The sequence below is a fragment of the Variovorax sp. efr-133-TYG-130 genome, assembly GCF_030208835.1.
GTDB lineage: Bacteria > Pseudomonadota > Gammaproteobacteria > Burkholderiales > Burkholderiaceae_C > Variovorax.
On the sequence record NZ_JARVTD010000031.1, the window covers coordinates 1 to 57,671 of the forward strand.

46 protein-coding genes, 1 tRNA gene and 1 pseudogene (1 of these 48 running past the window's edge) are annotated in these 57,671 nt (G+C 68.2%); 21 read left to right on the forward strand and 27 right to left on the reverse strand.

All coding sequences use genetic code 11. The features are described from left to right. Positions 1–3,182, reverse strand: a pseudogene (locus QRN67_RS25495) (hypothetical protein); the annotation flags it as partial. Positions 3,183–3,483: 301 nt separating this feature from the next. On the opposite strand from QRN67_RS25495, the gene QRN67_RS25500 reads away from it, so the two are divergent. Then, positions 3,484–3,918: a DUF1841 family protein gene (locus QRN67_RS25500; protein ID WP_081271722.1), complete on the forward strand. Its 435-nt coding sequence runs from the start codon at positions 3,484–3,486 to the stop codon at positions 3,916–3,918. A gap of 104 nt (positions 3,919–4,022) precedes the next feature. On the opposite strand, the gene QRN67_RS25505 is transcribed toward QRN67_RS25500, so the two are convergent. After that, positions 4,023–5,012 (reverse strand): LysR substrate-binding domain-containing protein, encoded by a 990-nt coding sequence (locus QRN67_RS25505; protein ID WP_285414102.1) that lies wholly within the window; start codon positions 5,010–5,012, stop codon positions 4,023–4,025. Between the two features lie 104 nt (positions 5,013–5,116). Between QRN67_RS25505 and pcaH the strand changes: the two genes are divergently transcribed. Together pcaH and pcaG are read left to right on the forward strand one after the other, a co-directional pair. Beyond that, positions 5,117–5,842, forward strand: coding sequence for a protocatechuate 3,4-dioxygenase subunit beta (gene pcaH / locus QRN67_RS25510; protein ID WP_081268829.1), 726 nt, complete (start codon positions 5,117–5,119; stop codon positions 5,840–5,842). Positions 5,843–5,859: 17 nt separating this feature from the next. Further along, entirely contained in the window at positions 5,860–6,468 is a 609-nt protein-coding gene (pcaG, locus tag QRN67_RS25515; protein ID WP_285414103.1) for a protocatechuate 3,4-dioxygenase subunit alpha, read from the forward strand. A 69-nt stretch (positions 6,469–6,537) separates the two neighbouring features. Here pcaG and QRN67_RS25520 read toward each other — a convergent pair whose 3' ends face one another. Continuing rightward, complete coding sequence (locus tag QRN67_RS25520) at positions 6,538–7,230, reverse strand: c-type cytochrome (protein ID WP_081268830.1); 693 nt, start codon at positions 7,228–7,230, stop codon at positions 6,538–6,540. 160 nt (positions 7,231–7,390) lie between these two features. On the opposite strand from QRN67_RS25520, the gene QRN67_RS25525 reads away from it, so the two are divergent. The 12 genes from QRN67_RS25525 to QRN67_RS25580 all read left to right on the forward strand — a co-directional run bounded on the left by QRN67_RS25525 (position 7,391) and on the right by QRN67_RS25580 (position 23,899). Beyond that, positions 7,391–8,245, forward strand: a complete 855-nt coding sequence (locus QRN67_RS25525) for an AAA family ATPase (RefSeq protein WP_081268831.1) — start codon at positions 7,391–7,393, stop codon at positions 8,243–8,245. A gap of 4 nt (positions 8,246–8,249) precedes the next feature. Beyond that, a complete protein-coding gene (locus QRN67_RS25530; protein WP_081268832.1) occupies positions 8,250–8,495 on the forward strand; it encodes a hypothetical protein in 246 nt (81 codons plus the stop codon). A gap of 26 nt (positions 8,496–8,521) precedes the next feature. After that, entirely contained in the window at positions 8,522–9,109 is a 588-nt protein-coding gene (locus QRN67_RS25535; protein ID WP_285414105.1) for a GNAT family N-acetyltransferase, read from the forward strand. Positions 9,110–9,134: 25 nt separating this feature from the next. Then, complete coding sequence (locus tag QRN67_RS25540) at positions 9,135–10,322, forward strand: vWA domain-containing protein (protein WP_081268833.1); 1,188 nt, start codon at positions 9,135–9,137, stop codon at positions 10,320–10,322. Between the two features lie 67 nt (positions 10,323–10,389). After that, the gene (locus QRN67_RS25545) at positions 10,390–12,327 is read left to right on the forward strand and encodes an autotransporter assembly complex protein TamA (RefSeq protein WP_081268834.1); all 1,938 of its coding nucleotides are present in this window, start codon (positions 10,390–10,392) and stop codon (positions 12,325–12,327) included. A 10-nt stretch (positions 12,328–12,337) separates the two neighbouring features. Beyond that, the gene (locus QRN67_RS25550; protein WP_285414106.1) at positions 12,338–16,429 is read left to right on the forward strand and encodes a translocation/assembly module TamB domain-containing protein; all 4,092 of its coding nucleotides are present in this window, start codon (positions 12,338–12,340) and stop codon (positions 16,427–16,429) included. A gap of 48 nt (positions 16,430–16,477) precedes the next feature. Then, positions 16,478–16,552, forward strand: a tRNA-Arg gene (locus tag QRN67_RS25555). A 481-nt stretch (positions 16,553–17,033) separates the two neighbouring features. Further along, on the forward strand, positions 17,034–18,122 hold the full coding sequence (locus QRN67_RS25560) for a helix-turn-helix transcriptional regulator (protein WP_285414107.1): 1,089 nt from the start codon (positions 17,034–17,036) through the stop codon (positions 18,120–18,122). A gap of 123 nt (positions 18,123–18,245) precedes the next feature. Then, positions 18,246–20,330, forward strand: a complete 2,085-nt coding sequence (locus QRN67_RS25565) for a carboxypeptidase regulatory-like domain-containing protein (RefSeq protein WP_285414108.1) — start codon at positions 18,246–18,248, stop codon at positions 20,328–20,330. 763 nt (positions 20,331–21,093) lie between these two features. Beyond that, positions 21,094–21,342 (forward strand): hypothetical protein, encoded by a 249-nt coding sequence (locus QRN67_RS25570; protein ID WP_081268838.1) that lies wholly within the window; start codon positions 21,094–21,096, stop codon positions 21,340–21,342. Between the two features lie 83 nt (positions 21,343–21,425). Continuing rightward, entirely contained in the window at positions 21,426–22,097 is a 672-nt protein-coding gene (locus QRN67_RS25575; protein ID WP_285414109.1) for a site-2 protease family protein, read from the forward strand. 122 nt (positions 22,098–22,219) lie between these two features. Next, the gene (locus tag QRN67_RS25580; protein ID WP_285414110.1) at positions 22,220–23,899 is read left to right on the forward strand and encodes a methyl-accepting chemotaxis protein; all 1,680 of its coding nucleotides are present in this window, start codon (positions 22,220–22,222) and stop codon (positions 23,897–23,899) included. Positions 23,900–23,916: 17 nt separating this feature from the next. Here the strand turns inward: QRN67_RS25580 and QRN67_RS25585 are convergent, their stop codons facing one another. From QRN67_RS25585 to QRN67_RS25640, 12 genes are all read right to left on the reverse strand, one after another. Continuing rightward, on the reverse strand, positions 23,917–24,234 hold the full coding sequence (locus QRN67_RS25585) for a hypothetical protein (protein WP_106936816.1): 318 nt from the start codon (positions 24,232–24,234) through the stop codon (positions 23,917–23,919). A gap of 32 nt (positions 24,235–24,266) precedes the next feature. Next, entirely contained in the window at positions 24,267–24,530 is a 264-nt protein-coding gene (locus tag QRN67_RS25590) for a hypothetical protein (RefSeq protein WP_285414111.1), read from the reverse strand. 145 nt (positions 24,531–24,675) lie between these two features. After that, positions 24,676–25,401 (reverse strand): EthD domain-containing protein, encoded by a 726-nt coding sequence (locus QRN67_RS25595; RefSeq protein WP_285414112.1) that lies wholly within the window; start codon positions 25,399–25,401, stop codon positions 24,676–24,678. Continuing rightward, a complete protein-coding gene (locus QRN67_RS25600; RefSeq protein ID WP_285414113.1) occupies positions 25,398–26,582 on the reverse strand; it encodes an NADH:flavin oxidoreductase/NADH oxidase in 1,185 nt (394 codons plus the stop codon). The genes QRN67_RS25595 and QRN67_RS25600 overlap by 4 nt, the downstream gene beginning before the upstream one ends. A 12-nt stretch (positions 26,583–26,594) precedes the next feature. Continuing rightward, complete coding sequence (locus tag QRN67_RS25605) at positions 26,595–27,521, reverse strand: DMT family transporter (protein ID WP_285414114.1); 927 nt, start codon at positions 27,519–27,521, stop codon at positions 26,595–26,597. Positions 27,522–27,662: 141 nt separating this feature from the next. Continuing rightward, positions 27,663–28,637: an MBL fold metallo-hydrolase gene (locus QRN67_RS25610; RefSeq protein ID WP_285414115.1), complete on the reverse strand. Its 975-nt coding sequence runs from the start codon at positions 28,635–28,637 to the stop codon at positions 27,663–27,665. Between the two features lie 31 nt (positions 28,638–28,668). Further along, the gene (locus QRN67_RS25615; protein WP_106936811.1) at positions 28,669–29,379 is read right to left on the reverse strand and encodes an ABC transporter ATP-binding protein; all 711 of its coding nucleotides are present in this window, start codon (positions 29,377–29,379) and stop codon (positions 28,669–28,671) included. A gap of 20 nt (positions 29,380–29,399) precedes the next feature. Then, complete coding sequence (locus QRN67_RS25620; RefSeq protein WP_081268847.1) at positions 29,400–31,190, reverse strand: branched-chain amino acid ABC transporter ATP-binding protein/permease; 1,791 nt, start codon at positions 31,188–31,190, stop codon at positions 29,400–29,402. Next, entirely contained in the window at positions 31,187–32,110 is a 924-nt protein-coding gene (locus tag QRN67_RS25625; protein WP_081268848.1) for a branched-chain amino acid ABC transporter permease, read from the reverse strand. The genes QRN67_RS25620 and QRN67_RS25625 overlap by 4 nt, the downstream gene beginning before the upstream one ends. Before the next feature lie 31 nt (positions 32,111–32,141). Further along, positions 32,142–33,341, reverse strand: coding sequence for an ABC transporter substrate-binding protein (locus QRN67_RS25630; protein ID WP_285414116.1), 1,200 nt, complete (start codon positions 33,339–33,341; stop codon positions 32,142–32,144). A gap of 55 nt (positions 33,342–33,396) precedes the next feature. Next, complete coding sequence (locus tag QRN67_RS25635; protein ID WP_285414118.1) at positions 33,397–34,173, reverse strand: SDR family NAD(P)-dependent oxidoreductase; 777 nt, start codon at positions 34,171–34,173, stop codon at positions 33,397–33,399. Positions 34,174–34,227: 54 nt separating this feature from the next. Next, on the reverse strand, positions 34,228–35,994 hold the full coding sequence (locus QRN67_RS25640) for an FAD-dependent oxidoreductase (RefSeq protein WP_106936807.1): 1,767 nt from the start codon (positions 35,992–35,994) through the stop codon (positions 34,228–34,230). Between the two features lie 185 nt (positions 35,995–36,179). Between QRN67_RS25640 and QRN67_RS25645 the strand changes: the two genes are divergently transcribed. Together QRN67_RS25645 and QRN67_RS25650 are read left to right on the forward strand one after the other, a co-directional pair. Continuing rightward, entirely contained in the window at positions 36,180–36,977 is a 798-nt protein-coding gene (locus tag QRN67_RS25645) for an IclR family transcriptional regulator (protein WP_081268852.1), read from the forward strand. A 158-nt stretch (positions 36,978–37,135) separates the two neighbouring features. Continuing rightward, entirely contained in the window at positions 37,136–38,227 is a 1,092-nt protein-coding gene (locus QRN67_RS25650; RefSeq protein WP_285414121.1) for an AraC family transcriptional regulator, read from the forward strand. Positions 38,228–38,519: 292 nt separating this feature from the next. On the opposite strand, the gene QRN67_RS25655 is transcribed toward QRN67_RS25650, so the two are convergent. The 6 genes from QRN67_RS25655 to QRN67_RS25680 form a co-directional block, all read right to left on the reverse strand. Next, positions 38,520–39,266, reverse strand: a complete 747-nt coding sequence (locus QRN67_RS25655) for a lysophospholipid acyltransferase family protein (protein WP_081268854.1) — start codon at positions 39,264–39,266, stop codon at positions 38,520–38,522. A gap of 140 nt (positions 39,267–39,406) precedes the next feature. Further along, positions 39,407–40,693, reverse strand: coding sequence for a dihydroorotase (locus QRN67_RS25660; RefSeq protein WP_285414122.1), 1,287 nt, complete (start codon positions 40,691–40,693; stop codon positions 39,407–39,409). Positions 40,694–40,832: 139 nt separating this feature from the next. Further along, positions 40,833–41,795, reverse strand: coding sequence for an aspartate carbamoyltransferase catalytic subunit (locus QRN67_RS25665; RefSeq protein WP_081268856.1), 963 nt, complete (start codon positions 41,793–41,795; stop codon positions 40,833–40,835). Further along, positions 41,795–42,292: a bifunctional pyr operon transcriptional regulator/uracil phosphoribosyltransferase PyrR gene (gene pyrR / locus QRN67_RS25670; RefSeq protein ID WP_081268857.1), complete on the reverse strand. Its 498-nt coding sequence runs from the start codon at positions 42,290–42,292 to the stop codon at positions 41,795–41,797. Before pyrR ends, QRN67_RS25665 begins: the two co-directional genes overlap by 1 nt. Then, complete coding sequence (ruvX, locus tag QRN67_RS25675; protein ID WP_285414130.1) at positions 42,289–42,744, reverse strand: Holliday junction resolvase RuvX; 456 nt, start codon at positions 42,742–42,744, stop codon at positions 42,289–42,291. The genes pyrR and ruvX overlap by 4 nt, the downstream gene beginning before the upstream one ends. An 8-nt stretch (positions 42,745–42,752) precedes the next feature. Further along, entirely contained in the window at positions 42,753–43,352 is a 600-nt protein-coding gene (locus QRN67_RS25680; RefSeq protein ID WP_081268859.1) for a YqgE/AlgH family protein, read from the reverse strand. Between QRN67_RS25680 and QRN67_RS25685 the strand changes: the two genes are divergently transcribed. Continuing rightward, entirely contained in the window at positions 43,353–44,852 is a 1,500-nt protein-coding gene (locus tag QRN67_RS25685; protein WP_285414131.1) for a cryptochrome/photolyase family protein, read from the forward strand. Between the two features lie 46 nt (positions 44,853–44,898). Here QRN67_RS25685 and QRN67_RS25690 read toward each other — a convergent pair whose 3' ends face one another. The 6 genes from QRN67_RS25690 to QRN67_RS25715 all read right to left on the reverse strand — a co-directional run bounded on the left by QRN67_RS25690 (position 44,899) and on the right by QRN67_RS25715 (position 55,201). Then, positions 44,899–51,096: a hybrid sensor histidine kinase/response regulator gene (locus QRN67_RS25690; RefSeq protein ID WP_285414132.1), complete on the reverse strand. Its 6,198-nt coding sequence runs from the start codon at positions 51,094–51,096 to the stop codon at positions 44,899–44,901. Positions 51,097–51,280: 184 nt separating this feature from the next. Next, positions 51,281–53,587, reverse strand: a complete 2,307-nt coding sequence (locus QRN67_RS25695; RefSeq protein WP_285414134.1) for a methyl-accepting chemotaxis protein — start codon at positions 53,585–53,587, stop codon at positions 51,281–51,283. A 42-nt stretch (positions 53,588–53,629) separates the two neighbouring features. After that, positions 53,630–54,163, reverse strand: coding sequence for a chemotaxis protein CheW (locus QRN67_RS25700; protein ID WP_081271089.1), 534 nt, complete (start codon positions 54,161–54,163; stop codon positions 53,630–53,632). A gap of 19 nt (positions 54,164–54,182) precedes the next feature. Continuing rightward, on the reverse strand, positions 54,183–54,548 hold the full coding sequence (locus tag QRN67_RS25705) for a response regulator transcription factor (RefSeq protein WP_081271090.1): 366 nt from the start codon (positions 54,546–54,548) through the stop codon (positions 54,183–54,185). After that, complete coding sequence (locus QRN67_RS25710) at positions 54,548–54,946, reverse strand: response regulator (RefSeq protein WP_081271091.1); 399 nt, start codon at positions 54,944–54,946, stop codon at positions 54,548–54,550. Before QRN67_RS25710 ends, QRN67_RS25705 begins: the two co-directional genes overlap by 1 nt. Positions 54,947–55,030: 84 nt before the next feature. Beyond that, positions 55,031–55,201, reverse strand: coding sequence for a rubredoxin (locus QRN67_RS25715; RefSeq protein WP_007838397.1), 171 nt, complete (start codon positions 55,199–55,201; stop codon positions 55,031–55,033). Between the two features lie 111 nt (positions 55,202–55,312). Between QRN67_RS25715 and thiD the strand changes: the two genes are divergently transcribed. The 3 genes in view from thiD to QRN67_RS25730 are tightly spaced (at most 17 nt apart) and all read left to right on the forward strand, a layout consistent with a single transcriptional unit that may run on beyond the window. Then, entirely contained in the window at positions 55,313–56,275 is a 963-nt protein-coding gene (gene thiD / locus QRN67_RS25720) for a bifunctional hydroxymethylpyrimidine kinase/phosphomethylpyrimidine kinase (RefSeq protein WP_285414137.1), read from the forward strand. Between the two features lie 17 nt (positions 56,276–56,292). Beyond that, on the forward strand, positions 56,293–57,573 hold the full coding sequence (gene hemL / locus QRN67_RS25725) for a glutamate-1-semialdehyde 2,1-aminomutase (protein WP_285414138.1): 1,281 nt from the start codon (positions 56,293–56,295) through the stop codon (positions 57,571–57,573). A 3-nt stretch (positions 57,574–57,576) separates the two neighbouring features. Beyond that, on the forward strand, positions 57,577–57,671 hold the 5' portion of the coding sequence (locus QRN67_RS25730; RefSeq protein WP_106936799.1) for a hypothetical protein. 388 nt of this gene lie beyond the right edge of the window; the window shows 95 of its 483 coding nt (coding positions 1–95); its start codon is at positions 57,577–57,579; the stop codon falls past the right edge of the window.

Consider the following 57,671-nt stretch of genomic DNA (forward strand, 5'->3'; position numbering starts at 1 on the left):
CCGCCGAGGACACCGCCCAGGACGCCGTTGTCGCCCAGCACGCCGCCGAGCAGGCCGCCGTCACCGCCGAGGACACCGCCCAGGACGCCGTTGTCACCCAGCACGCCGCCGAGCAGGCCACCGTCGCCGCCGAGCACGCCACCCAGCAGGCCGTTGTCACCCAGCACGCCGCCGAGCAGGCCACCGTCGCCGCCGAGCACACCGCCAAGCAGGCCGTTATCACCCAGCACACCGCCAAGCAGGCCACCGTCGCCGCCGAGCACGCCGCCCAGCAGGCCGTTGTCACCCAGCACACCGCCGAGCAGGCCGCCGTCGCCGCCGAGCACACCGCCCAGCAGGCCACCGTCGCCGCCGAGCACACCACCCAGCACGCCGCCGTTCAGCAGGTTCGCCACGCCGTCCGTGAGGTAGTCCACTTGCGTATCGACGGCATTCAGCACCGCGGTCGTCGTGCCCGCGCCGAGCACCTGGTCGGCCAGCGGGCTCAGCAGGCCGCCGACGCCGTCGGTCACCTGGCTCACCACACCATCGACCGGGTCGAGCACGTTGGGGCTGTTCGAGTTGAAGGAGGTGCCGAGCACCGGGCCGAGCAGGCCGTCGACCGTGTCCGTCACGCTGTCCGTGAGGCCGACCACCGGCGCGAGCACGTCGCCCAGGCCCAGGTCGCCGAGAACGCCGTGGTTCAGGCCGCTGGCCACGCTGCCGACAATGCTGTCGACCGGGTCGAGCAGCGCCGCGCCGGTGCCCGGCGTGCCGCCGTTGCCGATGCCGCCCACCACACCGCCGAGCACGCCACCCAGCAGGCCGTCGTTGCCCAGCACGCCACCGACCAGACCGTCGTCGCCCAGCAGGCCGCCAACCAGGCCGTCAGAGCCGAGCAGCCCGCCGCCGAGGCCGTCGGCGCCGAGCACGCCGCCCAGGCCGCCGTCGCCCAGCAGGCCGCCGAGGAGACCGTCGTTGCCGAGCAGGCCGCCCACCGGGCCGTTGCCGCCCAGGAGGCCGCCAACCAGGCCGTTGTCGCCGACCACGCCGCCCAGGAGCCCGTCGTTGCCGAGCACGCCACCCAGCAAGCCGTCGTCGCCGAGCACACCGCCGAGCAGGCCGTCGCCGCCCAGGAGGCCGCCGACCGGGCCGTTGTCGCCGAGCAGGCCACCCAGCAGGCCGTCGTTGCTGAGCAGGCCGCCCAGCGCACCGTCGTCGCCCAGCAGGCCGCCGACCACGCCGTTGTCACCGAGCAGGCCGCCGACGGCACCGCCCAGCAGGCCGTTGTCGCCGCCGAGCAGGCCGCCGAGCGGGCTGTCGGTGATCAGGCCGGACACCACGCCGTGCTCGCCGAGCAGGCTGTCGACCAGGCCGCCGTGGCCCAGCAGCTGGCCGGTGAGGCCGTCGCTGCCCAGCAGGTTGGAGAGCGCGCCGTCCTCGCCGAGCAGGCCGCCGACAAGGCCGTCGTCACCCAGCAGGCCACCCACCGCGCTGCCATCACCGAGCAGGCCGCCCAGCAGGCCCTGTTCACCCAGCAGGCCGCCGGTGAGGCCGCCAACTGCGCCCGTGCTGCCGAGCAGACCCCCCACGAGGCCGTCGCTGCCCAGCACGTTGCCGAGCAAACCGCCGACGGCGCCGTCGTCGCCCAGCAGGCCGCCGACCAAGCCGTCCTGGCCGAGCAGGCCGCCGACCAGGCCCTGGTCGTCGAGCAGGCCGGACACGAGGCTGCCTTCGCCCAGCACGTTGCCGAGCACGTCGCCGATGACGCCGTCATCGCCCAGCAGCTGGCCGGTGACCGCGCCGAGGCCCAGGGCGCCGGTCAGGCCGGTCACGATGCCGTGGTCGCCGATGAGGTTCTCCAGGCCGTTGTGCACCGCGTCGGTCAGGTAGTCGACCTGCTGGTTCAGCGAGCCGAGGATCTGGTTGGTGGCGCCGGCACCCAGCAGGCCGTCGAGCGCCGGGCTCAGCGCGCCGCCCACCAGGTGAGTGACGTCGGCGACGGTGTTGTCGACCGGGTCGAACTCGTTGGGGTTGTTGGGCGTAAAGGTGCTGCCGAGCAGCGGGGACAGCACGTTGTCGACCACGTCGGTCACGCCGTCGATCGCGGTGGTCACGGGGGTGAGCGCACCGCCGAGGCCGAGCGCACCGCTCACGTCGTCGATGACATGGCCGATGAGGCCGTCGCCCGGGTCGAGGAGGTGGTCGCCATCGGCGTCGGCGTCGGCGTCCGCATCCGAGTCGGCATCCGCATCGGCATCGGCGTCCGAATCGGCGTCGGCGTCTGCGTCGGCATCCGAATCGGCGTCCGCGTCAGCGTCTGCATCGGAGTCGGCATCTGCGTCTGCATCCGAGTCGGAGTCGGCATCCGCGTCGGCATCCGAATCAGCGTCGGCGTCGGCGTCTGCATCCGAGTCGGCGTCAGCGTCTGCATCGGCATCCGAGTCGGCATCGGCATCGGCGTCCGCATCCGAGTCGGCATCCGCATCCGCGTCGCCGTCGGCATCGGCATCCGCGTCGGCATCGGCGTCGGCGTCCGCGTCGGAGTCGGGGGTGGTGGGCGTCGTCGGGGTCGTGGGGGTGTTCGGATCGCCGGAGGACACGAGCAGCGGGATGCCGGACGTGCCGCCGCCGCCGCCGCCGCCGAGCGCGGCACCCAGCGCCGCGGCACCCAGCGCGCCCAGCGCGAATTCGCCCAGGCCGATGCCGCTGCCGGCGGCGAGCTTCTTGGTCACGGCCAGCGCGGCCGCGTCGGCGTCGCTGTCGGGCGGGGTCACTTGGAGGTCGCCCGAGGCGACATCCACATTCACTTGTTCGAGGCCGCCCGGCAGCTTGGTCGAGCCGATGGTGGCGTCGGTGCCGCCGGTGAAGACGCCGGCCAGCGGCGCCTTGTTGGTGGCCGAGCCGGGGAACAGCACGTTGGCGTGGCCGTCCTGCGGCACGATCACGCGGTCACCGGCAATCAGGGTCTGATTGCCATCGACCGGAATGCGGACACCGTCGCGCATCACTGCGACGCCGGGCGTGGCATTCGATAATGTCCCGATGCTGGCCGGGCCGGCAGCAGCAGCGGGCGCCGCCGAACTCATCGCGCCGGGAGTACCGAGCGGAGTAACGGTGGCCTGGGCAATGACAACAGGAGCTGCGCCGTTGGCGGCGGCAAGTCCTTCGGACGAAACGGTCGATGCTTGTGGAGCGTTCATGGCAGCCTCTGTGACAAAAGATGCCTACTCAGGGGCAACTAGCGTGCCGCTTTGGGCCGGCGCCGTGCCAAGCTGCTTGCCGATGACGCAACCTGTTGATTTGTATGGATATTTTTCTTTTTGACGGCCTGCCGGCCATGTGTGGAAACAGCTCGTAAGCAGGCCATTTCGCGATTCGTTACGTTACGGCGTAACGCTTCGTCACCGGAACGCCGGACACATCGAGCCCCCGCAAAAGCGGTCTTTCGGCTGACGTTTTTTCCCCTTTTCGCCTTCCCTACCCTTCTCGCCTTATCTATATATGTTCAACCCCTCCCAGGAAGACGTGCGCCGCTTCTTCTGCGACGTGTACGCCAAGCACCGGCAGGGCTTGCCGATGGAAGCGCTCGAGACCATCGCCGCCGGCTGGATCGACCAGCACCCCGAATACCACGAGGACCTGGCCGACGCCGACGCGGCGGTCGCTCGGGTCTACGACGGGTCGAACGGGCGCGAGAACCCGTTCCTTCATCTGTCGATGCACCTGTCGATCAGCGAGCAATGCTCCATCGACCAGCCGCGCGGCATCCGCCAGGCCGTCGAGCTGCTGGCCGCGCGGCGCGGCTCGCTGCTGCATGCGCACCACGAGGCCATGGACTGCCTGGGCCAGATGATGTGGGAGAGCCAGCGCGCCGGCCGGCCGCCGGACGGCGAAGGCTACGTGGCCTGCGTGCAGCGCCGCGCGACAAAAGACTAACCCCCAGGCTGCTCGCACTTCGTGTCGCTTCGCCAACCCCCTTGCAGGGGGCAACGCCAGCGGCCCGGCAAAGCCGGTTCCGCGGCGTTCCTGGCGAATACCGGCTAACCGCCGCGCTTCGGTCGGGCCGCTGGCGGCACCGCCCCCTGCTCCCTGGCCGCCTCGCGCAGCAGCGCGGCCATCGCGGCGCGCAATGCCGAGGGCTCGGCATCGCTGCGCTGCAGCAGGCCGACCGGCTCCTCGGTGCCCGCCGTCTCGATGCGCAGCTGCACCAGCCGGCCGTTGGCCAGCTCGCCACGCGCCGCGCCCAGCGGCGTGATCCACACCGCATCGGACACCGCCACCAGCGCGCGCGCCACCGCCACGTCGAGCGTCTGCAGCGCATTGGTCGGCAGCACCAGGCCACGCGCCGACAGGAAGCTCTCGGTGTTGTGCCGCGGGCTCGTGCCTTCGCCGTACACCACCAGCGGATAGCCCAGCACCGCCTGGACCGACGCCGCCTTCAGCGCCAGCGGATGCCCCGCCCGCACCGCGAACACCAGCGGCTCGGTGTGCAGCAGCTCGAAGCTCAGCCCGCCCATCAGGCGCGGGTCGCTCATGCGGCCGACCACCAGGTCGAGCTCGCCGGCGCGCAGCTCGTCGAGCAGCACGCCGTTGGCGGCGCTCTTCACCATGATCTGCACCTGCGGCCAGCCGTCGCGCAACCGCGCCAGCGCAATCGGCAGCAGGGCCGGCGCCACGCTCGGCAGCGCGCCGACGCGCAGCCGCTCGATGCGCCCGCCCGCCGCCGGCGCCACCGCCTGCGCGCTGGCGTCGAGCGCCTCGAGCACGCGCAGCGCATGCGCCAGCAGTTGCTCGCCGGCGGCCGTGAGCCCCTGCACGCCGCGCCGGCCGGCCTTGCTGCGGTCGACCAGCCGCGTGCCGACGATGGCCTCGAGCTCGGACAGCGTCTTCGACACCGCCGGCTGGCTCAGCGCCAGCCGCTCGGCCGCGCGCGCGAGATGCCGCTCCTGCGCCACGGCGACGAGGCAGCGCAGATGGCGCAACTGCACGTTGCGCAAGAAGTCCTGGCGAAGATCGGCGGGGGTTTTCAATGCCTGTTGGTTATTGATAACGGAGCAATCTTCAATTTACATCATCGAACGGTGCTTCGAGAATCTGCGCTTCCGGATTCGTCCCACGACAGGAGACAACGTTCATGTTGACCAAGACCAAGGGCAGCTCGCCCATCCTCACCCCGCGCGACTGGGAAGCCCATCCCAGCTACGTGTACCCCGGCTACAAGTCCACCATGAAGCGCGGCCCGCAGAAGCCGCTGATTCCGCTGAAGGCCTCGCTCGGCGAGCTGCAGCAGCCGGTGTACGGCCACGACAGCATCGGCGAGTTCGACCACGACCTCACGCGCAACGCGCGCAAGAACGGCGAGCCGCTGGGCGAACGCATGATCCTCACGGGCCGCGTGCTCGACGACCGCCGCCGCCCGGTGGCCAACACGCTGGTCGAACTCTGGCAGGCCAACGCCTCGGGCCGCTACGTGCACAAGGTCGACCAGCACGACGCCCCGCTCGACCCCAACTTCCTGGGCGCGGGCCGCTGCCTGACCGACAGCGAAGGCCGCTACCGCTTCCTCACCATCAAGCCCGGCGCCTACCCCTGGGGCAACCATCCGAACGCCTGGCGTCCGCAGCACATCCACCTGTCGCTGTTCGGCCAGAGCTTCGCGAGCCGCCTGGTCACGCAGATGTACTTCCCCGGCGACCCGCTGCTGCAGTACGACCCCATGGTCACCGGCACGCCCGAGCGCTACCGCAACCGCCTGATCGCCGACTTCAGCCTCGACATCACCGAAGAAGGCTACGCACTGGGCTACCAGTTCGACATCGTGCTGCGCGGCGCGGACGAAACGCCTTTCGAAAATCGATGAGCCAGGAGACGCAAACCATGTTGATGACCGCACAGGAAGCCGACTTCGGCCAGACCCCCTCGCAGACCGTGGGCCCCTACTTCGCCTACGGCCTCACCGCCACGCAGTACGGCTACGACTTCGACCAGCCCTTCGACGCCGTGCTCGCGCTCGAGAACGCCAGCGGCCAGCGCATCCGCCTCGAAGGCCGCGTGATCGACGGCGACGGCAACCCGATCAACGACGCGCTGGTCGAGATCAGCCAGCCCGACGGCGAAGGCCGCTATCCGCAGACGCCCGAAGAAGCACGCGCCATCGGCTTTCGCGCCTTTGGCCGCGTCGGCACCGGCACCACCGAGGGCAACCGCTTCGTGTTCCACACCGTGAAGCCCGGCGCCGAGTCGCCCGGCGAGGCACCGCACATCAACGTGATCGTGCTGATGCGCGGCCTGCTGCTGCATGCGTTCACGCGCGTGTACTTCAGCGATGAAGCCGAAGCCAACGCAAAGGACGCCGTGCTGCAGAGCGTGCCGGCCGAGCGCCGCCAGACGCTGATCGCGGAGCGCGTGGAGCAAGGCGGCGCGGTGACCTACCGCTTCGACATCCGCATGCAGGGCGCGGACGAGACGGCCTTCTTCGACATCTGACCTCAGGGAAATCCCGGACAAGAAAATGCCCGCTCGCAGCGGGCATTTCTGTTTTTGCAGCGGGGCTGCTTATTCGGCGCCGTGGTGGATGCGCGACTCGGGCACCGTCTTCAGTTCACCGGGCAGCGAGCTGATGTAGCTGGCCAGCGTCTTGAGCTCTGCCGTGGTGAACTTCTTCTCTTCGACCTGCTGGCCCATCACCGCGTTGGAGCGGCCGAGGTGCGGGTTGTTCTTCACGCGGTAAGACTTGAGCGCGACGAACAGGTAGTCGGCATGCTGGCCGGCCAGCTTGGGCACGGTGCCGTCGTTGGGCGTGTTGAAGTTGGCGCCGTGGCACTTGGTGCAGCTGTTGTCGGCGTTGCGGGTGATGAGCGCCTCGACGTTGGCGGGCGTGGCCTTGGCCAGCGTGGCGGGCGGTGCGCCGCCGTCCTTCAGGCCGAGCTGGCTGTAGTAGGCAGCGAGGTCGGCGATGTCCTGCTCGGTGAGCGTGTCGGCAATGGCACGCATGGTGGGATGCTTGCGGTCGCCGCCCTTGTACGCGGTGAGCGCGGCCGTGATGTAGGTGGCGCTCTGGCCGGCGATCATCGGCACCTTGTGGATCTCCGGAAAGCTGGCCTGGTAGCCGATGATGCCGTGGCAGCCCACGCACATGGCCACCTTCTTTGCTCCGTCCTGGGCCTTGCCAGTGACTTGTTGGGCTTCAGCCGAGACCGTCACGCAAGCGACAGCAAGGGCAAACATCGTGGTCAACAACTTGTTCATTTTGCGCGCACAATCTCGTGGAGAGTACAGTTTTTCGGATCAACATTCGATTATATGCAGGGGTCCCCTGGAACCCTGTGCAGGCCAACCCTGAGGCCGCACGACGCAGATCGAGTGTGTTCTTTTCTCCACCCCAGCCTCAGTCCCACTCATCTCACTCATGAAATTCCAGGGCTCAGACAATTACGTCGCCACGCAAGACCTGATGCTCGCGGTCAACGCGGCCATCACCCTCAAGCGCCCGCTGCTCGTCAAGGGCGAACCCGGCACCGGCAAGACCATGCTGGCCGAGGAAGTGGCCCAGTCGCTCGGCCTGCCGCTGCTGCAGTGGCACATCAAGTCGACCACCAAGGCGCAGCAGGGCCTGTATGAATACGACGCGGTGAGCCGCCTGCGCGACTCGCAGCTCAAGGACCTGGACGGCGGCGAGCGCGTCAGCGACATCAACAACTACATCATCAAGGGCGTGCTCTGGCAGGCCTTCACGGCTGACCAGCCGGTGGCGCTGCTCATCGACGAGATCGACAAGGCCGACATCGAATTCCCGAACGACCTGCTGCGCGAAATCGACCGCATGGAGTTCTACTGCTACGAGACGCGCGAGCTCATCCGCGCCAAGCACCGGCCCGTGGTGTTCATCACCTCGAACAACGAGAAGGAACTGCCCGACGCCTTCCTGCGCCGCTGCTTCTTCCACTACATCAAGTTCCCCGACGCGGAGACGATGAAGCACATCGTCGCGGTGCACTTCCCCGGCCTCAAGCAGGAGTTGCTCACTGCCGCGATGAAGACCTTCTACGACGTGCGCAACCTGCCCGGCCTGAAGAAGAAGCCCTCCACCTCCGAGCTGCTCGACTGGCTCAAGCTGCTGGTGGCCGAGGACATTCCGCTCGAGGCGCTGCAGAGCAAGGACGACAAGGTCGCCGTGCCGCCGCTGGTGGGCGCGCTGCTCAAGAACGAACAGGACGTGACGCTCTTCGAGAAGCTCGTCTTCATGCAACGCAACAACCGCTGAACCCATGAGCGGCCAGAAACACTCCACCAGGCAGCTCATGAAGCTGGGCATCGCCCAGGCGGTGCTCTTCATGGTGGGCGCGATGCTCGGTCGCGGGCTCGGGCTGCTGCTCGGCCTCGACGCCTTCGGCAGCGGCGAATACAACAAGCGCGAGCTCTTCGGCATTGCGCTGATCGGCCTGGGCGGCGGTGCCGGTGCACAGGCCGCGCGCGTCTGGTACGTGCACAAGTACGGCGATCCGCGCGGCTGAAGACTCACGAAGAGAAGGTGCTGAAGATGGCGTTCGTCGAACCTGTCACGCTGAAGGCACGCGGCCTCGCGCTGGTGCCGCTCTCGCTCGAACACGAAGAAGGCCTGCGCGCCGCGGCCGCCGACGGCGAGCTGTGGAAGCTGCGCGTCACCTCCGTGCCCGAGCCGCAGGACACCCGCGCCTACATCGAGACCGCGCTCAAGACCGCCGACCGCTTCGCCTTCGCGGTGACCGACGAGGCCACCGGCACAGTGCTCGGCAGCACCAGCTTCCACGACATCCTGCCGGCGGTGAAGCGCGTGGAGATCGGCTACACGTGGTACGCCGCGCGCTGCCAGCGCACCCACGTCAACACCACCTGCAAGCTGCTGATGCTCGCGCATGCATTCGATGCGCTGGGCTGCAACGTGGTGGGCTGGCGCACCGACAACTTCAACTTCGCGTCGCAGCGCGCCATCGAACGCCTGGGCGCCAAGAAAGACGGCGTGATCCGCGGCCACGCGATGCGCCGCGACGGCACCATCCGCGACACCGTCATGTACAGCCTGCGCGCGGGCGAATGGCCCGAGGTGAAGGCACAGCTGCTGTACCTGCTCGACAAGCCGCGCGGCTGACTGACAGACACACAAGGAGCGCCCCATGCTCATCGACTTCTTCTACACCCTGCGCTCGGCCAAGCTGCCGGTGTCGGTCAAGGAATACCTCACGCTGCTGGAGGCCCTGCAGGCCGACGTGGTGGGCCCGAACTCCGACGGCGCCTACGGCATCGACGATTTCTACTACCTCTCGCGCACCGCGCTGGTGAAGGACGAGAAGCACTACGACAAGTTCGACCGCGCCTTCGCCGCCTACTTCAAGGGCGTGGAGATGCTGACCGACTTCACCAAGGAAGTGCCGCTCGACTGGCTCAAGAAGACGCTGGAGCGCGAGTTCACGGCTGAAGAAAAAGCCAAGATCGAGAAGATGGGCTGGGACGAGCTCATGGAAACGCTCAAGAAGCGCTTCGAGGAGCAGAAGGAACGCCACGAGGGCGGCAGCAAGTGGATCGGCACCGGCGGCACCTCGCCCTTCGGCAACGGCGGCTACAACCCGCAGGGCATCCGCATCGGCGGCGCTGGCAAGAACAAGAGCGCGGTGAAGGTGTGGGACCAGCGCGCCTACAAGGACTACGACGACACGCAGGAGCTGGGCACGCGCAACATCAAGGTCGCGCTGCGCCGGCTGCGCAAGTTTGCGCGCGAGGGGCACGACGAAGAGCTGGACCTCGACGACACCATCCACTCCACCGCGGCCAACGCCGGCTTCCTCGACATCAAGATGCGGCCCGAGCGCCACAACAACGTCAAGGTGCTGCTGCTGATGGACGTGGGCGGCACCATGGACGAGCACATCCAGCGCGTGGAAGAGCTGTTCTCGGCCGTGAAGACCGAGTTCAAGCACCTGGAGTTCTTCTACTTCCACAACTGCGTGTACGACTTCATGTGGAAGAACAACAAGCGCCGCTTCTCCGAGAAGTTCGCGACCTGGGACATCCTGCGCAAGTACAACAAGGACTACAAGCTCATCTTCGTCGGCGACGCGACCATGAGCCCCTACGAGATCCTGCAGCCCGGCGGCAGCGTCGAATACAACAACGAGGAAGCCGGCGCCGAATGGATCCAGCGCCTCACGCACACTTTCCCCAAGTTCGCATGGATCAACCCCGAGCCGCAGGGCGTGTGGCAATACCGCCAGAGCATCGCGGTGATGCAGCAGCTCATGTCCAACCGCATGTATCCGCTGACCTTGCGCGGCCTCGAAGAAGCCATGCGCATGCTGTCGAAGTAAGTAGGACGAAGCCGGCGATCTGGCGGGGCCTTCAGGAACCGGCCGGGCTTGCTGTCAGAATCCGCCCATGGTCAGGGTGGTTCCAGTTTCCTCGCCGGCGTGGTGGCCGGCTTTGCTTTTTTCCGGCGTCCTGCTTCTGCAAGGCTGCAGCCTGCTGCCGAAGAAGGAGCCGTCCGAAGGCAAGCCCGTGGCCGGCCTCGTGCGCGGCGACAGCACCGCAAGTACCACCAAAGACGACAGGAACACGGACGGCAAGAAGGACAAGGCGGACAAGCGCGACGCCTTCACCGTCGACGTGCGCGGCCCCGAGGCCGTGCGCGACTACCTCGCGCTGCACCTCGAAATCCAGCGCTACCGCGAGCTCGACGACCTGGGCGCCACCGAAATCTCCCGCCTCATGGTGGCCGCCGAGGCCAATGCCCGCGAGCTGCTGGGCACCCTCGGCTACTTCACGCCCACGCTGACGCTCGAACTCAACGAAACGCCCCAGGGCGCCAAGGCCCCGCGCGAGATCGTCATCAGCGTCTCGCCCGGCGAGATCACCAAGGTGAGCAACGTGCAGATCAGCTACGGCGGCCCGATTGCCGATGACGCCGCGGCCGAGGCCCAGCGCGACTCGATCCGCACCGGCTGGGCCCTGCGCGCCGGCCAGCCCTTCACCCAGGAGGCCTGGGACGCGGCCAAGACCACCGCGCTGCGCAGCCTCACGGCCAAGCGCTTTCCCACCGGCAACATCGAGATCAGCCGCGCCGAGATCGATGCCGACCGCCAGGAGGCGCGCCTGAGCGTCACCTACCAGTCGGGTCCGGCGTACAAGTTCGGTCCGCTGGTGCTGCGCGGCATCCAGCGCTACGACCCCGACGGCGCGCGCCGCATCGCCCGCCTGCCCAGCGGCCAGGACTACGACCAGCAGAAGCTGCTCGACGCCCAGCAGCGGCTGGCCAGCAGCGGCTACTACGACTCGGTGTTCCTCACGCTCGACACCGAGAGCGGCAACCCGCTGGCCGCGCCCGTCATTGCGCAGCTGCGCGAGGCGCCGTTGCAGAAGGTGGTGCTGGGCGTCGGCTTCACCACCGACAACGGCCCGCGCCTGTCGGTCGACCACATCCACAACCAGGTGCCGCTGCTCGGCTGGCGCGCGGTGTCGCGGCTGTCGGTCGACCGCGACATCAAGTCGCTGAGCACCGAGCTCAACGCCATTCCCGACGACCACGGCTGGCGCTGGTTCTCCGGCGCGGAGCTGAAAAGCGAGCAGTCGGGCAGCTACGTGGTCGACAGCGGACGCCTGCGCGGCGGGCGCAACAAGTCGAGCGACCACATCGACCGCAGCTATTTCCTGCAGTACGACTACGCGCAGAACCGCGGCACCAACGCGCCTCCGTCGGCCTCCGCCGTCACCGCCAACTGGGGCTGGACCGGGCGCTACTTCGACAACAACTCCGCGCCCACGCGCGGCTTCGGCCTTGCGCTGGAAGTGGCCGCGGGCTACACGCTCACCGGCGAGCAGACGCCCTTCACCCGCACCTACGCACGCTGGCTCGGCGTGTTGCCGCTGGGCTCGAGCGACGACAAGGAAACCAACGCGCGCCGCAGCCGCCTGCAACTGCGGCTCGAAGGCGGCGCGGTGGCGGCCAAGGACAGCGCGCAGATTCCCTCCACGCTGATGTTCCTGACCGGCGGCGACACCACCGTGCGCGGCTACAGCTACAAGCAGATCGGCACCGTGCGCGCCGACGGCACCACCGTGGCCGGCCGCTACCTGGGCGTGGCGAGCGTCGAGTGGCAGCGCCCCTTCGTCTACAACAACAAGCTCACCGACTGGGAGAGCGTGATGTTCGTCGATGCCGGCGCCGTGGCCGACAAGCCCGCCGAGCTCAAGCCCAAGGTGGGCGTGGGCGTGGGCGCGCGCTGGCGCAGCCCGGTGGGGCCGGTGCAGGCCGACCTTGCCTACGGCGTGGACAGCAAGAAGTTCCGCCTGCACCTGCGCCTCGGCTTCACCTTCTGATTGCCCGCCGATGCAGACCGAAGCCAACCACACCGATCCCGCCGGCGCACCGACGCATACGCCCCCCGCCGCACGGCGCTCGCGCACGCGCCGCGCGCTGCGCGCATTCGCCTGGACCGTGCTCGGCCTGTTCGTGGCCGTGCTGCTGCTGGGTGCGGGCGCGTGGTGGTGGCTGGGCTCCAACAAGTCGCTGGCCTTCGCGCTCGCCCAGGCGGCGCAGCGCCTGCCCGCCGGGCAGACTCTGGAAAGCCGCGACGTCACCGGCTCGCTGCGCACCGGCGGCCACATCGGCTGGCTCAAGTACCAGAGCGAGAGCATCGCCGTCGAGGTGAACGACGCCACCATCGGCTGGCAGCTCGCGCCGCTGTTCCAGCGCAAGGTGCAGCTCGGCGAGGTGCACGCGAAGCAAGTGCTGATCGAAAAGCGCGGCCCGCCGAGCGACAAGCCCGCGGAGCCGCTGCAGCAGCTGGCGCTGCCGGTCGATGTCGACGTGCCCTTTCGCATCGACGAAGTGCGCTGGGCCGGCCCGCCCGCGCTGCAGGCGCTCAACCTGTCGGGCAGCTACAGCTACAAGGCCGCCGAGCATGCGCTCGAAGTGAAGGGCGTGGACATTGCCGACGGCCACTACAGCGCGCGCGTCAAGCTGCAGGGCCCCGCGCCGATGGCGATCGAGGCCTCGCTCAACGGCCGCGTGAAGGCCCCGCTCGCCGAGGACCGCGACATCGACGTGCTGGCCGAAGCCACCGTCAAGGGCACGCTCGCAGACACCGAAGCCCGCCTGCAGGTGGCCGCCGAGCTAAAGCCCGCAGAGGAAAACGCCGACGCCCCGATGGAAGCCAGGCTGCAGGCGCAGATCGCGCCGTGGCTGCCGCAGCCGGTGATCGACGCCAAGGCCGACCTGCGCAACGTCGACGCCTCCAGCCTGTGGCCCGGCGCGCCGCAGACCCGGCTCACCGGCACCGTCGAACTCACGCCCGACGCCGACACCGGCCCGGCCGCATGGAAGGCATCGGCCGACATCCGCAACAGCGTGGCCGGCCCGTGGGACGAAGAAAAGCTCCCGGTCGAACAGGTGCAGGCCCGCGTCGGCTTCGACGGCACCAGCTGGACCATTCCCGAAGCCACCGTGCGCGCGGGCGGCGGCCGCATCGACGCGGCCGGCAAGTGGAGCCCCGCGCCCGCCCCCTGGCAGGCCCAGGCCACCGTGCGCGGCGTGCGGCCCGGCGCGCTGTACAGCGAGCTTTCCGGCGCGCCGGTGAGCGGCACGATCAAGGCCGAGCAGAAGGAAAGCACCATCAGCTTCGACGCCGCGCTGCGCGCCGAAGGCGGCGCCGGCAGCAAGGCGCTGCCCGGCTTCGCGCTCGACCGTGCCCTGGCCCAGGGCCAGTGGAAAGACCAGGTGCTCGACCTGCGCACCCTGCGCATCGAAGCCCAGCGCGCCAGCCTCGACGGCAAGCTGCAGGTGCGTGTGGCCGACCAGGCCGGCAGCGGCAAGCTCAACCTCGTGTTGCCGGGCGGCAGCGCGCAGGTCGAAGGCCGCATCGCGCCCACCACCGGCGGCGGCGACATCAAGGCCAGCATCGACGATGCCGACGCCGTGCAGCGCTGGGTGCAAAGCCTGCCGGGGCTGTCGAACGTGTTCGCGAACGCCAGCGCCAAGGGCTCCGCCAGGCTCGATGCAAGCTGGCAGGGCGGCTGGCAGACCATCCAGCGCCGCCTGCAGAACGCGAACGCGCCCGCACAGCGCGGCATTGCCGAGCCCACGCTCAAGGCCATGCTGGGCGTGCCCAAGCTCGACCTTCTTTTGCCGGCCTCGGCGCCCGGCGCCGCCGCCACCGCCGTGCAGCTGAACGGCCTGCGCGCCGAACTCGCGGGCAGCCTTGCGCAAGCCAGCCTCACGCTGCAGGGCGAAGCCACCACCGGCACCCAGAAATTCACCATCGACACCCGCGCCAGCGGCGGCCTCGCGGGCACCGACCAGTGGCGCGCCGCGCTCGCCAGCCTGCGCCTGCAGGCCCAGGACAGCGCCCGCCCCGGCGCCCCCTGGGTGCTGGAGCTGAGCCGCGAGGTGACGGCCACCATCCGCAGCACCAGCGGCAACGCCGCGCGGCTGGATGTCGAAGCATCCGCCGCCGCGGCCACCCTGCGCGGCCCCGTGCCCGGCACGGTGCGCATCGACTGGCAGCCGCTGCGCTTCAGCCAGAGCGGCGCGGCGCCCAACCGCGTGTTCCGCGTGCAGTCCAAGGGCCAGCTGCAGGGCCTGCCCATGGCCTGGGCCGGCGCGCTCGGCGCCAACACCACGCTGGGCGAGTACGGCATCAGCGGCGACCTGATGTTCGACGGCGACTGGGACATCGACGCCGGCGACACGCTGCGCGCCAAGGCCCGCATCGCGCGCCAGAGCGGCGACATCCGCGTGCAGGCCGGCGAGGCCGCGCTGGTCACGCGCATCGTGAGCACCGGCACGGGCACCGCCAGCGAACGCACCATGAACTCCGCCACCGCCCCCAACGGCGTGGAGGCCCCCAGCACCCCGGCCGGCCTGCGCCAGGCCGAACTGCGGCTCGACGCCCAGGGCGACGCCGTGCGCGCCACCCTGGCGTGGGACAGCGAACGCGCCGGCAAGATCAACGCCGACATCGACACCCGCGTACAGCAGCGCGCCGGCGGCTGGCAGTGGGCGCCCGACGCGCCGCTGGGCGGCACCATCAAGGCCAGCCTGCCTAACCTGGGCGTGTGGTCGATGCTCGCGCCGCCGGGCTGGCGCATTGCCGGCACGCTCGACGCCGCCGCCACCCTGTCGGGCAACCGCGCCGTGCCGCGCTGGAACGGCACGCTGGGCGCCGACAAACTCGCGCTGCGCGCGCCGGTCGAAGGGCTGGACCTGCGCGACGGCCGGCTGCGCGCCTCGCTGAACGGCGAGCGCGTGGAAATCACCGAATTCACACTCAAGGGCGGCGCCGGCAGTTCCGCGCGCATTGCCGGCCAGAGCGGCAACCGCAGCACCGCGGCCAGCGAGGCCCGCTCCGACGGCGGCACGCTGTCGGCCACCGGCGACCTCAGCTGGGGCCCGGCCAGCGGCACCGCATCGGGCGTGCGCATGGCCATGCAGGGCCAACTACGCGCGCTGCGCGTGCTGGTGCGCACCGACCGGCAGGTCACGCTCTCGGGCGACCTGCAGGCCAAGCTGGACAACGGCCAGTTCACCGTGCGCGGCAAGCTCAGGACCGACCGCGCCGTCATCATCCTGCCCGACGAAACCGCGCCCAGCCTGGGCAGCGACGTCGTCGTGCGCTCCGCCGCCAAGGACCGCGAGGCCGCCGAGGCGGCGAAACGCGAATCCGAGCGCGCCGACGCCCAGGCCGCAAAGCCGCAGACCGCCAAGCCGCCGGACATCGTCGTCAACTTCGACCTGGGCGACGACTTCGCGGTGCAGGGCCGCGGCATCACCACCCGCCTGGAAGGCGACCTGGAAATCCGCAGCACCCGGCTGAACGCCCCGCCGCGCATCACCGGCGAGGTGAAGACCGTGAAGGGCCAGTACCGCGCCTACGGCCAGCAGCTCGACGTGGAAACCGGCGTGGCCCGCTTCAACGGCCCCTTCGACAACCCCGCGCTGGACATCCTGGCCATTCGCCCGAACCTGTCGCAGCGCGCGGGCGTGCAGATCACCGGCACCGCGCAGTCGCCGCGCGTGAAGCTCTACTCGGAGCCTGCCCTGTCGGACGCCGAAACCCTGTCATGGGTGATTTTGGGCCGCGCATCGGCCACCAGCGGCGGCGAATCGGCGCTGCTGCAGCAGGCCGCGCTGTCGCTGCTCGGCAAGATCGGCGGCAGCGGCTCCGGTGGCAGCCTGGCCAGCCGCTTCGGGCTGGACGAACTGGGCTTCAAGGGCCCGGGCAGCGGCGGCGACCTGCGCGAATCGGCGGTGACGCTGGGCAAGCGGCTGTCGAAAGACTTCTACATCACCTACGAGCGCAGCATCGGCGGGACCTTCGGCACGCTGTTCATCTTCTACGACCTCACCACCAGACTCACGCTGCGGGGGCAGGCGGGGCAGACGAGCGGGCTGGATCTGATCTATACGGTGAAGTACGACTGACCGGGAAGGCGTGCCGCCAAGCTGGTAAAGTGCGGGCCGCTGCCCTCTGTCTTCGTAGTTCAATGGATAGAACGGGGTCCTCCTAAGACTCAGATACAGGTTCGATTCCTGTCGAAGGCACCACACATAGTCAGCATCCAAAAGCCGCTAGCTCCTCAGCCGTGCGTTTTTTAGTCAGCGGGTGTTTCCACCGCTATGCCGCCTTGAGCATCGCGGCCTGCAGGTCCCAGATAGCAGACCATCTGTCGCCGGCAAATGCGCAGGAAGCAAATAAAACTTTCTCTATGTTCCAGCGGCAGCCCCGCGCGCGCAGTGCTACGTGCGCCGTTGATCGCAGAACCGCGCCATCTGCTGAGCTACTGGTGAATCGTGCGCCTTGGACAGTGCCCCTGCCGCTTTCTCAGCTGCAAGCAGGTGCGCTTGAAAAGCAGCCCACGTTTCACCTGATCCTGCAATAGCGCAGGCACGCCCCAAAATTCAAAATTGAGGCAAGAAGAGCGTTACTTTGTTGTCGGACAGCCATCGGATTGGCTCGTGCGACGGCAACGATAGTGGCGTCCAAACGCGCCTTGGTGCATTATTTCCACGTAGGAGGGAAGTTTGCATGCAACTCGATATGGAATTGCGCAGTGCGCTGGAAGCGCTTAGCGAACTCTCGGCGCAGACGCCCTCCTGGTCCTCTGTTCTTTCGACAGCCAATCGATTGGTGGGGAGCGATGCAGCTGTGCTCATCATCTTCAATGGCGAAGACGTCGTCGACGTCCAGCAGTCTGGAGCTGACGCCGCGGCGGTCCGAGACTATGAAGACCATTTCCATACCGAAGACGTGATGACGCTACCTGGAGTGGCTAAGCCACCGGGTACTTGGCTCGATACGCAGATTCTTATTCCTGAACCGAAGCGGCAGCGTAGCGCCTACTACGTCGACTTCATGTGCAAGCACCGCATGAGGCAGCTTTACTCGTTTATTTTTGAGAATGGTCCCAGCCGTCGAACCAGCTTGGGCTTTCAGAGAGAGTCGTCGAAGGATGGGCTGTTGTCCTTCCTTAACAGTGAGCGGATTCGTACATATACGCAGGCATTGCAACAAGCCGTGGAACGGCGGCGGGCTCACGCAGCGTCGTGGTTGTCAACCACAGACACCGCTTTTGACGCTTTTGCCGAGGCCAGTTGCTTGGTACACAGCTCGGGCCAGATCGTCCATGCATCGCCGGCAGCGAAGGAGCTATTCGATTCGCGAAGCGGCGTCATCGTTACAGGTGGCCGGATTTCTCACCATGGCCTGGCCGAACGTTCGCGGTTGGAGGCCACCTTGCTTGAGGCGAGTGTCACCGGCCAGGTTCGGCAGCTCGTTTTCCGCGACTGCCGCACGGGCCTGCCGGTTCATCTGGAACTGGTGCGCGCCAATCCGCTGCTTCGCCTTGGTGAAGAGCCGTTGGTTTTCATTCGACTTCGCCGCGCCGCACAGCGGACAGTGGCATCGCCAGAGCGGCTTTTGCAGGAGCTCGGTGTCACGCTGGCGGAGGCGCGCGTCCTGCATGCGCTGGCCTCTGGAGTTTCAGTGAGCAATTACGCAAGAAACAGCGGGGTGTCCATCCACACCGTGAGAAAGCAGGTAGCGACATTGATGCTCAAGATGAATTGCACAAGACAGATCGATCTGGTTCGCGCCGCGCTCGAAATTCAGGACTGAGAGGAGCATAAGTCTGCTCCCGTAACTCATTTTGATGATGCCCTCGTGCCGATTTTTCTGAAGACTGCGCGGCTGTGGAAACACGCCATTCAGTAATACAGATTTTTTCGCGAGGAGCCAAAAATGAGAGAGTCGATCAGACGACAGTTGTTGTGCATTGCCGGGGCCGGATTGCTGGCCGTAGGTGGCTGCGGCGGGGGCGGGGGTGGAGACGGCGGTGGGTTCTTCTTGCCCCCGGCCAGCACATCAGGATCCCCAGCACCGCCCGCCAAAGGCACGGCCACGCCCACGACACTTGCCGGCGTCGCGGCGACCGGCGCACCCTTCGCCAAGGCGGCCATCACCATCGCCGATGCCACTGGTGCCACCGTTTGCAATACCGAGACAGATGACAGGGGTGTCTACAGTTGCTCGCTGCCGGCAGGTACCAAGGCACCGCTGGCCGTCCGCGCATCGAGAGACGATCAGGTCTTTTACAGTGTGGCAGCAACAACGTCCGGCATCGCGAATGTCACGCCTCTGACCACCGTCGTGGTGTCCCGGCTCTCACCAAACGGAAATCCCGCAAGTCTTGTCGGTGCGCTGCAGAGCAAGCCAGAGACTGTCACCCCCGAAACGCTCTCCGAACAGGTGGCAGCGTTGAATGCTGCCCTGCAGCCAGTTCTCGGCAGCCTGGGCCTGACGGCGGGAAACTTGCTGTCCGATGTCATGGTGGCCGATGGCACCGGACAAGACAAGCTGCTGGACTCTTTGAGCGTCACGGCTCGCCCGGACGGTACCGCCGCCAATATCGAGATCACCGTCAAGACGGCTGACGGCACGCCGGCCAGCATTCGTTTTCGTAGCGACGATGCCAGCATTCCTAAGATTGACGCCGCAGTAAAGGTGGCTGACGTACCTCCACCGGACGTACTGGCAGACTTGTTCAAACGCCTTACCGACTGCTACGGCGTGCCGCTGACGCAACGGGTGCGTACAGCCAGCGACGATTCCGGTAACGCTGTGGGCGGGCCTGCGGACATTGCCGCAAGCGTTTGCCGCGAACTCTTCGTTGGCGAAGACCCTTCGACCTTCTATAGCAACGGGGCCACAGTAGGTCGATCAGCCTCCAACACCGGAGCGTTTGCGAGCCTGTTTCGCGGCGGCGCCACTGGGCTCCAGTGGGATCAGGGCAATGTAGAGTTTTTCCGGCCGAACGGCGACATGGTGCTGAGCTACCGCACGAAGGATGCACAGGGTGCCACCGCCTTCGAAACGCTGGGCGCGCGCAAGGTCAACGGCAAGCTCAAGCTCGTTGGCAATGGTTATGCATATCGGGCTACCGTGCAGCCGTACCAGCAGCGACGGGACTTGCTCAACACTCCCGGGTTCAGCCACTACGGCTCGGGGTATGACGTAACCATCCCCAACCTCACTGACAACAACGGCAATCCGATTTTCCAGAAGGCCGTGGTGACAGCACCATGGGGAACGCAATTGACTTTCCTGCCCAGCGTTGGCTATTCGTCACTGAGATTCGGCAAGCCCAACGGCACCGTTACAGGAAGCTCGGTGTACCGGTTGCGAGGCGAATACGTGAGCGCAAGCACCGGGGGAAATCCGGCCGACAAGGAAGGTTCACTGACCTATGCGGAGCCTCCGTACAGCGACATGCAAATCGCAGCGCTGACTAACCAGGGTGTCTGGAGTATCGAGTTCTTTCATACGGACACTGCCAAGCCCAATGTGACACAAACAACCCGCACGCTTTCTCGTGCGCTGACTATTGGAGAATTGCGGCAGTGGCCGCTGGCACGCTTATCGGATGGGTTGCGTGACTTCCTGAAGGCCGGTTCGAGCACCGGCTATCTTCTTGTAAACGCGCCAATGTCGCTCAATTTCAGCGGTCCCTCCGACGGCCAGGATGGCTGGGTAGTTCCTGAAGGAGCGTTGCCGCCCACTCAACTCTCGGTGTTTGGCAATGCGCCCTACGGCAGCACCACTGCAGGTCAGAACGGCGCTGGCTTCAACGATTCATCGACGTTCCCGAGCAGCGCCCGCAAGACGGTCGTCTACTGCTCAGCGCAGACGGCATCTGACAAGCACTGCGACAGCAGCGACGCCACAAAGTACGCGAAGAACTCGACACTCAACACCTTCCAGCTACAGGGCACAAACCGGAAGCAAATGGAGTTCAGCACATCGATCGGGGTATACAAGCTGCAATAAAGCTGATGAGGCGGCTGCCCGGCCAATGGATCGGGCGGCGGTCTTCAACTGATTCAAGAAAGTCGGCGGCACACGTCAAGCACTGTGCCTCGCGCCCGCTACGCGCAAGCCCAGAACTTGCGCTGCGTATTTTCCGACCGGCTCATGTCTCCATAGGCGCAGAGAAACCGCTCGCCCTGATCGTGCAAGAGGAATAAACCGACGAGCCCTCTCCCGGCAAGTACCGACACGTGAAAACGAGGCGAGTGGCGGAATGGCAAGTCGAGTTTCTTACTCGTCCGCGCCGGACGCCGCGCACGATTCCAGACTTCCTGGCTCCAGATGCGCCACCGAACCGGCTTGCGATCATTCGTGGGCAAGCCCGACCGCGCCGACAGCGAGCGCTGAACTTCACCATTCGCGGGACTCGGCGCTCTCCTTGCCTGCTGGTGATTGCCAACGAAGGTCATCCCTTTGTGACGCGACATCGCCGAGTGTCACTTTCCCATCCGATCCGAGAACTACTGGGCATTCCCTGTTGCCTATGCGCCCCCATTCGTCTCTACAGTAAACGCCCTCGTCCCCCAACACCCCACCAAGTGGCCAAGGAGCGCATCCCCCTCAAGCACCCGAACGAATGAACCGCACCGCCTCGCAGCGGGTCATCGGCGCGCCGCCGCATCGATGCAAATGCGAGGTATCAAAAGGCGACGGCCGGGATGCGTCAACAACCCGGCCGTCTGACCAAGTGAAGTGCCCAAACCTCGAAAAGGAAGCACCCCAAATGGCTACCCCAAATATAGCCCGCCCCTCCACGCCCCTGGCTCACGCAGAGGCCCCGCCCGACGCAGCAACGCTCCTGGAGGAAAAGAGCACGCAGCTCTATTCGCTGCTCTGCTACTGCCACGGCAACGGCCCGCCGCAGCAGGAAGACGCAGGACCGGAACATCGCGGCAACGTGTTCTGGCTCGCATCGGAATTGGCGAGAGAAGTGATGAACCTGATCCAGGTCTGCATCCCGCGCGAGCGATAAGGGGCAGGCAGCAGCGGCCGATCCCAAAGCTAACATCGCCCGCACCGCAAGCACCCGCTTGTGTTCCCTGCCTTCGTTCCGCCATGTCCCTCACCCTGCAGTTCATCGCCGCCATCGCCCTGCTGGCCGCGCTTCACATCACCGTGATGGCCGTCCTCGCGCGCGTGCTCGGCATCACGGTTCGCGAGGTGTCGCTGGGCTTCGGCCCGACTCTGCTGTCCATGGGCATCTTCCGCCTGCGCGCGCTGCCGTTCGGCGGCGCGGTCATGCTCAAGAACACGCTCACCGACACCAAGCCGAACAACGCCGCGCCCGATTGGGCCGACGACGCCTTCGACACCCAGCCGCGCGCGGTGCGCGTGCTGCTGCCGCTGTCGGGCATTGCAGCGCTCATCGCCGTGGCCTTCGCGTTGCGGCCCGACGCGGCATGGGGCAGCATCGTCAACGGCTTTGCGCAGATCGTCACGGGCGCGCTCTCGCCGCTCTCCACCGCGCAGCATCTGCTTGGCGGCGCGACGCATGCAGGGTCGCTCGGCTTCGCAGCGCTGCTCGGCATGCTCGCAGCGAAGTTCGCCGCGCTGAACCTGCTTCCGCTGCCGACGATGGGCGGCGGCCAGGCCTTGCTGGCGTTGCTCGACCCGTGTCCGCACGATCAGCCGCGCTGGAAGGAGCTGCTGATGCAATGGTCCGCGTGGCTGGCGATCGCGCTGGGCGCGGCATGGATCGTGGCCATCGGCGTGCTCCTCGCACGCTGAAGCAAAGACGAAGAAAGCAAGGCCGCAAAGTCCTGCGGCCCCAACTGTTAATTCCCGGTAACACGGCACGGCTCCAATCGGGCGCGGGAACGTTCCCAGCCTTCTTCTTCATCGCAGCCCCCGTGACTTCCGCCACCGACCCGCGCCCTCCCCGCCCCCTCAACATCCTCGGCCGCCGGCTGCTGGCCACTTTCAGCGTCGTGCTGCTGCTGACCCTTGCGGGCTCGGGCATCGGCATCTGGTCGCTGGCCAAGGTGACCGGCGCCACGCATGAAGCCATCCAGCACAACGGCGTGTCCGAACGCCTGGTGGTCGACGCCTACCGGCTGCAGGCGATCAACGCCGAGCGCTACAAGGCGATGGCGCTGAGCTCCGAGCCCGAGGTCGGCGAGATCCTCGCGGCCGACATCCAGGCGACGGAGAAGCAATACAACGCGCTGATGCAGCAGGTCGGCCAGCGCCTGAAGTCCGAGCCCGACCGCGCATTGCTCGCGCAGATCGAAACCCCGGGCACCGACTTCAAGGCGGCCGTGAAAGAGCTGATCGCTGCGCGCGACTCGGGCCTGACAGAGCGCATCCGCAACGTCTATTCGCAGCGCTTCCAGCCGGGCTCGGCCGCGCTGCTGGCGGCGGTGTCCAGGCTCGCGCAGGCGCAGCGCGACGCCATGGATGCAGCCGACGCCCGCATCGACGGCCTGAGCGCTTCGGCGCGGCTGGCGCTGGTGGTGTTCTGCGCGGCGGCGCTGCTGGTGGGCGCGGTGCTGGCGCAGTGGCTGGTGCGCAGCATCAGCAGGCCGATCCGCGCGGCCGGCGAAACGGCCCAGCGCGTCGCCAGCCTCGACCTGCGGCAGGACATCGAGGGCCACGCCCGCGACGAGGCCGGGCAGATGCTGCAGGCGCTGGGCGCAATGCAGGGCGCGCTGCGCGAACTGGTCGAACGCGTGCGCGAGTCGGTGCAGAACGTGCGCGTGGCGGCCGGCGACATGGCGCAGGGCAATTCGGAACTTTCGTCGCGCACGGAAGAAGCCGCGTCGAGCCTGCAGCAGACGGCTGCCGCGCTGGAGCTGGTGATGCGCAACGTGGCGCAGTCGAGCGAGGCCGCGGGCCGGGCCGAGCAGATGGCGGGCGCCGCGGCCACGGTGGCGGCGCAGGGCGGCGAGGTGGTGTCGCAGGTGGTCGGCACGATGCAGGACATTCACCGCGCCTCGCACAAGATGGCCGACATCATCGGCGTGATCGACGGCATCGCGTTCCAGACGAACATCCTCGCGCTCAACGCGGCGGTGGAAGCCGCGCGCGCCGGCGAATCGGGCCGGGGCTTCGCGGTGGTGGCGGCCGAGGTGCGGCAGCTGGCCACGCGCTCGGCGGCGGCGGCGCGGGAGATCAAGGGGCTGATCGAAAACTCGGTGCAGCGCATCGAGGCCGGCACGCAGCTGGCCGACAGCGCGGGGCAGACGATGGGCCGCATCATGGCGTCGATCCGGCAGGTGGCGGGCACGGTGAACGACATCACCGAGGCCACGCATGCGCAGACGCGCGACATCGGCCAGATCAACACCGCCGTCTCTCGGCTGGACCGCATGACGCAGCAGAACTCGGCGCTGGTGGAAGAGTCGGCCGCCGCGTCGCAAGGCCTGCGCGACCAGGCACGCAGCCTCGAGGCGCTGATCAGCCAGTTCGTGCTGCCGGGCGACGGCGAGGCCGCGCGGCAAGACGCGCAATGGCTGCCGGCCCGGGGCAATACGCCGGCCCGCAAGGCGCGGCTCGCAGCAACGCCCAAGGACCGCCTGCTGCCGGCCTGAGCAGCCGCATCGGCGAATCAGCGAATCAGGTCCATCGACGCGACCTGCGGCGTGACCTTGGCTTCTGTCGCGGTCAGCAGTTGCCCGTTCGATTCCTTCCAGCACATGAGGTTGGTCAGGCCCGAGCCCGCCGGGCCGGGCGCCTGGATCGACACCGCCTTCCACCCCTTGCATGCGCCGCCCACGGTGGTGGGCCGGTCGAGAAAAACGTACTCGGTGCCGGCGTCGATGCGCATCACGCCCACCACGCCGGGTGGAAACGGCTTGCGCGTCTGGGCGGATGCCGCGCACGCGGCGGCTGCCATGACGATGCCGATGAAGAAGATCCGCCCCATGCCTGCTGCTCCGGTGTTGTCGAGGCCGGATATTACTTTTGCGCTTCCGCCCGCTCCCGCCACGGCTTGTGCGCCCCGTCGACCGATCGCGCGCTGACGAACTGGCTGGCGCGCAGCTTCATGCGCTCGACGGCGGCGTCGAGCGAGGGCTGGGCCATGATCACGACCTCGCCATGCCGCAGGCCGTCCAGCGCGATCTCGGCCACGCCGGCGTAGCCGCCGCTCACGCCCTGCTTGAAGTGGAACGAACAGGACCAGCCGCCCTTCAGGTCGACGGAAATGGGATGTGAGGTCAAGGGCGCGCGCGCTCGAAGACTGCCTGCCATCGTGCGAAGCGGGCATGTCCGTGGGTTGGAGTTTTTGTCGGCCCAGTGTCGCCATGGCACCGGCCGGGTCAATCCCATGAACGGGTTAACTGGCGCGCCGTCGTGCGCCGCGCGCTCACACCACGCGGTGCTCTTCCACCACGAAGGCCGTGATCTCCGCCAGGAAGGTGAGCGCATGCGCCATCGTCACCCGACCCTGCGGCGACGCGAAGGCGGCGTTCAGCGTGTCGGTGTTCTCGAACCACAGCTCGACGATGCCGTCGATGGGCAGCTCCGGATAGCCGCAGGGCGTGCCCTTCACGAACTCGCGCGCGGTCACCACGTTCTGGCGGTAGCCGCTCACGCCCGGCATGCGGCGCACATGGTCGGCATGCACGCGCCATTCGCGGCGGAAGTCTTCTTCGGATTGCGCGGCCGGCCGGCGCAGCAGCGAGATGCGCTTGAGCAGGCCATGGGGCTCGGGCGGCAGCGCGATGACTTCGGTCTGCGCGACGCTCACGATGTGCAGGCCGCCCAGAAAGTGCTCTTCGTCGGCGCGGATGGCAGCCGCCAGTTCGCCGTGGCCGAAGGCTTGCGACGCCTGCGCGGCCTCGTCGAAGCGCAGTTGCGAGAAGCCGTCGAAGTCCCACGGCCCGCGCGCGAAATCGATGCCGCGCTGCAGCCGGTCGACCACCAGGTTCTGCCGGTAGGCGCGCAGCGTGGGCAACTGCGCCACCAGCGGGCCGTGCCTGTCGCGCCAGTGAGTGCGGAAGGCTTCGTCGGTCCACGCAGGCTTCTTGCGGATCAGGCCCATGCGCAGGCTGGTGGTGGTGGTTGCTGCGGTGCTGGTCGGTTCGGTCATTGGGTGCCTGTCTCCTTGTCGCTGGATGCCGCCGCCGCTTCGGCCCGCGCGCGCGCCAGGCCCGGCGCGCGCTTGGCCAGCCACACGCCGTGGCGCACCGGCCAGCGTTCGTAGCCGGGGTCCGCGCCGAGCGCGGCGGCCGCGTGGTGCGGCCAGTAGGGGTCGAACAGCGCCTCGCGGCCCAGCGCGATCAGGTCGGCGTCGCCGGCGGCGAGCACGGCCTCGGCCTGCTGCGCGTCGACGATCATGCCGACGGCCTGCGTGGGCACCTGCGCCTCGCGCCGGATGCGCGCCGAGAACGGCACCTGGAAGCCCAGCCCGCGCGGCACCGGCAGCGCGCGCGTCTCTTCCGTGAGACCGCCGGAAGAACAGTCGATCACGTCGACGCCGCAGCGCTTGAGCTCGCGCGCGAGCACCACCGAGTCGTCCAGGCCCCAGCCGTCGAGCGTGCCGTCCACCGCCGACAGGCGGCAGAACAGCGGCTTGTGCGCAGGCCATGCGGCACGCACGCGCCGCGCGATTTCCAGCGCCAGCCACATGCGGTTGTCGCGGCTGCCGCCGAGCGCGTCGCTCCGGTGGTTGGCGTTGGGCGACAGAAAACTCGCCACGAGGTAGCCGTGCCCGAAGTGCAGCTCGACCACGTCGAAGCCCGCCTTGTCCGCGCGCACCGCCGCATCGACGAAGTGCTGCACGACCGAGGCGACGCCGTCCGCGTCCAGCGCGCGTGGCGCCGACCAGCCAGGTCCCGCCGCGAGCGCGCTCGGGCCCAGGCGCTCCCAGGGTTCCTCGTCGGCGGCCATGCGCGCGTCGTCCAGCGCCGCGCCCCCTTCCCACAGCGGCTGGCTGCCGGCCTTGCGCCCCGCGTGCGCCAGTTGCACGCCGATGGCGCTGCCCTGCGCATGCACGAAGTCGACCACGGCCTTCAGCGGCGCGATCTGGCTGTCGTTCCACAGCCCGAGGTCGGCAGTGCCGATGCGCCCGCGCGGATCGACCGCGGTGCTCTCGGTGAGGATCAGCCCCGCACCGCCGAGCGCGAACTTGCCCAGGTGCACCATGTGCCACGGCGTGGCATGGCCACGGTCGGCGGCGTGCTGGCACATGGGCGAGATGACGACACGATTGGCCAGCGTGAGGCCGCGCAGTTGCAAAGGCTGGAACAGCAGGGGAAGAGAGTCGGACATGAATGGCAGGGATCAGGGCGCGACGGCCGTGGCGGCGGGCCGCGTGCCCAGCCAGGTGCCGCTCATCACGGCGACGAAGCCGAGCAGGTGCCACCACGTGAGCGCTTCGCCCAGCAGCAGCGCCGCGAACGCGACGCCGAACACCGGCACCCAGTAAAGAAAGACGGCCGTGCGCGCCACGCCGATGACGGAGATCGCACGGTTCCAGATGAGGTTGCCCGCCGCGGTGGCGGCAATGCCGGAGAACAGCACCAGCGCCCACGGCCACGCGCCGGGAAACAGCTCGGCCGCGCCCAGCCGCGAAGGCCCGAGCAGGGTGTGCAGCACCAGCATGGCGGTGCCGATCATGTAGATGACCCAGCTGATCGACAGCGGATCGATCTGCCGCGCGAGCCGCTGCACGCCCACGCCGCCGATCGCGAAGCTCACCACGCCCAGCGCCAGCATCAGGTCGCCGATGCCGGCACGCGACAGCCCCGCGCCCGGGTGGCTCAGCACCACGGCCGCCACCCCCGCGAAGCCCAGCGCCACGCCCAGCATGCGCCGGGGCGTGAGGCTTTCACGGAACACCAGCGCGGCCATCAGCGCCGACACCAGCGGGCTCAGCGCCATGATGAGCGCGCCGTTGGTGGCGGTGGAGCGCAGCAGGCCCTGCGCGAACAGGATCTGGTTGGCATAGACCATGAGGAACGCGCAGCCCGTCATGGCCGCGAGCTGCCGCGCGCCAAGCGCGGGCACGCCGCCCCGGCGCCACAGCACGATGGCCGACAGCGCCACGCACGCCACCGCCATGCGCAGCGCGGCCAGCGGCAGCGACTCGAAGGACGTGGTGAGCGCCTTCACGGCGGACACGTTCACGCCCCACAGCACCATCGCCAGGAGCATCCAGCCCTGCACGGCGGCGGGTGTCGCGCCAGGTGGCGGTGTGGACTGTTTCATTTCAGATGTTCGAGGAGCAGTGCGCGCCCCGCGAAGCGTGGGCCTTTCGGGAGCGCCCGCGGAACCGGCTCTGCCGGGCCGCAGGGTGCGCCCCCGCGAGGGGGTGTCCGAGCCACACGAAGTGGGCGAGGCTGGGGGTGGTCAACCTTCCAGTTCGTTCCACATCTCGATGTCGCGCTCGGCGGTCCAGATGCGCGGGTGGACGTGGCCGGTGGCTTCGTCGTACGCGCGGGTCACGTCGAAGGGCATGCAGTGGTCGAAGATCACCCAGTGGCCGTAGGTGGGGCGCAGCGCGGCCACGGTTTCCTTGTAGATCGCGTTCAGCGTCTTGCCCTGGGCCACGCCGTTGTTGACCAGCGTGTACACGTCGGAGATGAAGGCGCGCGTGGAGGCGATGGCCTTGCGCACGTCACTCGCGTTCTCCAGCGCGGCGCCGCGGCCGGGCACAAGCTTCTCGAAGCCGAAGCCCGCGAGGCGGTCGAGCGTGGTGGGCCAGTCGCGGAAGTAGCAGTCGCCGGCGTAGGCGGTGCTCTGGTATTCGACCAGGTCGCCGGCAAAGCAGATCTTCTGGTCTTCCAGGTAGGCGATGGTGTCGCCCTTGGTGTGGCCGCGGCCGACTTGCGCGATCTTCACTTCGAGCCTCTTGCCCAGCCACACGCTCATGGTGCCGTCGAAGGTCATGGTGGGCCAGGTCAGGCCCGCGGGCACGCTCTCGACATTGCGGAACAGGCGCGGGAAGCGGCCGATCTCGCTGGCCTTGTCCTGCTCGCCGCGCTCGACGATCAGGTCGTAGGTGTCGCGGCTGGCAATGATCTGCTCGGCGCCTTCCTTGAAGTAGGCCGACGCGCCCAGCACGCGCACCGCGTGGTAGTGGCTCAGCAGCACGTACTTGATGGGCAGCGGCGTCACTTCGCGGATGCGGCGGATCACGTCCTGCGCCATGGCCGGCGTGGCCTGGGTGTCGACCACCATCACGGCCTCGTCGCCGATGAAGATGCCGGTGTTGGGGTCGCCTTCGGCGGTGTAGGCGTAGGCGTTCTCCGAGAGGCGGGTGAACGAGACCTTCTTTTCTTCGAGGTCGGCCTGGCTGGCGAATTTCTTGGTGGTGGCGGTCATTGGAAGCGGTCCTTTGAAGTGAGCGGTGGCGTCAGTGCGTGCCGAGGTACGCGGACTTCACCTTGGGGTTGTCGAGCAGCTCGCGGCCGGAGCCTTCGAGCGTGATGCAGCCGGTTTCCAGCACATAGGCGCGGTCGGCCACGCCCAGCGCCTGCTTGGCCATCTGTTCCACCAGCAGGATGGTCAGGCCTGAGCTGCGCAGCTGGCGGATGGCGTCGAAGATGTCCTTGATGATGAGCGGCGCGAGCCCCAGCGAGGGCTCGTCGAGCAGCAGCAGGCGCGGCTCGCTCATGAGCGCGCGGGCAATGGCCAGCATCTGCTGCTCGCCGCCCGACAGCGTGCCCGAAGGCTGGTGCTGGCGCTCCTTCAGCCGCGGGAAGCGCGCGAACTCGCGTTCGATGGCGCTCTCCACGAAGGCCTTGTCGTTGCGGCGCGAGTAGGCGCCGAGCATCAGGTTCTCGCGCACCGTCTGGTCGGGGAACACGCCCCGGCCTTCGGGCGACAGCGCCACGCCCAGGCCCACGCGCTTGTGCGAAGGCACGTGGGTGCAGTCGTTGCCGTCGATCAGCACGCGGCCCTCGGCCACGGGCTCCAGCCCGACGATGCTCTTGAGCAGCGTGCTCTTGCCGGCGCCGTTGGCGCCGATGATGGTGACGACCTCGCCCGCGCGCACTTCCAGGCTCACGCCCTTGACGGCCTCGATGGCGCCGTACGAGACCTTCACCGATTCGATTTTCAGCATGATGGTTTCGGTCTTTCTGCTCAGGCGGGCATGGCCGTGGCCAGCGCCTCTTCTTCTTCGTCGTCCACGCCCAGGTAGGCCTCGACCACGCGCGGGTTGGCCTGCACCTCGGCGGGCTTGCCCTCGGCGATCTTGATGCCGTAGTCGAGCACGATCACGTGGTCGGAGATCGACATCACCAGGTCCATGTGGTGCTCCACCATCAGGATCGACACGCCGCATTTGCCGATGCGCAGCAGCAGCTCACCGAGCTCGGCCGTCTCCTGCGGGTTCAGGCCGGCGGCGGGCTCGTCGAGCAGCAGCAGTTGCGGCTCGGTGGCCAGCGCGCGCGCCAGCTCCACGCGGCGCTGCAGGCCGTAGGGCAGGCTGCCGGCGGGCCAGTGCGCCAGGTGGCCGAGGCCGACCAGGTCGAGCAGCTGCAGCGCGCGTTCACGCGTCTCGCGCTCCTGCCTGCCGGCGGTGGGCCACGCCACCAGCGACGACAGGAAGCCGTTGCTCATTCGGCTGTGGCGGCCCAGCATGACGTTGTCGAGCACCGACAGGTCCGCGAACAGGCGCAGGTTCTGGAAGGTGCGGCCCATGCCCAGGCAGCAGATGGTGTGCGCCGGCTGGCCCACGATGTTCTGGCCCAGGAAGCGGATCACGCCCGCATCGGGTTCGATCACGCCGGTGAGCATGTTGATCATGGTGCTCTTGCCCGCGCCGTTGGGCCCGATCAGCGCATGGATGTGGCCGCGCTGCAGGCGGAACGACACGTCCTGCGCCGGCTTCACGCCGCCATAGGACTTGGTCACGCCCTGCACCACCAGCAGTTCGCCTTCGCCGCCCGGGCCGATCTGGCCGGGCACGCCGTTGCCGCCCGCGCCTTCGCCGCGATGGCGCGACTTCATGAACCACTTGTTGAACAGGCCCACCACGCCGCCGGGCATCACGTACAGCGCGAACAGCAGCAGGAAGCCGTACAGGAAGTGCTGCGCCGAGGGCCAGCGCGCCAGCAGCGCGTCGGTCAGCGTGAGCAGCACCGCGCCCACCAGCGGGCCGTACATCGAGCCCGCGCCGCCGAACAGCACCAGCAGCAGGATGAAGATCGACAGGTGGAAGGTGATGAAGTCGGAGTTGATGTACTGGTTCTGCTGCGCCACCAGCGCGCCCGCGATGCCGCAGGTGACGGCCGCGACCACGAAGGCCATGACCTTGGCGCGGTACACGCGCACGCCCACCGAAGACGAGGCGATCTCGTCCGCCTGCAGCGACAGCAGCGCGCGGCCGAAGCGCCCGCCCAGCAGGTTGCGCAGCAGCAGGTGCAGCGCCGCGCACAGCACGATGCCGAGGATGACCCACTGCGTGGTGTCCAGCGGCGCGCCCTTCCAGGTGAGCGGACGGATGCCGTAGATGCCCTGCGCGCCGCCGAACACGTCGGTCCATTCGCCCACGAGCTTTTCCACCACGATGCCGAAGGCCAGCGTGACCATGGCCAGGTACGGCCCCTTCACGCGCAGCGAAGGCAGCGCGATGAGCACGCCGCACAGGCCGGAGATGACGGCGGCCAGCGCAAGCGCGAGCCACGGGTCCATGTCGGTGCGCGAAGTCAGCAGCGCCACGCCGTAGGCGCCGGCCGCGAACAGCCCGGCCTGGCCGAGCGATTTCTGTCCCGCGTAGCCCACCAGCACGTTCATGCCGGCGGCGCACAGGTAGTAGACGCACATCATGAAGGCGATGCGCAGGTAGTAGTCGTTGCCGGACATCGACACGATGCCGATCAGCACGGCCGCGAACGCGACCACGCCGGCGGGGTGGGCGAGGCGCTTCATACCTTCTCCACCGTCGAGCGGCCGAACAGGCCCGTGGGCCGGAAGGCCAGCACCAGGATGACGAGCGCGAACACCGCCACCTCACGCCACTGCGCCTGCCACAGGTTGACCATCGACTCGAGCACGCCGAGCAAAAAGCCGCCGATCACGCAGCCGCGCGGATTGCTCAGCCCGCCGATCATCGCGCCCGAGAAGCCCTTGAGCCCCACGGTCAGCCCCATGAAGAGCGATGCCTGCGCGATGGGCGCGAGCAGGAAGCCCGAGAGCCCCGCCAGCGCCGAGCTGACGACGAAGGCGCCGATCATCATCGCGTTGGTGTTGATGCCCATCAGGCTGGCCACGTTGCCGTTCTGCGCCACCGCGCGCATGGCCTTGCCGACCATGGTGCGGTTCATGACGCGGTCGAAGCCGAACATCACGACCACCGCCACGCCCAGCGTCAGCAGCTCCTGCGGGCGTACCCCCACGCCGAACATGCGGATCACGGTGTCGCCCACCGGCGCGGGCACCACCACGGGCTTGGGGCCCCAGATGGCCAGGCCCACGCTCTGCAGGATCACGCCGAAGCCCAGCGTGCTCATCACCCACGCCATGCCTGGGCGGCCCGCGAACGGACGCACGCCCAGCACGTAGAGCAGCCAGCCCAGCAGCCCCATCACGCCGAGCGCGGCCACCAGCGCGAAGAGCTGCGCGCCCGCGCCGGGAATGGCGTCGCCGAAGGTGGTGGAGTCGAAAGGCTTGCCCAGCACCAGGAACAGAGCGCTCATGCCGATGAACGCGCCGGCCGAGACGAACTCGCCGTGCGAGAAGTTCAGCGTCTTGGTCGTCGTGAACGTGATGCTGAATCCGAGCGCCACCAGCGCATAGGCACCGCCGACGGCGAGCCCGCTGATGAGCGCCTGCAGGAGCGCTACAACCATGGTCTGTGTCTCTTCTTGCTTCTTGCTTTGCTTACTGCTTGAAGTCGGCCGGCTTCAGGCCGTCGATCAGCGCGTCGCTGTAGGGCAGCAGCTTGCCGTCCTTCCAGCGGATCCACACCAGGTCCTTGGCGGTCAGGGCTTCGTGGTTGGTCTTGCTGAAGGGCTTGTCGTAGGTCTTGAGGACGCCCTGCACCGGCGTCTTCAGGTCTTCGAGCGCGGCACGCACGGCGGCGCCGTCGGTGCTGTTGGCCTGCTTCATGGCCTGGGCCAGCAGCTGCATCGAGTCATAGCCGTGCAGCGCGAAGGAGAACGAGCCCGGCGCCTTCAGCTTGCTGCCGATGCGGTCGAACAGCTTCTGCTGCGCGGGCGTGCGGGTCTCGCTCACGGTGCGCATGAAGATCGGCTTCTCGGCCAGCGCCTTGCCGGCCGCGTCGTAGAAGGTGATGTTGTCGGCGGCCCAGGAGGTGAGCGTCAGCGGGAAGTAGTTGATCTTCTCCATGCTGCGCACCAGCTGCGCGATGGGCGTGCCCTGCGCCCACACCACCACGGTGTCGACGTTGGCGGCCTTCATCTTGCTCAGCTGCGAGGTCATGTCGGTGTCGCCGACGCCGAAGCGCTCGGTGGCCGCGATCTTGATGTCCTGCAGCTTGGCGATTTCTTCCATGTCCTTCAGGCCGCCCTGGCCGTAGCCGGTGGTCTCGGCCATGAGGCCCACCACCTTGGAGCCGGCGGCGTTCTTCTTCACGTAGGCCATGAGCGCGGCCACCTGTTCGCGGTCGACCATCGAGACGCGGAACATGTAGTTGTCGGCGCCGGGGCTCATGGGCTTGGTGATGTCGGTGCCCGAACCCACGTTGCCCAGCACCGGAATCTTCTTCTGGTTGGCGATGTGCTTCCACGCCATCGCGTTGCCCGAGTTGGTGGGGCCGAACACGGCGACCACCTTCTCGTTGTCGATCAGGTCGCTCATGTTCTGGATCGACTTGGGCGGAGCCGACACGTCGTCGCGCGTGACCAGCGCCAGCTTCTTGCCCAGCACGCCGCCGGCGGCGTTGATGTCGGCAATGGCCGCTTCCATGCCCAGCACCGCGGCCTGGCCGCTCTGCGCCGAGGGCGATGCCGACAGGTCGCCGTTGTAGCCCAGCTTGATGTCTTGCGCCAACGCACCGGCGGTGAAGGCGGCGAACGCAGCCGCGGCGAGCAGGGTCTTGTACAGACGAAGGGTTTTCATTTTTTGTCTCCTGATGGATTGACGGACGGGGAAGCGAAGGGAAAGCGCAGGCGGCTCAGACGGCAAGGAAGCCGCCGTCCACCGGCAGCACGATGCCGGTGACGTAGCGCGACATGTCGCTGGCCAGGAAGATCACCGGGCCGACGAGGTCTTCGGTCTGGCCGACGCGGCCCATGGGGATGCGCGTCATGAACGATTCGAGGCGGCCCGGGTTGTCGCGCGTGGCGGCGGTCATGGGCGTTTCGATGACGCCGGGCGCGAGCGCGTTGACGCGCACGCCGGCCGGCGCCAGCTCTTGCGCGAGCGACTGCGTCAGCATCTTGATGGCGCCCTTGGACGGTGAGTAGCCCAGGCTCGCGCCCTGCCCCGCATAGGCGGCGATGGAGGCGATGTTGATGATCGAGCCCTTCGTCTGCTTGAGCACCGGAATGAAGGCCAGCGTGGTGTTGAAGGTGCCGTGCACGTTCACGTCGATGGTCTTCTTCCAGTTGGCGGCGGCGTTCGGGCTCGCGGTGGTCTCGCGGATGATGATGCCGGCGTTGTTCACCAGCAGGTCGACGTTGCCGATCTCCTTGCCCACGCGCTCGGCGAGCGCATGGCAGGCCTCGGGCACGGTCACGTCGAGCACGAAGGACCAGGCTTCGCCGCCTTCGTTGCGCACCAGCTGCGCGGTCTCGCGCACGGTGGCTTCGTTCATGTCGGTCACGACCACGCGCGCGCCGGCCTGCGCCAGGCCGAGCGCGAGCGCGCGGCCGTTGCCCTGCCCCGCGCCGGTGACGAGGGCGAGGCGGCCTTCGAGCAGGCGCGGCGCGACGTTGGAGGGAAAGGCCATCGGTGTCTCCTTCTATGTATGTACGGAATGCGGATGCTTCGATTGCGGGAGGGCTCAGGCCTTGCGGCTCACGGGCACGGCTTCGCGCTGCTCCACCTTCAGCTGCACCGCCGCGGCGGCCTCGGCCTGCGCGAGCTGCAGGCCCGCCACGTAGCCGAAGGTCAGCGCCGGGCCGAGCGTGATGCCCGCGCCGGGGTAGTTGCCGCCCATCACGCTGGCCGCGTCGTTGCCGACGGCGTAGAGGCCCTTGATCGGCTGGCGGTTGGCGTCGAGCACGCGGGTCTTCTCGTCGGTGACGAGGCCGGCGAAGGTGCCGATGTCGCCGACCACCAGCCTGATGGCGTAGTACGGGCCGTTCTCCAGCGGCGCGACGCACGGGTTGGGCGTGACGTTGGCGTCGCCCTGGTAGCGGTTGTAGGCCTTGCTGCCCTTGCCGAAGGCGGGGTCGTCGCCGGTGCGCGCGCCCTTGTTGAACTCCTGCACGGTGGCTTCGAGCGTGGCCGGCGCAATACCGATTTCCCTGGCCAGTTCGCCGACGGTGGCGCCGCGCTTGAGGTAGCCGCTCTTCAGGTGGCGGCCGATGGGCAGCGGCGCCGGCGCGACGCAGCCCAGGCCGTAGTTGCGCAGCGCCTTGTGGTCGCACAGCAGCCAGGCCGTGACTTCGGGTTCGCCGTCGCTTTCGCAGGCCTTGACCATCGCCTGCACGAAGTCGTGGTACGAGTTGCCTTCGTTGGCGAAGCGCCTGCCCTTGGGCGTGACCGCGATCACGCCGGGCTTTGCGCGGTCGATGAAGTGCGGCATCACGCCCTTGGTGCCGTCGGGGCGGGTGGTGACAGAGGCCGGCACCCACGCGGCGGCATGCGGAATAGTGCCGTCGACGCGGCCGCCCACGGCTTCGGCCAGGCGCAGGCCGTCGCCGGTGTTGGTGGAAGGCGAAGGCGAGTAGTGCTCCTTGCCGGTCGGTGCGTGCGGGAACAGCTGCTTGCGGCGCTCCACGTCGTACGGGAAGCCGCCACAGGCCAGCACCACGCCGCGCTTGGCGACCACGCGCACGCTCTTGCCTTCGTGCTGCACCACGGCGCCGGAGACGCCGTCGTACTCGACCACGAGCTTCTTCACCGGCGAAGAAAGCCACACGGGAATGTCCAGGTCCATCGCGGCCTTGGCGAGGCGGCCGGCCAGCGCGTTGCCGTTGGTCAGCGTCATGCCGCGGCCGTGGCCCAGCACGTCGAGGAAGTGGCGGGTCAGCCGCTTGGTCACGTACCAGAACGAGGTGGGCGACTTGAACGCCCGCATGAAGTGTTTGATCTCGGGGCCCGAGCCCAACATCATTCCGAACACGGTCAGCTCGGGCAGCGGCGGCGCCAGCAGCTTGACGCGCTTGCCGAGCTCGCGGCCGTCGAACGGGCGCGTGACCATCGAGCGGCCGCCCTGCTGGCCGCCGGGCGCTTCGGCGTGGTAGTCGGGGAACACGGGCGGCATGTCGAACTGCACGCAGGTGTTGCGCGTGAAGAAGTCGATGGCCTTGGGGCCCATGTCGAGGAAGGCACCGACGCGCGCCGCATCGAAGTGCGTGGTGGTCTCGTGCTTCATGTAGGTGAGCGCGGCGCCCTCGGGCTCGTGGATGCCCTGCTCCGTGGCCAGGCGCGTGCCCGGAATCCACAGCCAGCCGCCCGAGCGCGCGGTGGTGCCGCCGAAGCGCGGCTCCTTGTCGACCACCAGCACCTTCAACCCCTGCGAAGCCGCCGTGATGGCGGTGGACATGCCCGAGGCGCCGCTGCCGACGACCAGCACGTCGCATTCAAAAGTGTTCTGTTCCATCTCTGCCTGTTTCGCTTGTTTGTGTACGACTTAAGTTGCGGCGGAGTTTAGGCAGCGTTATTGATATGGTCAAGTCGTTTAGTTACTATCAGATGATCAGTCATCATCGATTGGCTGTGACAATATCAGTAGAAACCCTGATGGATATACTCGCCCCCACCCTCATTCCCCACGCCGGGCGCCCCATGGAAAAGCCAAGACGTGGCATTCAGTCAGTCGAAATCGGAACGCAGCTGCTCGTGGCGCTGGGTCGGCACGTCGCGCCGATGGCGCTGCGCGACCTGGGCAAGGCCGCGGGCGTGCCCGTGGGCAAGGCACACCCCTACCTCGTCAGTTTCCTGAAGGTGGGCTTCGTTGTGCAGGACGGCGCGGGCCGCTACGAACTGGGGCCGCTGGCCCTGCAGCTGGGTCTGGCCAAGCTGCAGCGGCTCGACCCGATCAAGGAAGCGTCGCCGCTCATCGAGGCGCTGGCCTCGGAAACCGAACAGAGCATCGCGGTGGCCGTGTGGGGCAATTTCGGACCGACCGTCGTGCGGCTGGAGGAACCCATCCACCCGCTGCACGTGAACCTGCGCACCGGCACCGTCATGTCGCTGGCCTACACGGCCACCGGGCGGCTGTTCGCGGCCTACCTGCCGCCCAAGGTGGTCGAGAAGATGATGCTCGAGGACCTGGCGCGCACCCGCCCGGCCGACGGCCGCGGCTCCACCACCGAGCTGTCGCACTCGCAGATCGAGGCGCTGTTGGTCGAAACCCGCCTGCACGGCATGTCGCGCACGCTGGGCCAGCCGATTCCCGGCATCGACGCTTTCTGTGCGCCGGTGTTCGACTCGACCAACAACCTGGTGCTGGGCATCACGGCCATGGGCCCGGAAGCCACCTTCGACAGCGACTGGAACGGCCGCGTGGCCGTGCCGCTGAAAGCCTGCGCGCTCGAAATCTCGCGCAGGCTCGGCTTCGTGCCGATCGACGAGGCCAGCTGAAGTTAACCTCGCGTTAACTACCAATGGTCAACTTTTAGCGACAATTCTTCGCAATTGGTAGCGTGAGTGTGACTTTTGCAGCCGCGAATCGAACGCGGCCGTTCGAAGTCTTCTTTAATCGGAGTCGTTCATCCATCAACGAATCCGCCAACACACTCATGAGGTTCGGAACCCGCCGCAACCTGGTCGCCCCGCCCGACGACCGCTGCTATCCCATGCACGGCACGGCCGCCTGCGTGATGGCGCTGACGCAGACCGGCGCCTCGGCATCGGAGCTGTTGCACGGCACCGGAATCGACGAAAGCGAGCTGATGTCGCATTCGAGGAAGGTCTCGTATGCGCAGATGCAGACCATTCTTCGCAATGCGGTGGCGCTGTCGCCGGGACCCGAAGCGCCGTTCGAGGCGGGCCGGCGCGTCAGCCTGGCTTCGCTGGGCGTATGGGGCATGGGCATGAGCAGCGCGCGCACCTACCGGGAACTGGCCGACTTCGTGGTCAGGTACCAGTGGGTGCTGGGCCCGATGGTCGCCTTCGAGTTGCATGAGGCCGGCGGCAGCGCCTGGTGGACCTACACCCCGCTGCTGGTCTCGAACCCGCACAGCACCGAATACCAGATGAGCATGGAGTTCGCCCTGTGCATGGGCTACCGGATGTCCGAGATCGCCTTCGGCCCCGGCTTCAAGGCGCTCGCGATATCGCTGCGCTACGACGCGCCCGCCCATGCCTCGCTGTACGAGCATTTCTTCGGCTGCCCAGTGCACTTCGGCCAGCCGCACGACGGCTTCCATTTCGATCCGGCCCTGCTCGAGCACAGGTTGCCGCACGCCAATGCGGTCAGCATGGCGATGGTGCGCGCCGGCTGCGAAGTGCTGCTGAAGAAACTTTCCTTGCGGGGCAGCATCGAGGCGCGCGTGCGCGAGCTGCTTGCGGCACAGCACGCGGAAAAGCCCGCGCCGGACATCGACGACATCGCGGGCGAGCTGAAGATGAATCCGCGCACCTTGCGGCGCAGGCTGCAGGAAGCCGGCACGTCCTTTCGCGGACTTCGCTCGAACGTGCTGAAGGACCAGGCCATTGCCTACCTGCGCGACACCGACCTGACGCAGGAAGAAATCGCGGCGCGGCTCGGCTTCAGCGACGGTTCCAACTTCCGCCAGGCCTTCAGGCGCTGGACCAGCCGGCAGCCCGGCGACTTCAGGCCGAAGCGGGCAGCAGGCGCGCCGCCGGACGACGACCCCGAGCATCTGTAGGCACTCGCCCACGCACTTGTCTAGCTTTCTCCCGCATGTGCCCGCCGCCGCCGCGGCGAACCTTCAGGCTTACTTAGTTGGCTTTGGAGACCTGAACAATGAAAAGCATCATCCTCTGGCTTTGCGGCGTGCCGCTGGTCGTGATCATCGGCCTGAAGATCTTCGGCATCCTCTGACCCTCCAAGGAAACTTCCCACGTTACCGGTTGCTCGAGAGAAAGTTCCTCCTCGCGGCGCATCCGCGCCGTTAAGCGCTCCTTCGGGAGCGCTTTTTTTGGGCCATGCCCGGCGGATCAGTGGGTTTCGCGGCGCAGCTGCTGCACGTCTTCGTGCAGCGACACGGCCCATTCGCGGCGGTCGCGGCCGTGCGACGGCTGCGGCTCGCCGTAGCGCACGATGGCCAGCAGCGGCGGCGCGCGCAGCGTGTTCCACAGCGATGCAAGCAGGTTGTCGTCGCCGATGTAGCGCGGCGCCTGGCTGGTCTCGCCGGTGGCCGCATCGGCAAAGCGCAGCGCGGCCGGCAGCACCGGCGCGCCCGCTGAAATGGCCGCCTGCAGCAGGTTGGCATGGAACGGCAGCAGGCCGCGCCCGTCGCTGGTGGTGCCTTCGGGGAACACGCCGATCAGGTCGCCACCGCGCAGCGCCTCGGTCATGTGGTGCACCACGCGCAGCGCGTCGCGGCGGCGCTCACGCTCGATGTAGAGCGTGCCGGAGCCGGTGGAAAGCGTGCCGATCAGCGGCCAGTGCTTGACGTCGGACTTCGACACGAAGCGCACGTGGCGCGCGGCATGCAGGCAGGTGATGTCGAGCCACGACAGGTGATTGCAGATGAGCAGCACAGGCCCCTCGGCCGGCGGCGTGCCCTGCACCTTGAGCGTGATGCCCATGATCTGCAGCATGCGCCGTGACCACGCCTGCACGCGCGCGTTGCGCTCTTCCTGCGGAAGACTTGGGAACTTGTGGCGAATGGTCCACCAGCCCGCCAGCGCGTGCGCCACTGCGTGCAGCAGGCGCGCGCAGGCCTTCAGGGAATGAAGCATAGGGCGTGCGTCCTCTCAGCTTTCAATGCGTGATCGCGGAACACCGCGGAACCGGCTTTGCCGGGCCGCCGGTGTTGCCCCCTGCAAGGGGGTTGGCGTAGCGACACGAAGTGCGCGAAGACTGGGGGTGAGCTTCATTTCTAGCCGTGGACTACGCGGCCCGCCACCAGCGTGTGGCGCGCGCGGCCCTGCATCGGATAGCCCGAGAACGGCGTGTGCTTGCCCTGGCTCTTGAGCGCGTCGGGCCGCACCTGCCACTCGAGCGCCGGGTCGACGATGCACAGGTCGGCCACGCCGCCCTCCACGATGCGGCCGATGCCGGTGTCCGCGTCTGCCGCGGCCAGCAGGCGGGCGGGCGCCGAGGTCACGACCTCGATGGCGCGCGCAATGCCCGCACCGCTGCGCTCGCTCCACAGCAGCGCGAGCGGCAGCAGCAGCTCGAGCCCGGTGGCGCCCGCTTCGGCTTCGGCGAACGGCAGCGTCTTGGCGTCGGCCTCGACCGGCGTGTGGTCGGACACCAACGCGTCGATGGTGCCGTCGGCCAGCGCGGCCGAGAGCGCATCGCGGTCGCCCTGCTGGCGCAGCGGCGGGTTCAGGCGCGCGCGGCTGTCGAAGTAGCCGATGTCGGTGTCGGCCAGGTGCAGCGAGTTGATGCTCACGTCGCAGGTCAGCGGCAGCCCCTGCGCCTTGGCCTCGCGCACCAGCGCCACGCCGCGCGCGCTGGAAATGCGGCACAGGTGCACCCGGGCGCCGGTGGCCTTCATCAGCTCGACGATGGTGAAGATGGCGATGGTCTCGGCCGACACCGGCACGCCGCCCAGGCCCAGCCGCGTTGCCAGCGGGCCGCTGGCGGCGACGCCCTTGCCCAGGTCGCGGTCCTGCGGGCGCAGCCACACGGTGTAGCCGAAGGTGCTGGCGTACGACAGCGCACGCTGCAGCACCTGCGTGTCGGCCAGCGGCACGTCGGCCTGGCCGAAGCCGATGCAGCCGGCCTCGGTGAGCTCGGCCATCTCGGTCAGCACGCCGCCGGCCAGGTTGCGCGTGAGCGCGCCCAGCGGGAACAGGCGGGCGCCCTGCAGCTTTTCGGCGCGGAACTTGAGCATCTCGACCAGGCCGGGCTCGTCGAGCACGGGGTCGGTGTCGGGCGGGCACACGAGGCTGGTCACGCCGCCGGCGATGGCCGCGGCCATTTCGCTTTCGAGCATGCCTTCGTGTTCGTAGCCGGGCTCGCGCAGGCGTGCGGCCAGGTCGACGAGGCCGGGCGCGACGATGCAGCCCGCGGCGTCGATGGTGCGATCGGCCTTGAAGCCGGCGGGAACGCCGGCGCCGATGCCGGCGATCTTTCCGTCGGCGATGGCGATGTAGGCCTTCTTGTCGGTGCGCGATGCGGGGTCGACGACGCGGCCGTTGGTGATGAGGATGTTCATGCGTCTGTGCTTCCGGTGACAGTCATGGCCTTTTCGGGAAACACCGTGGAGCCGGCTTTGCCGGGCCACTGGTGTTGCCCCCGGCAGGGGGTTGGCGAAGCGACACGAAGTGCGCGAAGACTGGGGGCGAGCAACATGTCTATGCTTCGTTGCCTGCGACGATGCTCATGACGGCCATGCGGACCGCGATGCCGAAAGTGACCTGCGGAAGGATCACGCTCTGCTTGCCGTCGACCACGGCGGAGTCGATCTCCACGCCGCGGTTGATGGGCCCGGGGTGCATCACGATGGCGTCGGGCTTGGCCAGTTGCAGCTTCTCCGGCGTGAGGCCGAAGGTCTTGAAGAACTCCTGCGACGACGGCAGCAGCGCGCCGCTCATGCGCTCGTTCTGCAGGCGCAGCATGATGACCACGTCGCAGTCCCTGATGCCTTCCTCGAGCGTGTGGAACACGCGCACGCCCATGCCGGCCATGTCGGCGGGCACCAGCGTCTTGGGGCCGACCACGCGCACCTCGGCGCAGCCGAGCGTGGTGAGCGCGTGGATGTCGGAGCGCGCCACGCGCGAATGCAGCACGTCGCCGACGATCGCGACCGTGAGGTTCGAGAAGTCTTTCTTGTAGTGGCGGATCGTGTACATGTCGAGCAGCCCCTGCGTCGGGTGCGCGTGGCGGCCGTCGCCGGCGTTCACCACGTGCACGTGCGGCGCGACATGCTGCGCGATCAGGTACGGCGCGCCCGACTCGCTGTGGCGCACCACGAACAGGTCGGCCGCCATCGCGCTCAGGTTGGCGATGGTGTCGAGCAGCGACTCGCCCTTGGTGGCCGAGGAGCGCGCGATGTCGAGGTTGATGACGTCGGCCGACAGGCGCTTGGCCGCGATCTCGAAGGTGGTGCGGGTGCGCGTGCTGTTCTCGAAGAACAGGTTGAACACGCTCTTGCCGCGCAGCAGCGGCACCTTCTTCACCTCGCGGTCGCTCACGCTGGTGAAGTTGGCGGCGGTGTCGAGGATGTGCGTGACGATGTCCTTGGGCAGGCCCTCGATCGACAGCAGGTGGATCAGCTCGCCGTGCTTGTTGAGCTGGGGGTTTCGCTTGTAGAGCATTACTTGCTTTCCTCCACCTTGAGGCTGAATGCGCCGCTGTCGGCTCGCGCCAGTGCCAGCAGCTGGGTGGCCGGCAGCGTGAGCGTGGTGGCGGCAAAGTCCGCGGCCACCGGCAGCTCGCGCCCGCCGCGGTCGACCAGCACCGCGAGCCGCACGCAGGCCGGGCGGCCGAAGTCGAACAGCTCGTTGAGCACCGCGCGGATGGTGCGGCCGGTGTAGAGCACGTCGTCGAGCAGCAGCACGTCGGTGCCGTTCACGTCGAAGGGCAGCGCCGTCTGCGCGCTGGCCGACAGGCCGCGCCGGGCGAAGTCGTCGCGGTGCATGGCCGACGAGATGACGCCCGGCGCACCGGGCAGGCCCAGGTCTTTCTGCAGCCGCTCGACCAGCCAGGCGCCGCCGGAAGTGATGCCGACCAGCCTGGTTTCAGGGCGCATCAGCGTCTTTACGCCGGCAAGCAGCGTCTTGTAAAGCGCTTCGGCATCGGGAATTGAACTCACGTGAGACTCCTCAGGAATTGCTCCAGGATGATGCAGGCGGAGGCGGCATCGGCATCGCGGGCGCCTGAAGACAGGGCCTCCGTGGTGCTGTAGCGCTCGTCGACCTCGAACACCTGGAGATTGAAACGGCCCCGCAGCTGCCGCGCGAACTTCTGCGCGCGGCGCGTGTTCTCGTGCGGGGCGCCGTCGGGGTGATAGGGAACGCCGACCACCAGCGCGTCGGGCTGCCATTCCTTGATGCGCGACTCGACCTGCGCGAAGCGGGCGTCGGCACCCTCGGCCTTGATGGTCGCCTGCGGGGTGGCGGTGCCCAGCAGCCGGTTGCCGCTGGCCACGCCGGTGCGCTTCAGGCCGTAGTCGAAGGCCAGGAAGGTCTGGAAATGGGCGGAAACGGCGGCAGGGGTGGCAGGGACGGAAGAAGCGGGAGCGCCGGGAGCGGGAGCGTCTGGCATGACGGCGTTCAGGCGTGTCCGGCCAGCGGGGAGAGCTTCCAGGCCTCCAGGCCCAGCAGCAGCAGCGCCTTGTCGTAGCGCTGGTCGACCGGGGTGTCGAAGATCACGGCCGGGTCGGCGCCGACGGTGAGCCAGCTGTTTTCGGCCAGTTCCGACTCGAGCTGGCCCTCGCCCCAGGCCGAATAGCCCAGCGAGACCAGCACCTTGCGCGGGCCGGCGCCGGTGGCCAGGGCCTCCAGCACGTCCTTGGAGGTGGTCATCTCCAGGCCGCCGGGGATGGTCATGGTCGAGGCGTAGACCGATTCCTCGGGCTTCTCGGCCTGGGTGAAGACGGGCTCGTGCAGCACGAAGCCGCGCTCGGTCTGGACCGGGCCGCCCTGGAAGACGGGGGCCTCGCCCAGCTCGGGGCGGGCCAGGTGCAGTTCGATCTTCTCGAAAAGCACCTTGAGGTTGATGTCGCTGGGTTTGTTGATCACCAGCCCGAGCGCGCCGCGCTCGCTGTGTTCGCAGAGGTACACGACGCTGCGGTTGAAAGTTTTGTCTTCCATCCCGGGCATCGCTATCAAAAAGTGATGCGTGAGGTTCATCGGGGCAGAATCGGCAGCCATATGCCTCCGATTTTACTGGCCGTCGACAAGACCTATCCCAAAGGGCTCATGTGGTTCCGCCGCGACCTTCGCGTGGACGACAACGCCGCCCTCTACCGCGCGCTGCGAGCCTGCCGTCAGGTCGTCTGCGTTTTCGTATTCGACAAGGCGATCCTGGATCCGTTGCCCGCCGTCGACCGGCGGGTGGAATTCATCCGCGAATCCCTGGTGGAACTGGAAGCCGAGCTGCGCGCGCTGGGCGGGGGGCTCATCGTGCGGCACGGGCTGGCCGCGCATGAGATCCCGGCACTGGCCCGCGACCTCGACGTGCAGGCCGTGTTCGCCAACCGCGACGACGAGCCCGACGCGCTGGAACGCGACGCCAAGGTGTTCGGCGCGCTGGCCAACGCCGGCGTCACCTTCCACACCTACAAGGACTCGACCGTCTTCGACCGCGACGAGGTCATGACCAAGACCGGCCAGCCGTACACGGTGTTCACGCCCTACAAGCGGGCCTGGCTGGCCAAGGTCGACTCGTTCTTCCTCAAGTCGTACCCGGTGCGCGGCCATGCCGACGCGCTGGCGCCGCCACCCGAGGCCTACCGCGAGCCGGTGCCCACGCTGCGCGAGATCGGCTTCGAGAAAAGCAACCTGTCGACGCTGGAAATGCCGACCGGCACCAAGGGCGCCGGCGAACTGTTCGAAGATTTCTTCGAGCGCATCGACCGCTACGACGAAGCCCGCAACTTCCCGGCGGTGCGCGGCCCCAGCTACATGGGCGTGCACCTGCGCTTCGGCACGGTGTCGATCCGGCAGATGGCGAGCCTGGCGCACCAGCTCTCGCTGCAGGGCAATGCCGGGGCGGCGACCTGGCTCAGCGAGCTGATCTGGCGCGACTTCTACTTCCAGATCCTGGCGCACTTCCCGCACGTGCACACGGGCGGCGAGTCGAAGAGCTTCCGCCCCGAGTACGACAAGATCCAGTGGCACCACGGCAAGCATGCCGACCAGCTGTTCGACGCCTGGTGCCAGGGCCGCACCGGCTACCCGCTGGTGGACGCGGCCATGCTGCAGATCAACCAGAGCGGCTACATGCACAACCGCCTGCGCATGGTGGTGGCGAGCTTCCTGTGCAAGGACCTGGGGCTGGACTGGCGGCGCGGCGAGGCCTACTTCGCGCTGCACCTGAACGACTTCGAGCTGGCGTCCAACAACGGCGGCTGGCAGTGGGCCAGCTCGAGCGGCTGCGACGCGCAGCCCTACTTCCGCATCTTCAACCCGGTGACGCAGAGCGAGCGCTTCGACCCCGAAGGCAAGTTCATCCGCCGCTACCTGCCGCAGCTGGCGGGGCTGTCGAACGCGGCGATCCACGCGCCCTGGATGGCGTCGCCGGTGGAGCTGGAGGCGGCAGGCATCAAGCTCGGCGAGACTTATCCCAAGCCGGTGGTCGACCACGCCGAGGCGCGCGAGAAGACGCTGCAGCGCTACGGCGTGGCGCGGGCCAAGGCGCTGCAGAAATGAAAAAGGGGCCGCGAGGCCCCTTTCCGTTTCCGGGCAGGCGCGAACCTCAGGCGGCAGCCGCCACAAGCGCCGGCTCGCTCGTGTACGCACGCACCAGGCGCAGCAGTTCTTCTTCCGAATACGGCTTGCCCAGGTAGTGGTTCACGCCCAGCGTGCGCGCATAGTCGCGGTGCTTCTCGGCGATGCGCGAGGTGATCATGATGATCGGCAGCTCGGCCAGGCCGGCGTCGGCGCGGATGTTGCGGGCCAGGTCGAAGCCGTCCATGCGCGGCATCTCGATGTCCGACAGCACCACCGCCGGGCGCTCCTGCTGCAGCCGTTCGAGCGCCTGCAGGCCGTCGGCCGCGAGCGACACCCGGTAGCCTTCGCGCTGCAGCAGGCGCTGCGTGACGCGGCGCACGGTGATGGAGTCGTCCACCACCAGCACCAGCGGAATCTGCGGCGCCACCGGGGCCAGCAGCGCCGGCTCCTGCGGCACGCCCTGCTGCGCCTCGGCCGACGCCGTGCGGGCCGGTGCCGCCGCCAGCGCGGCAGCCTGGCGCTCGCGGGCCTGCTCGCCGTGCACCGCCGCCAGCGCCACAGGGTTGTAGATCAGCGCCACCGCGCCCGAGGCCAGCACCGAGATGCCGGCCAGGCCGGGCAGCCGCGCCAGCTGCGGGCCGAGGTTCTTCACCACGACTTCCTGGTTGCCCAGCACTTCGTCCACGTGCAGCGCCACGCGCTGCGCCGCGCTTCGCACGACCACGAGCGTGTTGTTCTTGGCCGCCGCGTGTTCGCTTCGGGCGGAGGCCTGCAGCAGCGCGCCGGCCCAGTAGAACGGCACCTGCTCGCTGCCGAAGGGATGGCTGTTGTGCAGGTAGGCCGCTTCCAGGTCGGTGCCGCTCACGCGCTGCACCAGTTCCACCAGGTTCGACGGCACGCCGATCGACACATCGCCCGCGCGTAGCATCACCACGTGCGTCACGGCGGTGGTCAGCGGCAGCACCAGCTTGAAGGTGGTGCCCTGGCCCGGCGTGCTGTGCGTTTCGATGCGGCCGCCGAGCGCGGCGATCTGCGCGCGCACCACGTCCATGCCGATGCCGCGGCCGGCGAGCTCGGAGACCTGCCCCGCCGTCGAGAAGCCGGGCTTGAAGATCAGCTCGGTGGCTTCCTCGGCGGACAGCTCCTGGTCGGCGCCGATCAGGCCCAGCACGCGGGCGCGCTCGGCGATGCGCTTGTTGTCCAGGCCGGCGCCGTCGTCGCGGAAGCTCACCGAGACGTCGTTGCCCTCATGGTGCAGGTCGATGACGATCAGCCCGCTGGCGTCCTTGCCGGCCTTCTCGCGCGCAGCCGCGTCCTCGATGCCGTGGGCCACGCAGTTGCGCAGCAGGTGCTCGAAGGCGGGCGTCATGCGGTCCAGCACGCCGCGGTCCATTTCGATGGAGCCGCCGACGATGTCCAGGCGCACCTGCTTGCCGGTGTCCTTGGAGGCCTGGCGCACCACGCGGTAGAGGCGGTCGGAAATGCCTTCGAACTCCACCATGCGCGTGCGCAGCAGGCCGCGCTGCAGTTCGCGCGTCTGGCGCGCCTGCACGCTGAGGTCGTCTTCCGTCGCCTGCACCGTCTTCTGCAGGGTGCGCTGCACGGTGGCCACGTCGTTCACCGACTCGGCCATCATGCGCGTGAGCTCCTGCACGCGGGTGAAGCGGTCGAACTCCAGCGGGTCGAAGCTCTGCTGCGAATCCTTGGCCTGCGCCAGGCGCGACTGCATCTGGCTTTCGGCCTGCACTTCGATGTCGCGCAGCTGCTGGCGCAGGCGGTCCAGGTTGCCCGTGAGGTCGGCGAGCGAGCCGCGCAGCTGGCCCAGTTCGGCCTCCAGGCGCGAGCGCGTGATGATGACCTCGCCGGTCTGCGCGACCAGGCGGTCGAGCAGCTGGGTGCGGATGCGCACGGCCTGGCTCGACACGGCGCGCAGCGGTGCGAGCAGCGTGGGCGCCGGGCGCGGCTGCAGGGCGGACGCCGCCGTGGCCGGCGCGATGTCTTCGGCCGTGTCGTCCTCGTCGCCCAGCACGGGCGCCGCGTTCTCGTCGTTGGCCGGCACGCCGGCTTCGGGCGCGACCTGCACCAGTTGGGCGGCCGGCGCGGAAGCGCTGGCGCTCGCCACCAACTGGGCCAGCTCGACCTGCGTGGCGTCGTCGGCCGCGCGCAGCGCGTCGAATGTGGCCTGCAGCGCGTCGAGGCGGCCGAGCAGCTTCTCGACGTCGGCGCGCTCGGCGCCCTGCGAGCCCAGGAGTTCGATCTCGGACTCCATGCGGTGCGCGCGTTCGCCCAGGCGCATGGCGCCGGCGAGGCGGGCGCTGCCCTTGAGCGTGTGCAGCGTGCGCAGCACCGCGGCGCGGGGCGCGCTGTCGTCCGGGTGGTGCGCCCACTGGCGCAGCGATTCGCCCAGCTGGGGCAGCAGTTCGGCGGCCTCTTCCTCGAAGATCGGGAACAGGTCGACGTCGACCGCGTCGGCCAGGTCGATGGCGTCCTCGGAGTCGTCGAGCGCCACGTCGGCGATGCTGTCGGTGGACACCACCTGCTGCAGCGGCCGGGCTTCGGCGCGCATGGCGACTTCGGTCGGCATCGGCGAATTGGCGATGTCGCGCAGCGCCTGCAGCGTGCCTTCGGACGGGTCGCGCAGGAAGCCGACCGCGAACTGGTGCAGCAGGCGGCGCAGCTCGTCGGCCGCGGCCACCAGCACCATGCCCTGCTCGCGCGTGCCGCTGCCCTGCATCTGCAGGTGCTGCAGCGCGGATTCGAACAGGCGGGCCATGCCCGACAGGCTGTGGAAGCCGACGGTGGCCGAGCTGCCGGCCAGCGAGTGGGCCAGCGCGACGGTCGAATCGGGCAGGCGCTCGTGCGATTCGAGCGCCCATTCGCCGACATCGGTCGCCAGCTGGCGGGACCATTCGTCGGCTTCGTTGAGGTAGACGTTGTAGAGCGCGATGCCGATGCGCAGCGGACCGATCACCTTGACCTGGTCTTCGGCGCTCGAGGAGACGGCGATTTCCTCGACGGCCTGGTGCGGCTGTGGCACCTCGTGGGCAGCCTGGGCCTCGACCGGCTCCGGCAGCTCGTCGGCAACGAGGATCTGCGGCTCGACGGGCGCGGCAGGCGCCTCGACGATGGGCGCGAGCACTTCGGCGATGACCGGCTCGGGTTCGGGTGCCGGCTCCGCTTCGGGCTCGGGCTCGGGCTGGATGGCGACGAGCTCCGGCTCAGCCGCAGCGGCAGGCTCGTGTTCGGGCTCGGCCGCCAACTGCGGCTGCGGCGCTTCTTGTTCTTCGTGCGGCTGCTCCACCGCTTCGATGACTTCGGGCTCCCGAGCCTGAACGGGCACGGGCTCCAGTTCGGGCTCCCAGGCGAGGTCGGGCAGACTGGGCGCCGCAGGCGATTCGGGCTCGACGCCGGCCACGGGTTCGGCCTGCAGCTCGGGCTCGGCGGGCGGCGGCACCACCGGTTCGGGCTCGCTGCGCGGCTGCGTCTTGGCTGGCGCGAGGAAGTCGAACTCGTCGCCGCTGGGCAGGCTCAGCAGCGGCGCGGGTTCGGTGTTCTGCCGGGTTTCGAAATCGAGGAAGTCGGTCGATGCGAAATCGTCGTCGGCCTCGGGAGGCGGCGCGGGCTCGGCCCAATCGAGGGGCTCGAGCGCGGGTTCCTGTGCGGGTTCCCGTGCGGGTTCGGGGGCCGCATGGGCCGCGGGCGACACCGGCTCCGGCGTCAGCGACAGGTCGGGCAGGTCCGGAAGCGCCGGCATCGGCAGCGGCGCCACGGCCGGCGCCGCCACGGGCGCCTCGGCGGCGATGTGGCGCGCCGCGACCGCCAGGGCCTCGGCATCGGCCACGCGCACCGGCGGCGGCACGGGTTCGCCGGCCAGCAGAGCGTTGGCCACGCGGCTGAACGGCGCGGCCTGCCACGAATGCGGCTGGCCGGCCGCGATGGCCTCGACCCATTCGCTGAATTCGCGCAGGGTTCTTTCGGTGCCGGACAGCAGCTCGGGCGTGGCCGCGCGCTGGTCTGCCAGCCAGGTGTTGAGCACCTGTTCCAGCGACCAGGCGGCGTCGCCGAATTCGGTGAGGCCGACCATGCGCGAGCTGCCCTTCAGCGTGTGGAAGGCGCGGCGCAGGATGGTGAGCTCTTCGGTGTCGTCCGGATAGCTGGCGAGTTCGGCAATGGCCTCCAGGCCGTTCTGCACCACCTCGCGGGCCTCGTCCAGGAAGATGTTCTGCAGGTCGTCTTCTTCGAGCTCGGTGACTTCGGTGTCGGGCAACGCCGACGGGCCGGCGATCTTGTTCGTCCAGCTGTCGGCCTTGTTGCTGAATTCCTCGATCGGCGAGACCTTGGCCTTGCGGTTGGGCGTGGCCAGCGCGGCCAGCTTCGAGGCGATCTGGGCGTCGACTTCCTCGATGCTCAGCACGGCTTCGGCGGCCGGGGCCTGGCCGGCAGCAGCGCTGTCGGCGGCCGGGCTGTCGGTGGCCTGGCGGCCCATCAGCGGCTTGAGCTCGCCCGCCTCGGCGTCGAACACGAACAGGCGCTTGGCCAGCGCGGGCTGGTAGCCCAGCATGTCGATCAGGAAGCCGAGCGCGCCGAGGTTGTTGCCCAGCGCGTCGAAGCCGGCCATTTCCTCGGCCGGCGAGGCGCTGACGAGCATCGCCTCGACGTCGTCGCGCATGCGCTGCACGGTGTGCGCTGCCTGGTCGAGGCCGAGCACCGAGAACACGCCGCGCATCTGCATGAGCTGCGTCGGCACGGTGCGCAGCAGGCCTTTTTCGGCCGGCCGGCGGAAGTACTGGTCGAGCGACTTCTCGAGCTCGCTCAGGTGGCTGCGCAGCTCGTCGACCACGGTGCCCATGGTCTGGCGGTCGCTCACGCGGCGGTAGAGGTCTTCCATCCACGGCTCGAGCGGCTCGGAATGGCCGCCGCCCTGCACGCGCTCGATGCGGCCGGCCAGCTGCAGCGTGCGGGCCGTGAGCTGGGGGTCGCTCGGGTCGAGGTCTTCGAGCGCGGCTTCCAGGTAGAGCACCGAGGTGGCGACTTCCATCGCCAGTTCGGTGTCCGGCGGCCGGCCGGCGCGCAGCGAGGCCTCGACCGCGTGGGTCAGCGCATGCACCATCGGCAGGCTCGGAGGATGCAGCTTCTGCAGCGATTCGCCGAGCTGCGCGAAGGTGTCCGCCACCTGGCGCGTGCGCGATACGTCGCCGCCCGAAAGCGCCGACCACATTTCCTTGGCGGTCTCGATGCGCTTGCGGGCCTGCGAGAGCACCAGCGGATCGAAGCGGCCGAACTGCTCGACGGTGTAGTCGACGCGCGGTTCGTTGGCGATGCCCCAGGCGCTGCGCACGGTGCGCAGCGTGGGCGCTTCATCGCGCGCGGTGGGTACGGCCTGGGCGCAGAAGAACAGCAGGTCCTGCCCGAGGCGGTCGGACACCACGCTGTCGCCGCGCGCGAGCGTGGCGTATTGCAGCAGCACGCGCGAAGCGGCGCGCTTGACGTAAGCGTCGGCCGGGATCAGGCCCAGTGCCAGCGCCTCGAAGAAACCCGCGGCCAGCGTCCAGAAGCTGGCGACGCGCGGCAGCAGCGCGCCACGGCCGAGCCCCAGGCACAGCGCATGCAGCCGGCGCGCGGCCTGCGTGTCGCCGGACTTGACCAGCTGCAGCACTTCGCGGTCGAGCCGCGACCGCACGGACGGGTCATAGGCGACCGCGGCCTGCGTGAGCGCGGGCTTGATCTCGACCCAGCGCCATGCCGTGCCCCAGAGGTCGGCGGGATGCACGCGCTCGTTGCCCACCAGCTCCAGCACGTCGCGGTACTGCGGAAACAGCGCCACCGACGACACCGGCTTGCCGGCCAGCAGGGCGTTGAGGAAATCGGTGACGGCAAAGCCGGCACGCTCGATCTTGTGAACCGCGGCTTCGGTGCAGCGCCGCGGGTCGGCAATGAAGCCCTGCACCGCGAACTCGATGGCGCCGAGCACCAGCGCGGGCGACGCATGCCCCACCATCTGCAGCGCGCCGACGGCCTGGTGCAGTTGCTGGCGGGCCATCTGCAGCGGGCCGCTCTCGGGTTCCTCGGGCGAGCCCAGGTCGCGCACGAAGCGCCGCAACGACTTGCCGACACCGTCGAGGGATTTCTGGATTTCTCCCAGCACCCAGGCCAGCGGCCCGAGGTCTTCGGTGGCCGGCACGTTGCCGGCGAGGGGGGCCGTGGCAGGGGTTTGAATCGACACGTTGGGTGCTCGCCGTTCTTTAGCTGTCAGTTTTCCGAAGGGCGCTGCGCGCCCTGAATGCACAAAGCCGTCGCGGCCACTTCAAGGAACACCGCGGAACCGGCTTTGCCGGGCCGCCGGTGTTGCCCCCGGAAGGGGGTTGGCGAAGCGACACGAAGTGCGCGAAGGCTGGGGGAGAGCGTCATCACGCAATCTTGAAGCGGGCTACCGAGCGGCGCAGTTCCTCGGCCATCTGCGAGAGTTCGCGCACCTGCTGGGCCGTGGTACGCGTACCTTCTCCGGTCTGCTCCGTCACCGCAAAGATGTGCTGGATGTTCGCGGCCACCACGTTGGCCGAATCGGCTTCGCGGGAGGCGGATTGCGAAATCTGCTCGATCAGGTCGGCGAGGCGGCGCGACACGCGGTCGATCTCGGACAGCGCGGTACCCGCGTTGTCGGACAGCTTGGCCCCTTCGACCACACCCTGCGTGGAGCGCTCCATGGCGCCCACGGCATCCTGCGTGTCGGTCTGAATGGCCTTCACCAGCGCCGAGATCTGGCGCGTGGCGTCCGCGGAGCGTTCGGCCAGTCGCTGAACTTCTTCCGCCACCACCGAGAAGCCCCGGCCGGCTTCACCGGCGGATGCGGCCTGGATGGCGGCGTTCAGGGCCAGCACGTTGGTCTGTTCGGTAATGTCCGAGATCAGCTCGGTGATTTCACCGATCTCCTGCGACGACTCGCCCAGGCGCTTGATCCGCTTGGAGGTTTCCTGGATCTGGTCGCGGATGGAGTTCATGCCGCCGATGGCGTTCTGCACGGCCTGCAGGCCCGACGATGCGGCCTGCAGCGACTGGCGCGCCACCGTGGCGGACTCTTGCGCCTGGGAAGACACGCCGTTGATTCGCTCGGCCATGGTCAGCACCGACTGGCCGGTTTCGCGAATCTCGCGCAGCTGCTCGGTCGAGGCGGCCAGCAGCTCGGTCGAGGTGCTTTCCACCTGCGACGTCGTCTGCGCCACGCGGGTCGCCGTGTTCTGCACGTTGCCCACCAGCAGGCGCAGTTCTTCCACCGTGTAGTTCACCGAGTCGGCGATGGCGCCGGTGATGTCCTCGGTCACGGTGGCTTCCTGCGTCAGGTCGCCTTCGGCCACCGTCTGCAGTTCGTTCATCAGCCGAAGAATGGCGGCCTGGTTGGCGTTGTTCACGCGGCCGGCTTCTTCCGAAGCCTGCTCGGCGGCCAGACGCTCGCGCTCGGCGACGGCGGCGCGTTCGCGGCCTTCGCGCACCTGCACGAAACCGATGGCGCCGGCCAGTGCCAGGGCGGCCAGCGACAGCACGAACAGCAGCACGATGGTGCCGGCGCCCAGGCCGGTGCGCGCCGAGAGCTTGTCCTGCAGGTCGCCGAGCGACTTGCGCAGCGGTTCGCTGTCGGTCAGGATGGAAGCCTGCGCTTCGCGCGCCGCCACCAGGCCCTGCAGGTTGCCCAGAATGGCGGAGGCCTGCGTGCGCATCTGCTCGTAGGTCTTCAGGATGGCTTCGAGCTGCTCGCGCGTCTGCGGGTCCTTCGAGCCGGGGAAGCGCTGCTGCGCATTGCCGTCGAGCAGGCCGCGGGTGGTTTCCTGGAAGGTGTTCAGGTCCTTGCCGAGCAGGAACACGGCGTCGGGGTTCACACCCTCGACGGTGAAGAATTCGTTGGTCGACTTGCCGATGCGCTGGGTCAGCATCACGAGCTGGCCGGCGGCCGAGATTTCAGGCAGCGTGGCGTTCTGCTGCATCTTCAGCGACGCGACGGTTTCCGTCATTTCGAGCAGCGTGGACGACTGCTGGTTGATGTCGCGCAAGGCGGCGCCCACCTGCGTCAGGATCTGGCGCTGGGCCAGCACGGCCTTGGCGCTGGTGTCGGCGCGGGCGACGAGCGGATTGATCTTGTTCATCTCCTCGTCGTACTGGTTGCCCACGCGCTCCAGCCGCAGCGAATCGTCGCCGTTGGTCAGGCCCTGCACGCGGCGCGTGAGGTCGTCCGCGCTGTCCTTCACTTCGACGAACGCCGAGGCGCTGCCGACGAGGGCCTGCGAGATCGACTTGGCAAGACGCTGCGACTGCATCAGCGCCTGGCCGGTGGCCGCCACCTGCTGTGCCAGGCGTTCCGCGCGAAGAATGGCGGAGCCGGCCACCAGCAGCAGCAACAGCACCACTACCGCCAGCATGATCGCCAGGATGCGCTGCTGCCTGGCGGGGGCGGCGCCCACGCGGCCGCCGGAGGCGTCGGGCACGGCGTCGAGCGCGGCGGCGCCGGGCTCGTTGGCGGCGTCGCCGCCGCCGGGCAGCTCGACCTCGCCGAAGCTGGTGTCGGCCGTGCCGCTCTTCCTGGCGAGCCTCACGGTCTTTTCGTCCGGAACCTGGACCGTGTCGACATCGTCTAGCGATATCGCACCGGAGCCGTCGACGGGGGCCTTGTCGTTCCCGTTGGTCACGGGCAGTAATTTCTTGAACTTGTCGGCGATCGAGCTCACGGTCGGTCCTTCAGGTGGTTTCGGGTGCTGCGTGCCGGGGCACTACGCACCAATACTCAAAAACTGGGGTTGCTGCGAAAGCGCCTGCAGGTTGACTTCCTGCCAGCGCTCCCCTGCCGCGTCGGTGTACAGATGCCCGTGCCAGGCAGGTGCTTCTGCGCCGGGAGGCTCGGAGGCCGTGAAGGCTTCCGCGCCCCGCAACCCCGCCAGTCGATCGACCAGCAACGCGCAGTTGACTTCGAGCAGCTCGTTGAAGGCAACGAGCCGCGACTGGATGCGCGCCGCCTCGGAGGCGGCCTGCGTGCCCGGGCCGCCGGCGGCGAATGCCGACAGCTGCACCACGCCGTAGAGGCCGCCGCGCAGGTTGGCCACGCCGAGGAACCAGGGCTCCGTGTAGGGCACGGGCTGCGGCGGCGTCCAGGGAAAGATCTCGCCGGCATGCCCCAGCGGGAAAAGGTATTTGCCCTCGCCCGCCTCGACCGCCAGCCACGTGGCGGCCACGCCGGTGGTGCGGGCGGCCTGCAGGCGGCTCGCCAGCCGGGACTGGAAGGCTCTCAGAGCATCGCGATTCGCCATGGACTGGGCAGGCTTTCGCTCAGTTCAGCGCGCTGATCTTGGACATCAGGTCGGCTGCGTTGACCGGCTTCACGATGTAGTCGCGCGCGCCCTGGCGCATGCCCCAGACGCGGTCGGTTTCCTGGTTCTTGCTGGTGCACAGGATGATCGGGATGGCGGCGTACTTCGGGTCGCGTGCGATGGCGCGCGTGAGCTGGAAGCCGTTCTGGCCGGGCATCACGACGTCCATCAGGATCAGGTCGGGGTGCTCTTCCTCGAGGCGGCGCATGGCGTCGTCCGCGTTCTCGGCGGTCTTGACGGCAAAGCCATTCTTCTGGAGGAGGTCGGTGAGGAAGACGAGCTCGGTCTTGGAGTCGTCGACGACGAGGATTTTGCGAATGGGCATTACTGCGCTTCCTGTTGAACGATGCCAAACTGCTGCACGGCCTGCAGCAGCTGGTCTTTGGTGAATGGCTTGGTCAGGTAGTCCTGGGAGCCGACCATGCGGCCGCGCGCCTTGTCGAATACACCGTCTTTCGAAGACAGCATGACGACGGGGACGTTGGAGAAATGAGCGTTGCGCTTGATGATGGCGCAGGTCTGGTAGCCGTCGAGCCGCGGCATCAGGATGTCGCAGAAAATCAGGTGCGGCTTGTGGTCGTTAACCTTGGAGAGCGCATCGAAACCGTCTTCCGCGAGAAGAACCTCGTGCCCGCCCTGCTTCAGAAAAATCTCGGCACTGCGCCGGATGGTGTTGCTGTCGTCGATGACCAGCACCTTGTAACCAGATCCATTCGGGCCCATTGCAAACGCTCCTGCTCATGAGACTTGGAAGCCCGCCGCGCCGAACACCGACGCAGACCGCGTAGCTCTATCTATGCCATGCTTTCAGATTTCCACCATTTCGAAGTCTTCCTTGCGCGCACCGCACTCGGGACAGGTCCAGTTCATCGGAACATCGGCCCAGGCCGTGCCTGCAGCGATACCGTCCTCTGGTACACCAACAGCTTCGTCATAGATCCACCCACAAATCAGGCACATCCAAGTTTTCGTATTCATCGGAGCTTAAAGTCCTTGTTCATTAAATGCAACGAGTGTATCTATGCGTATCTCATTAGCGGACTGTAAACGTCGCGCCTATGCCACCATCCAGGGGATGGAGCCCGGCGTATGACCATCTACTTACTTCCAGCAGATAACGCCCGCAAACCCGGCGATCTTAACGACCCCTCGCAGGCCGAGGACGAGGTTGCCGAGCGCGACCTGAATCCGCCCTGCGTGCTGGTGTTCAACGCCAGCGACCCCAGCGGCGCGGGCGGCCTGGGCGCGGACGCCCTGGCCATGGCCTCGGTGGGGGCGCACGTGCTGCCGGTCGTCACCGGCGCCTACGCCCGGGACACGGCCGAGATTTTCGACCACTTCGCCTTCGACGAGGAAGCCATTGCCGAGCAGGCGCGCTCGATCCTCGAGGACGTCGAGGTCCAGCTCATCAAGGTGGGCTTCGTCGGCACGCCGGACGCGCTGAGCACCATCGCGGAGACCGCCGCCGACTACCCCGACGTGCCCGTGGTGGCCTACATGCCCAACCTGTCGTGGTGGGACGAGAACCTGATCGAGCCCTACCTGGACGCCTTCCGCGAACTCGTTCTGCCCCAGACGACCGTGTTGGTAGGAAACCACAGCACGCTGTGGCGCTGGCTGCTGCCGGACTGGAGCGGCGAGCGGCCGCCCACCGCGCGCGACATTGCCAAGGCCGCCGGCGAGTTCGGCGTGGCCTACACGCTGGTGACCGGCCTCGTGCTGCCGGACCAGTTCATCGACAACGTGCTGGCCTCGCCGCAGTCGGTGCTCACGAGCGAAAAGTACGAGCGCCTCGAAGCCGTGTTCACCGGCGCCGGCGACACCCTGTCGGCCGCGCTGGCCGCCCTGCTGGCCAGCGGCACCGACCTCGTGGCCGCAACCACCGAAGCGCTGGCCTACATGGACCGCTGCCTCGACGCGGGCTTTCGCCCCGGCATGGGCCATGTGCTGCCCGACCGCCTCTTCTGGGCCGAACCGGAAGACGACGGAGACGATGAAGACCCGGACGCGCCGCCCGACTTCGCCCTCCCCCCACACGACACCCGACACTGACTGATCAACCCGACCCGATGACCGACCGCAACGACACCCTTTTCGAACGCGCCCGCGCCGTGATCCCCGGCGGCGTCAACTCGCCCGTGCGCGCCTTCAAGGCCGTGGGCGGCACGCCCCGTTTCATCCAGCGCGCGCAAGGCGCCTATTTCTGGGACGCCAACGACAAGCGCTACATCGACTACATCGGCTCCTGGGGTCCGATGATCCTGGGCCACGGCCATCCCGCCGTGGTCGAGGCGGTGCAGAAGGCTGTGCTCGAAGGCTTCTCCTACGGCGCGCCGACCGAGCGCGAGATCGAACTGGCCGAGGCCATCCTCGCGCTGGTGCCGTCGATGGAAATGGTTCGCCTGGTCAGCTCGGGCACCGAGGCCGCCATGAGCGCGCTGCGCCTGGCGCGCGGCGCCACCGGGCGCAAGAGCATCGTCAAGTTCGAGGGCTGCTATCACGGCCACGCCGATGCGCTGCTCGTGAAGGCCGGCTCCGGCCTCGCCACCTTCGGCAACCCGACCTCGGCAGGCGTGCCGCCCGAGGTGGTGCAGCACACCATCGTGCTGGAGTACAACAACCTGCAGCAGCTGGAAGAAGCCTTCGCGCTGCACGGCAAGGACATTGCCTGCCTGATGATCGAGGCCATTGCCGGCAACATGAACTTTGTGCGCGCCACGCCCGAGTTCGCCAGGCGCTGCCGCGAACTGTGCACGCAGCACGGCGCGCTGCTGGTGTTCGATGAAGTGATGACGGGCTTTCGCGTGGGCCTGCATGGCGCGCAAGGCGTGCTGGGCATCAAGCCCGACCTCACGGTGCTGGGCAAGGTCATCGGCGGCGGCATGCCGCTCGCGGCCTTCGGCGGGCCGCGCGCGATCATGGAACAGCTCGCGCCGCTGGGTCCGGTCTACCAGGCCGGCACGCTGTCGGGCAATCCGGTGGCCACGGCCTGCGGCCTCGCCACGCTGAAGGAAATCGCCAAGCCCGGTTTCTACGAGGCGCTGGGCAAGAAGACGCGCTCTCTGGTCGACGGCCTGAAGGCCGCCGCGGCCGCCGAGGGACAGCCCTTCAATGCCGACAGCGAAGGCGGCATGTTCGGCTTCTTCCTCATGAAAGACCTGCCGCAAAACTATGCCACCGTGATGACAACCGACAACGCGCAATTCAATGCGTTGTTTCACGGTTTGCTCGATCGCGGCGTGTATATTGCCCCCGCGCTTTACGAGGCAGGCTTCGTGAGCGCAGCCCACAGCGACGACGACATCGCCGCCACCATCGAAGCCGCAAGACAAATCTTCAGAACCCCCTAGCCCATGAACTCCCTGCGCACGCTGCCGGCCTTGAGCATCGCTCTTCTCATTCCCGGCCTCGCGTCAGCGCAGGACTCCTTCGACCTCAAGAACGTCTG

Bases quoted from the DNA above. Each gene is read 5' to 3' on its own strand.
- QRN67_RS25630 (WP_285414116.1), bottom strand. From the start codon at position 33,341: ATGAAAACCCTTCGTCTGTACAAGACCCTGCTCGCCGCGGCTGCGTTC.
- QRN67_RS25535 (WP_285414105.1), top strand. From the start codon at position 8,522: ATGGCGTTCGTCGAACCTGTCACGCTGAAGGCACGCGGCCTCGCGCTG.
- QRN67_RS25530 (WP_081268832.1), top strand. From the start codon at position 8,250: ATGAGCGGCCAGAAACACTCCACCAGGCAGCTCATGAAGCTGGGCATC.
- QRN67_RS25685 (WP_285414131.1), top strand. From the start codon at position 43,353: ATGCCTCCGATTTTACTGGCCGTCGACAAGACCTATCCCAAAGGGCTC.
- QRN67_RS25575 (WP_285414109.1), top strand. From the start codon at position 21,426: ATGTCCCTCACCCTGCAGTTCATCGCCGCCATCGCCCTGCTGGCCGCG.
- QRN67_RS25565 (WP_285414108.1), top strand. From the start codon at position 18,246: ATGAGAGAGTCGATCAGACGACAGTTGTTGTGCATTGCCGGGGCCGGA.
- hemL (WP_285414138.1), top strand. From the start codon at position 56,293: ATGACCGACCGCAACGACACCCTTTTCGAACGCGCCCGCGCCGTGATC.
- QRN67_RS25550 (WP_285414106.1), top strand. From the start codon at position 12,338: ATGCAGACCGAAGCCAACCACACCGATCCCGCCGGCGCACCGACGCAT.
- ruvX (WP_285414130.1), bottom strand. From the start codon at position 42,744: ATGCCAGACGCTCCCGCTCCCGGCGCTCCCGCTTCTTCCGTCCCTGCC.
- QRN67_RS25625 (WP_081268848.1), bottom strand. From the start codon at position 32,110: ATGGTTGTAGCGCTCCTGCAGGCGCTCATCAGCGGGCTCGCCGTCGGC.
- QRN67_RS25620 (WP_081268847.1), bottom strand. From the start codon at position 31,190: ATGAAGCGCCTCGCCCACCCCGCCGGCGTGGTCGCGTTCGCGGCCGTG.
- QRN67_RS25680 (WP_081268859.1), bottom strand. From the start codon at position 43,352: ATGGCTGCCGATTCTGCCCCGATGAACCTCACGCATCACTTTTTGATA.
- QRN67_RS25640 (WP_106936807.1), bottom strand. From the start codon at position 35,994: ATGGAACAGAACACTTTTGAATGCGACGTGCTGGTCGTCGGCAGCGGC.
- QRN67_RS25570 (WP_081268838.1), top strand. From the start codon at position 21,094: ATGGCTACCCCAAATATAGCCCGCCCCTCCACGCCCCTGGCTCACGCA.
- QRN67_RS25635 (WP_285414118.1), bottom strand. From the start codon at position 34,173: ATGGCCTTTCCCTCCAACGTCGCGCCGCGCCTGCTCGAAGGCCGCCTC.
- QRN67_RS25595 (WP_285414112.1), bottom strand. From the start codon at position 25,401: ATGACCGAACCGACCAGCACCGCAGCAACCACCACCACCAGCCTGCGC.
- QRN67_RS25520 (WP_081268830.1), bottom strand. From the start codon at position 7,230: ATGAACAAGTTGTTGACCACGATGTTTGCCCTTGCTGTCGCTTGCGTG.
- QRN67_RS25660 (WP_285414122.1), bottom strand. From the start codon at position 40,693: ATGAACATCCTCATCACCAACGGCCGCGTCGTCGACCCCGCATCGCGC.
- QRN67_RS25700 (WP_081271089.1), bottom strand. From the start codon at position 54,163: ATGGCGAATCGCGATGCTCTGAGAGCCTTCCAGTCCCGGCTGGCGAGC.
- QRN67_RS25710 (WP_081271091.1), bottom strand. From the start codon at position 54,946: ATGGGCCCGAATGGATCTGGTTACAAGGTGCTGGTCATCGACGACAGC.
- QRN67_RS25715 (WP_007838397.1), bottom strand. From the start codon at position 55,201: ATGAATACGAAAACTTGGATGTGCCTGATTTGTGGGTGGATCTATGAC.
- QRN67_RS25705 (WP_081271090.1), bottom strand. From the start codon at position 54,548: ATGCCCATTCGCAAAATCCTCGTCGTCGACGACTCCAAGACCGAGCTC.
- QRN67_RS25540 (WP_081268833.1), top strand. From the start codon at position 9,135: ATGCTCATCGACTTCTTCTACACCCTGCGCTCGGCCAAGCTGCCGGTG.
- pcaH (WP_081268829.1), top strand. From the start codon at position 5,117: ATGTTGACCAAGACCAAGGGCAGCTCGCCCATCCTCACCCCGCGCGAC.
- QRN67_RS25665 (WP_081268856.1), bottom strand. From the start codon at position 41,795: ATGCTCTACAAGCGAAACCCCCAGCTCAACAAGCACGGCGAGCTGATC.
- pcaG (WP_285414103.1), top strand. From the start codon at position 5,860: ATGTTGATGACCGCACAGGAAGCCGACTTCGGCCAGACCCCCTCGCAG.
- QRN67_RS25610 (WP_285414115.1), bottom strand. From the start codon at position 28,637: ATGACCGCCACCACCAAGAAATTCGCCAGCCAGGCCGACCTCGAAGAA.
- QRN67_RS25560 (WP_285414107.1), top strand. From the start codon at position 17,034: ATGCAACTCGATATGGAATTGCGCAGTGCGCTGGAAGCGCTTAGCGAA.
- QRN67_RS25655 (WP_081268854.1), bottom strand. From the start codon at position 39,266: ATGCTTCATTCCCTGAAGGCCTGCGCGCGCCTGCTGCACGCAGTGGCG.
- QRN67_RS25545 (WP_081268834.1), top strand. From the start codon at position 10,390: ATGGTCAGGGTGGTTCCAGTTTCCTCGCCGGCGTGGTGGCCGGCTTTG.
- QRN67_RS25615 (WP_106936811.1), bottom strand. From the start codon at position 29,379: ATGCTGAAAATCGAATCGGTGAAGGTCTCGTACGGCGCCATCGAGGCC.
- QRN67_RS25605 (WP_285414114.1), bottom strand. From the start codon at position 27,521: ATGAAACAGTCCACACCGCCACCTGGCGCGACACCCGCCGCCGTGCAG.
- QRN67_RS25500 (WP_081271722.1), top strand. From the start codon at position 3,484: ATGTTCAACCCCTCCCAGGAAGACGTGCGCCGCTTCTTCTGCGACGTG.
- QRN67_RS25650 (WP_285414121.1), top strand. From the start codon at position 37,136: ATGAGGTTCGGAACCCGCCGCAACCTGGTCGCCCCGCCCGACGACCGC.
- QRN67_RS25645 (WP_081268852.1), top strand. From the start codon at position 36,180: ATGGAAAAGCCAAGACGTGGCATTCAGTCAGTCGAAATCGGAACGCAG.
- QRN67_RS25525 (WP_081268831.1), top strand. From the start codon at position 7,391: ATGAAATTCCAGGGCTCAGACAATTACGTCGCCACGCAAGACCTGATG.
- QRN67_RS25585 (WP_106936816.1), bottom strand. From the start codon at position 24,234: ATGGGGCGGATCTTCTTCATCGGCATCGTCATGGCAGCCGCCGCGTGC.
- QRN67_RS25600 (WP_285414113.1), bottom strand. From the start codon at position 26,582: ATGTCCGACTCTCTTCCCCTGCTGTTCCAGCCTTTGCAACTGCGCGGC.
- thiD (WP_285414137.1), top strand. From the start codon at position 55,313: ATGACCATCTACTTACTTCCAGCAGATAACGCCCGCAAACCCGGCGAT.